The 55,592-nt window shown below is 47.9% G+C and carries 61 protein-coding genes and 4 tRNA genes (1 of these 65 running past the window's edge); 23 read left to right on the forward strand and 42 right to left on the reverse strand.

Annotated features, from left to right (window positions below; translation table 11 throughout):
- Positions 1-234: 234 nt before the first annotated feature.
- Both ACG2E4_RS05880 and ACG2E4_RS05885 read left to right on the forward strand, forming a co-directional pair.
- Positions 235-609, forward strand: a complete 375-nt coding sequence (locus tag ACG2E4_RS05880; protein ID WP_395259004.1) for a VOC family protein — start codon at positions 235-237, stop codon at positions 607-609.
- A gap of 100 nt (positions 610-709) precedes the next feature.
- On the forward strand, positions 710-1,063 hold the full coding sequence (locus ACG2E4_RS05885; protein WP_395259002.1) for a nuclear transport factor 2 family protein: 354 nt from the start codon (positions 710-712) through the stop codon (positions 1,061-1,063).
- Between the two features lie 108 nt (positions 1,064-1,171).
- Here the strand turns inward: ACG2E4_RS05885 and ACG2E4_RS05890 are convergent, their stop codons facing one another.
- Positions 1,172-1,654: a hypothetical protein gene (locus ACG2E4_RS05890; protein WP_395275978.1), complete on the reverse strand. Its 483-nt coding sequence runs from the start codon at positions 1,652-1,654 to the stop codon at positions 1,172-1,174.
- A gap of 385 nt (positions 1,655-2,039) precedes the next feature.
- Here ACG2E4_RS05890 and ACG2E4_RS05895 point away from each other — a divergent pair, with 385 nt between their 5' ends.
- Positions 2,040-3,833, forward strand: a complete 1,794-nt coding sequence (locus ACG2E4_RS05895; RefSeq protein WP_395275979.1) for a hypothetical protein — start codon at positions 2,040-2,042, stop codon at positions 3,831-3,833.
- Between the two features lie 706 nt (positions 3,834-4,539).
- Positions 4,540-5,556 (forward strand): homocysteine S-methyltransferase family protein, encoded by a 1,017-nt coding sequence (locus tag ACG2E4_RS05900; protein ID WP_395275980.1) that lies wholly within the window; start codon positions 4,540-4,542, stop codon positions 5,554-5,556.
- A 307-nt stretch (positions 5,557-5,863) separates the two neighbouring features.
- Here ACG2E4_RS05900 and ACG2E4_RS05905 read toward each other — a convergent pair whose 3' ends face one another.
- From ACG2E4_RS05905 to ACG2E4_RS05930, 6 genes are all read right to left on the reverse strand, one after another.
- Positions 5,864-6,604 carry a pirin family protein gene (locus ACG2E4_RS05905; protein ID WP_395275981.1) on the reverse strand — a complete coding sequence of 247 codons (741 nt, stop codon included), beginning with the start codon at positions 6,602-6,604 and terminating at the stop codon, positions 5,864-5,866.
- Positions 6,605-6,611: 7 nt separating this feature from the next.
- Positions 6,612-7,103, reverse strand: coding sequence for a VOC family protein (locus ACG2E4_RS05910; protein WP_395275982.1), 492 nt, complete (start codon positions 7,101-7,103; stop codon positions 6,612-6,614).
- Between the two features lie 26 nt (positions 7,104-7,129).
- Positions 7,130-7,984 (reverse strand): SDR family oxidoreductase, encoded by an 855-nt coding sequence (locus tag ACG2E4_RS05915; protein WP_395275983.1) that lies wholly within the window; start codon positions 7,982-7,984, stop codon positions 7,130-7,132.
- A 43-nt stretch (positions 7,985-8,027) separates the two neighbouring features.
- Positions 8,028-8,693, reverse strand: coding sequence for an NADPH-dependent F420 reductase (locus ACG2E4_RS05920; protein ID WP_395275984.1), 666 nt, complete (start codon positions 8,691-8,693; stop codon positions 8,028-8,030).
- Positions 8,694-9,006: 313 nt separating this feature from the next.
- Positions 9,007-9,582 carry a Crp/Fnr family transcriptional regulator gene (locus ACG2E4_RS05925; RefSeq protein ID WP_395258986.1) on the reverse strand — a complete coding sequence of 192 codons (576 nt, stop codon included), beginning with the start codon at positions 9,580-9,582 and terminating at the stop codon, positions 9,007-9,009.
- Positions 9,583-9,707: 125 nt separating this feature from the next.
- Positions 9,708-10,247 (reverse strand): YceI family protein, encoded by a 540-nt coding sequence (locus ACG2E4_RS05930; protein WP_395275985.1) that lies wholly within the window; start codon positions 10,245-10,247, stop codon positions 9,708-9,710.
- 796 nt (positions 10,248-11,043) lie between these two features.
- On the opposite strand from ACG2E4_RS05930, the gene ACG2E4_RS05935 reads away from it, so the two are divergent.
- From ACG2E4_RS05935 to ACG2E4_RS05955, 5 genes are all read left to right on the forward strand, one after another.
- On the forward strand, positions 11,044-12,177 hold the full coding sequence (locus ACG2E4_RS05935; RefSeq protein ID WP_395258982.1) for a multicopper oxidase domain-containing protein: 1,134 nt from the start codon (positions 11,044-11,046) through the stop codon (positions 12,175-12,177).
- A gap of 46 nt (positions 12,178-12,223) precedes the next feature.
- Positions 12,224-13,030 carry a formylglycine-generating enzyme family protein gene (locus ACG2E4_RS05940; RefSeq protein ID WP_395258980.1) on the forward strand — a complete coding sequence of 269 codons (807 nt, stop codon included), beginning with the start codon at positions 12,224-12,226 and terminating at the stop codon, positions 13,028-13,030.
- A complete protein-coding gene (locus ACG2E4_RS05945; protein ID WP_395258978.1) occupies positions 13,027-13,638 on the forward strand; it encodes an SCO family protein in 612 nt (203 codons plus the stop codon). The genes ACG2E4_RS05940 and ACG2E4_RS05945 overlap by 4 nt, the downstream gene beginning before the upstream one ends.
- 127 nt (positions 13,639-13,765) lie before the next feature.
- On the forward strand, positions 13,766-14,233 hold the full coding sequence (locus ACG2E4_RS05950; protein WP_395258976.1) for a plastocyanin/azurin family copper-binding protein: 468 nt from the start codon (positions 13,766-13,768) through the stop codon (positions 14,231-14,233).
- 107 nt (positions 14,234-14,340) lie between these two features.
- The gene (locus ACG2E4_RS05955; protein ID WP_395275986.1) at positions 14,341-14,898 is read left to right on the forward strand and encodes a dihydrofolate reductase family protein; all 558 of its coding nucleotides are present in this window, start codon (positions 14,341-14,343) and stop codon (positions 14,896-14,898) included.
- A 176-nt stretch (positions 14,899-15,074) separates the two neighbouring features.
- Here the strand turns inward: ACG2E4_RS05955 and ACG2E4_RS05960 are convergent, their stop codons facing one another.
- From ACG2E4_RS05960 to cynR, 5 genes are all read right to left on the reverse strand, one after another.
- Complete coding sequence (locus ACG2E4_RS05960; RefSeq protein ID WP_395275987.1) at positions 15,075-15,893, reverse strand: helix-turn-helix domain-containing protein; 819 nt, start codon at positions 15,891-15,893, stop codon at positions 15,075-15,077.
- Positions 15,894-16,011: 118 nt separating this feature from the next.
- On the reverse strand, positions 16,012-16,434 hold the full coding sequence (locus ACG2E4_RS05965; RefSeq protein ID WP_395275988.1) for a cupin domain-containing protein: 423 nt from the start codon (positions 16,432-16,434) through the stop codon (positions 16,012-16,014).
- A 24-nt stretch (positions 16,435-16,458) separates the two neighbouring features.
- On the reverse strand, positions 16,459-16,944 hold the full coding sequence (locus ACG2E4_RS05970; protein ID WP_395258968.1) for a DUF3237 family protein: 486 nt from the start codon (positions 16,942-16,944) through the stop codon (positions 16,459-16,461).
- Positions 16,945-17,809: 865 nt separating this feature from the next.
- Entirely contained in the window at positions 17,810-18,355 is a 546-nt protein-coding gene (locus tag ACG2E4_RS05975) for a GNAT family N-acetyltransferase (protein ID WP_395275989.1), read from the reverse strand.
- A 581-nt stretch (positions 18,356-18,936) separates the two neighbouring features.
- Complete coding sequence (cynR, locus tag ACG2E4_RS05980; protein WP_395275990.1) at positions 18,937-19,827, reverse strand: transcriptional regulator CynR; 891 nt, start codon at positions 19,825-19,827, stop codon at positions 18,937-18,939.
- 107 nt (positions 19,828-19,934) lie between these two features.
- Between cynR and ACG2E4_RS05985 the strand changes: the two genes are divergently transcribed.
- From ACG2E4_RS05985 to ACG2E4_RS06000, 4 genes are all read left to right on the forward strand, one after another.
- Positions 19,935-20,684: a hypothetical protein gene (locus tag ACG2E4_RS05985; RefSeq protein WP_395275991.1), complete on the forward strand. Its 750-nt coding sequence runs from the start codon at positions 19,935-19,937 to the stop codon at positions 20,682-20,684.
- A gap of 66 nt (positions 20,685-20,750) precedes the next feature.
- Positions 20,751-20,990, forward strand: coding sequence for a hypothetical protein (locus tag ACG2E4_RS05990; protein WP_395275992.1), 240 nt, complete (start codon positions 20,751-20,753; stop codon positions 20,988-20,990).
- Between the two features lie 9 nt (positions 20,991-20,999).
- Positions 21,000-21,692, forward strand: a complete 693-nt coding sequence (locus ACG2E4_RS05995; protein WP_395275993.1) for a type 1 glutamine amidotransferase — start codon at positions 21,000-21,002, stop codon at positions 21,690-21,692.
- Positions 21,693-21,704: 12 nt separating this feature from the next.
- Positions 21,705-21,953 (forward strand): DinB family protein, encoded by a 249-nt coding sequence (locus tag ACG2E4_RS06000; protein WP_395258962.1) that lies wholly within the window; start codon positions 21,705-21,707, stop codon positions 21,951-21,953.
- Between the two features lie 133 nt (positions 21,954-22,086).
- On the opposite strand, the gene ACG2E4_RS06005 is transcribed toward ACG2E4_RS06000, so the two are convergent.
- The 15 genes from ACG2E4_RS06005 to ACG2E4_RS06075 form a co-directional block, all read right to left on the reverse strand.
- Positions 22,087-22,749 carry a hypothetical protein gene (locus ACG2E4_RS06005; protein WP_395275994.1) on the reverse strand — a complete coding sequence of 221 codons (663 nt, stop codon included), beginning with the start codon at positions 22,747-22,749 and terminating at the stop codon, positions 22,087-22,089.
- A gap of 241 nt (positions 22,750-22,990) precedes the next feature.
- Positions 22,991-24,076 carry a winged helix DNA-binding domain-containing protein gene (locus ACG2E4_RS06010; RefSeq protein WP_395275995.1) on the reverse strand — a complete coding sequence of 362 codons (1,086 nt, stop codon included), beginning with the start codon at positions 24,074-24,076 and terminating at the stop codon, positions 22,991-22,993.
- Between the two features lie 148 nt (positions 24,077-24,224).
- Complete coding sequence (locus ACG2E4_RS06015) at positions 24,225-24,779, reverse strand: hypothetical protein (protein ID WP_395258954.1); 555 nt, start codon at positions 24,777-24,779, stop codon at positions 24,225-24,227.
- Positions 24,780-24,856: 77 nt separating this feature from the next.
- Positions 24,857-25,243: a hypothetical protein gene (locus tag ACG2E4_RS06020; protein WP_395258952.1), complete on the reverse strand. Its 387-nt coding sequence runs from the start codon at positions 25,241-25,243 to the stop codon at positions 24,857-24,859.
- A gap of 81 nt (positions 25,244-25,324) precedes the next feature.
- The gene (locus ACG2E4_RS06025) at positions 25,325-26,548 is read right to left on the reverse strand and encodes an RNA polymerase sigma factor (protein ID WP_395275996.1); all 1,224 of its coding nucleotides are present in this window, start codon (positions 26,546-26,548) and stop codon (positions 25,325-25,327) included.
- A 53-nt stretch (positions 26,549-26,601) separates the two neighbouring features.
- Positions 26,602-26,958, reverse strand: coding sequence for a YciI family protein (locus ACG2E4_RS06030; RefSeq protein ID WP_395258948.1), 357 nt, complete (start codon positions 26,956-26,958; stop codon positions 26,602-26,604).
- 241 nt (positions 26,959-27,199) lie between these two features.
- On the reverse strand, positions 27,200-27,697 hold the full coding sequence (locus tag ACG2E4_RS06035) for an SRPBCC domain-containing protein (protein ID WP_395275997.1): 498 nt from the start codon (positions 27,695-27,697) through the stop codon (positions 27,200-27,202).
- Positions 27,694-28,020 (reverse strand): ArsR/SmtB family transcription factor, encoded by a 327-nt coding sequence (locus ACG2E4_RS06040; RefSeq protein ID WP_395258944.1) that lies wholly within the window; start codon positions 28,018-28,020, stop codon positions 27,694-27,696. Before ACG2E4_RS06040 ends, ACG2E4_RS06035 begins: the two co-directional genes overlap by 4 nt.
- 433 nt (positions 28,021-28,453) lie before the next feature.
- Entirely contained in the window at positions 28,454-28,729 is a 276-nt protein-coding gene (locus ACG2E4_RS06045; RefSeq protein ID WP_395258942.1) for a nuclear transport factor 2 family protein, read from the reverse strand.
- 273 nt (positions 28,730-29,002) lie between these two features.
- Complete coding sequence (locus tag ACG2E4_RS06050; RefSeq protein WP_395276051.1) at positions 29,003-29,230, reverse strand: GyrI-like domain-containing protein; 228 nt, start codon at positions 29,228-29,230, stop codon at positions 29,003-29,005.
- Positions 29,231-29,440: 210 nt separating this feature from the next.
- Positions 29,441-29,677: a hypothetical protein gene (locus ACG2E4_RS06055; protein ID WP_395258940.1), complete on the reverse strand. Its 237-nt coding sequence runs from the start codon at positions 29,675-29,677 to the stop codon at positions 29,441-29,443.
- Positions 29,678-29,781: 104 nt separating this feature from the next.
- Positions 29,782-30,444: a dihydrofolate reductase family protein gene (locus tag ACG2E4_RS06060; RefSeq protein ID WP_395275998.1), complete on the reverse strand. Its 663-nt coding sequence runs from the start codon at positions 30,442-30,444 to the stop codon at positions 29,782-29,784.
- A gap of 90 nt (positions 30,445-30,534) precedes the next feature.
- Positions 30,535-31,449, reverse strand: a complete 915-nt coding sequence (locus ACG2E4_RS06065; protein WP_395275999.1) for a VOC family protein — start codon at positions 31,447-31,449, stop codon at positions 30,535-30,537.
- A gap of 333 nt (positions 31,450-31,782) precedes the next feature.
- Positions 31,783-32,361, reverse strand: a complete 579-nt coding sequence (locus ACG2E4_RS06070) for a YdeI family protein (protein ID WP_395276000.1) — start codon at positions 32,359-32,361, stop codon at positions 31,783-31,785.
- Between the two features lie 32 nt (positions 32,362-32,393).
- Positions 32,394-32,789 (reverse strand): DUF3224 domain-containing protein, encoded by a 396-nt coding sequence (locus tag ACG2E4_RS06075; RefSeq protein ID WP_395258932.1) that lies wholly within the window; start codon positions 32,787-32,789, stop codon positions 32,394-32,396.
- Positions 32,790-32,885: 96 nt separating this feature from the next.
- Here ACG2E4_RS06075 and ACG2E4_RS06080 point away from each other — a divergent pair, with 96 nt between their 5' ends.
- Positions 32,886-33,695 (forward strand): helix-turn-helix domain-containing protein, encoded by an 810-nt coding sequence (locus tag ACG2E4_RS06080; RefSeq protein WP_395276001.1) that lies wholly within the window; start codon positions 32,886-32,888, stop codon positions 33,693-33,695.
- Between the two features lie 15 nt (positions 33,696-33,710).
- Here ACG2E4_RS06080 and ACG2E4_RS06085 read toward each other — a convergent pair whose 3' ends face one another.
- From ACG2E4_RS06085 to ACG2E4_RS06105, 5 genes are all read right to left on the reverse strand, one after another.
- Complete coding sequence (locus tag ACG2E4_RS06085; protein WP_395276002.1) at positions 33,711-34,277, reverse strand: dihydrofolate reductase family protein; 567 nt, start codon at positions 34,275-34,277, stop codon at positions 33,711-33,713.
- Between the two features lie 167 nt (positions 34,278-34,444).
- Complete coding sequence (locus tag ACG2E4_RS06090; protein WP_395276003.1) at positions 34,445-35,215, reverse strand: DUF899 domain-containing protein; 771 nt, start codon at positions 35,213-35,215, stop codon at positions 34,445-34,447.
- Positions 35,216-35,306: 91 nt separating this feature from the next.
- Positions 35,307-35,735: a VOC family protein gene (locus ACG2E4_RS06095; RefSeq protein WP_395276004.1), complete on the reverse strand. Its 429-nt coding sequence runs from the start codon at positions 35,733-35,735 to the stop codon at positions 35,307-35,309.
- A 29-nt stretch (positions 35,736-35,764) separates the two neighbouring features.
- Entirely contained in the window at positions 35,765-36,187 is a 423-nt protein-coding gene (locus ACG2E4_RS06100; RefSeq protein ID WP_395276005.1) for a VOC family protein, read from the reverse strand.
- 33 nt (positions 36,188-36,220) lie between these two features.
- A complete protein-coding gene (locus ACG2E4_RS06105) occupies positions 36,221-36,709 on the reverse strand; it encodes a DinB family protein (protein ID WP_395276006.1) in 489 nt (162 codons plus the stop codon).
- Between the two features lie 233 nt (positions 36,710-36,942).
- On the opposite strand from ACG2E4_RS06105, the gene ACG2E4_RS06110 reads away from it, so the two are divergent.
- On the forward strand, positions 36,943-37,134 hold the full coding sequence (locus ACG2E4_RS06110) for a hypothetical protein (RefSeq protein WP_395276007.1): 192 nt from the start codon (positions 36,943-36,945) through the stop codon (positions 37,132-37,134).
- A 242-nt stretch (positions 37,135-37,376) separates the two neighbouring features.
- Here the strand turns inward: ACG2E4_RS06110 and ACG2E4_RS06115 are convergent.
- The 5 genes from ACG2E4_RS06115 to ACG2E4_RS06135 form a co-directional block, all read right to left on the reverse strand.
- Positions 37,377-37,449: transfer RNA gene (locus ACG2E4_RS06115), tRNA-Glu, on the reverse strand.
- Between the two features lie 85 nt (positions 37,450-37,534).
- Positions 37,535-37,605: transfer RNA gene (locus ACG2E4_RS06120), tRNA-Cys, on the reverse strand.
- 99 nt (positions 37,606-37,704) lie between these two features.
- Positions 37,705-37,778: transfer RNA gene (locus ACG2E4_RS06125), tRNA-Arg, on the reverse strand.
- Positions 37,779-37,868: 90 nt separating this feature from the next.
- Positions 37,869-37,942 (reverse strand) — tRNA-Pro (locus ACG2E4_RS06130).
- A 166-nt stretch (positions 37,943-38,108) separates the two neighbouring features.
- A complete protein-coding gene (locus tag ACG2E4_RS06135; RefSeq protein ID WP_395276008.1) occupies positions 38,109-39,098 on the reverse strand; it encodes a glycosyltransferase in 990 nt (329 codons plus the stop codon).
- A gap of 136 nt (positions 39,099-39,234) precedes the next feature.
- Between ACG2E4_RS06135 and ACG2E4_RS06140 the strand changes: the two genes are divergently transcribed.
- A complete protein-coding gene (locus tag ACG2E4_RS06140) occupies positions 39,235-40,350 on the forward strand; it encodes a hypothetical protein (protein ID WP_395276009.1) in 1,116 nt (371 codons plus the stop codon).
- A gap of 100 nt (positions 40,351-40,450) precedes the next feature.
- On the opposite strand, the gene ACG2E4_RS06145 is transcribed toward ACG2E4_RS06140, so the two are convergent.
- From ACG2E4_RS06145 to rpsT, 3 genes are all read right to left on the reverse strand, one after another.
- Positions 40,451-43,054 carry an ATP-dependent Clp protease ATP-binding subunit gene (locus tag ACG2E4_RS06145; protein ID WP_395276010.1) on the reverse strand — a complete coding sequence of 868 codons (2,604 nt, stop codon included), beginning with the start codon at positions 43,052-43,054 and terminating at the stop codon, positions 40,451-40,453.
- A gap of 429 nt (positions 43,055-43,483) precedes the next feature.
- Positions 43,484-45,010, reverse strand: a complete 1,527-nt coding sequence (gene gpmI / locus ACG2E4_RS06150; RefSeq protein WP_395276011.1) for a 2,3-bisphosphoglycerate-independent phosphoglycerate mutase — start codon at positions 45,008-45,010, stop codon at positions 43,484-43,486.
- Between the two features lie 23 nt (positions 45,011-45,033).
- Entirely contained in the window at positions 45,034-45,285 is a 252-nt protein-coding gene (rpsT, locus tag ACG2E4_RS06155) for a 30S ribosomal protein S20 (RefSeq protein ID WP_395258905.1), read from the reverse strand.
- A 164-nt stretch (positions 45,286-45,449) separates the two neighbouring features.
- Between rpsT and cmk the strand changes: the two genes are divergently transcribed.
- Entirely contained in the window at positions 45,450-46,112 is a 663-nt protein-coding gene (gene cmk / locus ACG2E4_RS06160) for a (d)CMP kinase (RefSeq protein ID WP_395276012.1), read from the forward strand.
- Positions 46,113-46,197: 85 nt separating this feature from the next.
- Complete coding sequence (gene rpsA, locus ACG2E4_RS06165) at positions 46,198-48,306, forward strand: 30S ribosomal protein S1 (protein WP_395258901.1); 2,109 nt, start codon at positions 46,198-46,200, stop codon at positions 48,304-48,306.
- A 161-nt stretch (positions 48,307-48,467) separates the two neighbouring features.
- Here rpsA and ACG2E4_RS06170 read toward each other — a convergent pair whose 3' ends face one another.
- Together ACG2E4_RS06170 and ACG2E4_RS06175 are read right to left on the reverse strand one after the other, a co-directional pair.
- Entirely contained in the window at positions 48,468-48,725 is a 258-nt protein-coding gene (locus ACG2E4_RS06170) for a hypothetical protein (protein WP_395258898.1), read from the reverse strand.
- Positions 48,726-48,812: 87 nt separating this feature from the next.
- Positions 48,813-49,820 carry an AAA family ATPase gene (locus tag ACG2E4_RS06175; protein WP_395276013.1) on the reverse strand — a complete coding sequence of 336 codons (1,008 nt, stop codon included), beginning with the start codon at positions 49,818-49,820 and terminating at the stop codon, positions 48,813-48,815.
- 83 nt (positions 49,821-49,903) lie between these two features.
- Here ACG2E4_RS06175 and ACG2E4_RS06180 point away from each other — a divergent pair, with 83 nt between their 5' ends.
- The 5 genes from ACG2E4_RS06180 to ACG2E4_RS06200 form a co-directional block, all read left to right on the forward strand.
- A complete protein-coding gene (locus ACG2E4_RS06180) occupies positions 49,904-50,719 on the forward strand; it encodes an undecaprenyl-diphosphate phosphatase (RefSeq protein WP_395258894.1) in 816 nt (271 codons plus the stop codon).
- A gap of 161 nt (positions 50,720-50,880) precedes the next feature.
- The gene (locus ACG2E4_RS06185) at positions 50,881-51,402 is read left to right on the forward strand and encodes an NADH-quinone oxidoreductase subunit J (RefSeq protein WP_395258892.1); all 522 of its coding nucleotides are present in this window, start codon (positions 50,881-50,883) and stop codon (positions 51,400-51,402) included.
- Complete coding sequence (nuoK, locus tag ACG2E4_RS06190) at positions 51,399-51,701, forward strand: NADH-quinone oxidoreductase subunit NuoK (protein ID WP_395276014.1); 303 nt, start codon at positions 51,399-51,401, stop codon at positions 51,699-51,701. Before ACG2E4_RS06185 ends, nuoK begins: the two co-directional genes overlap by 4 nt.
- 435 nt (positions 51,702-52,136) lie before the next feature.
- Positions 52,137-54,158, forward strand: coding sequence for an NADH-quinone oxidoreductase subunit L (gene nuoL, locus ACG2E4_RS06195; RefSeq protein WP_395258888.1), 2,022 nt, complete (start codon positions 52,137-52,139; stop codon positions 54,156-54,158).
- 9 nt (positions 54,159-54,167) lie between these two features.
- A protein-coding gene (locus tag ACG2E4_RS06200) for a NuoM family protein (protein WP_395258886.1) crosses the window boundary here: on the forward strand, positions 54,168-55,592 show its 5' portion. Its footprint extends 180 nt past the window's final position; only the first 1,425 of its 1,605 coding nucleotides appear in the window; it begins with the start codon at positions 54,168-54,170; its stop codon lies off the right edge, out of view.

Here is a 55,592-nt window from a genome sequence, read left to right on the forward strand (position 1 = left end):
TGCACTTCGTTGAAGTAAACATGAGGTGCTCACTGTACACCTGTACTATTCCGCGGTCATGTTTCCTTCGCCTCGTGCACACCCAAATTTCTTGGTGAATAATCCGGGTTAACGAACCAGGGCACGTTTGCACGACCATTTCCCGCCGCCTTGTTGGCAGGAAATATCCTGGTATGGAAGATTCAGGTTAGTATCAGATAAAAATTCACCAGAAATTAAATATTTACCAACGCTGTGAATCACCTCTATTTTGAAATACAAGCCGATGATTTGGAACGAGCATCCGATTTTTACCGTGAAATTTTTGGATGGGAATTTCAGGAAAACCCACACGCGCCTGTAGAATATCTGAGAATTGAGACCGGCGGAATGGCGGGGGGAATGTTAAAACGTCCATCCGAGACTCCGCCACCCGAATGCGGAACCAATGCCTTCGTCTGTTCTTTTGAAGTGGATAATTTTGATGCTGTTTCCGAACAGATTCAGAATTTGGGTGGGGAAATCGCCATGCCGAAATTCCCGATTCCAAAAACCGGCTGGCAGGGCTATTTTGTGGATACCGAAGGAAATACGTTTGGTCTTTTCGAAGTGGATGAGAGGGCCGGGTAATCTATAGGTCGCTGGAAAGACTAAAAGAGACCTTTGCAAAACCCCTGGATTTTTCAAAGCCCTTTAAAACTCAAAATCTGAATATTCAAATAACGATATCATGAAAACAAAAAACCAGAAGCTGCTCGAGGAGATTAATGAGGCCTTTGCCCGCAATGATTTGGATTTTATCATCGAGCACGTTACGGATACGATTCGCTGGGAAATTGTGGGCGATATGATCGTGGAAGGAAAAGAGGCGTTCGCCAAAGCGCTGAAGGAGATGCAAGCCGACGAGCCGATGGAGCTGACGATTCATCATATCATTACCCACGGCAAGGCAGCATCGGTGAACGGGGAGATGAAAACAGCAGGCGGGGAGAGGTATGCTTTTTGTGATGTATACAAGTTCAGCGGATTCAAGAATCCCAGGATTACGGAGATGACTTCATATGTGATAGCGGTTAAAACTTGAGGGCAGAGCGTTAACCCGTATTACACAAATAGTTATGTAGGGGGGCAAGATCTCTGGTTATACATTTCAATACGTTTTGCAACTCCCCCTTCTGCCAAATGCAATTGGTTACTCGTCAAAATTGAAATCATGATCGAGGTCGGAAATATCATCGGCCCGGGAGCGAAGTTCTGCCGAATATTTCCACAGGGGCTCATCCTCCTGCTTGAGAACGCAGCTGAGGTCGGCCGCGCGGTAGCAGATTTGTCCGACCAGGTTATTCACGCTTTTTTCATCATCCAGCCCTTCACTGAGAGCGTGTTCAACCGAAGCCCGAACGCCCCTGAGAAATAGCTGCGCGGGAGATTCCGCATCGACAACAGCCAGTGCTTCCCTGATTTTTTCCCTCCAGTAGGGAACCTGTTCAAGCTTAAAATCGGACTCGGCGGCGATCTGCTCGTCAGACCATCCCTCTTTCTCGGCCCGTTCTAATAACGCGGCACCTTCGGGCATGAGTTTGTCAAAACGTACATTCCCGATACCGAGATGATTCCTGTAATTATCGTAGCTGTAGCTGAACAATTCGGCTGCTAAAAAATGGATTCGTTTCATTCGCATGGCTTCGGTTTTTATGTTTGCAATTAATGTATATCGATCCAGTGAAAAAATAATTTTTCTGCAATTAATGGTCTTGTTTCTTGAACCGACACCTGGTCCGGAATGCGGGTGAAAATCGAGCTTTTCGGAGAGTGAGTTGAAATTCTAGACATTTATTTGATGGTAAATGAGAAGTAGGTTTTTCGAGGGTTTTACAAAACCCCAGGACCTATCTCCTTGTCAATTCTTGAACGCCGAAAGAAATGATAAAATCGGTCAAAATGCGGTGCTTGTCAGTTAAAAAACAATATCACCCGGGAATCGTAAAGGTGACTTGAAAATTTATTGACAAATAAATTACTGATTTTTTTACTTTTATCGATGGATAACAATTACAACGATGGAAGGTTCAGATAACAGGCATACGCCGGTAACACTGGCCATATTACCTTTTGAAAACCTGTCAACCGGCAGTGAGCTGGAGATCTTCTGCAAATCGTTCTCCCTGGATTTGATCACCGAGCTCTCGCGGTTCCGCCAGTTCCAGATTATTTCGTATGATTCGGTGCGGGATATGGGGCTGGATCAGGATTCAGATGAAGCAAAGTTTCACCAACTGAACACCAACTTTTTTGTCCGTGGCACATTTCGTCACCAGGATCGGCAGATCCGCATCAACATTCAGCTGGTGGACAGCCGGTCGCTTCACCTGGTGTGGGCTGACCGGTTTTCGGGAGATTATGAGGAACTGATCAGTATTCAGGAGCATGTGTTGCTGGAGCTGGTCTCAACGCTCCAGTTGCAGTTGAACCGCAATCTTCTCGCCTCACTAAGAAGCAAAAAAAGAACGCACCTCAAAGCCTATGAATGCTGGCTTTATGGACTGGAGGAATTGAAAAAGGGATCACTGGAAAGCGATCTGAAAGCCCGCGAATATTTTCGACACGCCATCGAAATCGATCCGGAATACGCCCGGGCCTATTCGGGCATGTCGCTGACCTATTTTAATGAATGGAGCTGCCAGCTGTGGGACCGCTGGGAACTAAGCCAAAACGGGGCTTTCGAATGGGCACAAAAAGCGATTGAACTGGATGAACAGGATTACGTAGCCGCTTACGTACTGGGGCGGGTTTTCCTGTACCAGCGGGCGTATGAAACGGCCGAGTATTTCCTTCGGAAATCACTGCGCCTCAACAGCAACGACCCGGAAAGCCTGATACAAATCGCCCCCTGCTTCCTGTACCTGGGATACGGTAAAGAGGCCTACCGCCTGTACCAAAAGGCGTTGCGGTTGAATCCGGCGGGAGATCAGACCTATTTTCCCATCGGGGCTTTAATCCTCTACGATTTGGGCAGAGTTGAGGAAGCGATGTCGCTGATTAAACGCACCCGGGGAAATCCGTACGTTGATTTTAAGGCCTATTGCGCGGCCGCCTGGTACGAGCTGGGAGACCAGGAAAAAATGAATCAGTGCCTGGAAGAGTTCCTGCAGTGCTATGCCGATGTCGTAAATCACGGGGTCAAAGCCGATCTCACGGAGGCGTTCGAATGGATGAGCAAAATAAACCCCTATAAAGAGGGAACCCGCCTGGAACAGTTTTGGAAGCACGTCACGGGGGAGACGTTCCGTCCTCAAAAACCGGAAATGCCCACTCCTGTTTCACATAGAATAAACAGGATGGAGGAGTCCGTCGACTACTGGAAGTTTTCTTTTGGAGGGCGAACGATACAGCTTTCGGCTGTCAAGGGGTTTTCTGATATCCGCCGGCTGGTTGGCTGCGCCGGTACGCCCGTGCACTGTACGGAGCTTATGGGAACAGCCGTACTGTCTGACGGGGAAGAGGTGATTGATGAAAAGGCAAAATCAGAATACCGGAGGGAAATAGAAAATCTCCGGGAAGAGATCGAAGAAGCCGAAGCCTGCCACGATTTTGCACGGGCGGAAGCTGCACAAAAAGAGTACGAACAACTGGTAGAGCACCTGTCGGGGGCACTGGGCCTGAGAGGGAATATTCGCAAAGCGGGGAATACGGTGGAGAGAGCCCGATCGGCCGTTACCTGGCGTATTCGCAGTGCCATCTCCAAAATTGAGCAGGAGCATCCGTCTCTGGGCAAGCACCTCTCCAACTCCATAAAGACGGGGACCTTCTGTATCTATAAACCGGAAACGCAGGTCGACTGGGAGATCATCTGAAACCAGGAGAAATACCGGTTGAAACGGAACTTCCTTAAATACACAGACTGCCAAGCCCTGGATTTTTGTCTTTTTCTGACAGAACGCCAATAGGGTTATCACTAAGGTTGTGATTCAACAACGGCACTTTCCATTCAGTTCTAGCCCGTATTTCTCACGATAATGTATGCAAAAATCATGTACCCTGATGGCAGGCAGTATCTTACCTCATTTTTTACCGACCTTTTAATTTGACAGGGTGTAAAACGCTGCGAGGTTCGCCCTTCTGCTGCGTTAAAGGGAACATCACCTGCTCAACGTACAACGGTACGTCTGCACGGCCATTTTCCCTTTGCCTTCCTGAAGAACAAATTTCCTGGTGGAGGTAAATCCAGGCTAGGGTCGTCGGTAAGGACTACTTCTGCAGCGAAAAGGCAGGAGAGAAGCAGTACGAAGAATGGCCGCCGTCTCATCAATGTCGGTGATGCTACCAAAGCCTACCCGTACTCTGTACCATCACAGAAGCAGTAAAATCGAGCCCCTGTCAGCAAGAAGTTCAGGCCGCGAGCAACAGGCCGGATAGCACACCTTACAAGCCCCTCACATCGTAAGGCCCGGACTTACGCAGTACAAGTACCAGCCCAAAAGAGACCACAGGGTCCAGATCACCGGCTGGTTACCACACAAACAACATCATGAAGTAAATAAAATGGGAATCATTAGCACTATGAAAACAACAACCCTGGAACGACCAAATAAAGAACGGAACTGTCCGAATCCCTTCGGGGAGGCGATGTACCTTGCCGATGGCGGCATGGAATCAATATTGGTTTTTAAACGCGGCGTCGAGCTGAATCATTTTGCTGCCTTTGAGCTGCTCAATAACGAAGAGGGGCGGGAGGAGATGAGAAGATATTTCATCCCCTTTCTCGACCTGGCCGTTCAGTACGACTACCACTTTGTCGCGGAAACGCCAACGTGGAGAGCCAGCCCCGACTGGGCGTTTAAGCTCGGTTATTCTATCGCTGAAATGAATGCGATCAACAGCTATTCGGTTCGCTTTTTGCGTGAACTGATCGAAGAACACCGGATCCCGGCCGAAAAAACGCTTGTCAGCGGAAACCTCGGTCCGAGGGGAGACGGATATTTTGTGGATCAGATGATGACACCCCGGGAGGCCCGCGCCTACCACAGCGAGCAGATCAAAACCTTTGCCCTTGCCGACGCCGACCTGGTCAGTGCGTTCACCCTGAATTATGCCGATGAAGCGATTGGTATAGTGCTGGCTGCACGCGAATTCAACATTCCGGTGGTGATCTCTTTTACCACGGAGACCGACGGCCGACTGCCCAGCGGCAGCACGCTGCGGGAGGCGATTGAGAAAACCGATAACGAAACCGACGGGTATGCTACATTCTTCATGATCAACTGTTCTCATACCGAACACTTTAAACACGTGTTCAGGGAAGGAGGCGACTGGATCAGCCGGGTTGGAGCAATCAGGGCCAACGCCTCCCTGAAGAGTCACGCTGAACTGGACGAATCGGAGACCCTGGACAGCGGGGACCGTTGCCTGCTGGCGTCGGGTTATCATGAGCTGAGTCACCTGCTGCCCAACTTGCAGGTGGTGGGCGGCTGCTGCGGCACCGATTACAGTCATATTGCGAAAATTTGCGAGGTGCTGTTTCACGATGACCCCGCAAAATGCCGTGAAGCCGTTGCCGAGTATCAACATTTAAATTAACGGCTACACTGCGTGCGGCTGAACTCTATCCCACAGAAGGTGGTTGCCCTGTTCCGGGCTATTGTTCAGCCGCATATCCCATAAACCTGATATTATTCTGCTGCATTCTGTACAGGTAGTGTGGGACCGATGCACGGGTGCATGGGACTGCCACCGAAATTGCATGTGTTCTTCCGGCTTCAAAGGGAAATGGGTAGTGCCGGTATTCCAACAGGTAGCTCAAAATTGGTTTACGTTTTTTTGATTCATTTCACTAGTAAACGGGTAATTAAAGAAATACCCAGTTGAATTTTGGTCCTACAACACGTCATTTTGTATATAATCCATTCCGGCTAAAAGGTGCAGATTCATCCAGCACAAAAAAGACAATATCCGAATCCTCGTTGGCTTTCAGGGTCAACTGTTTATTTTTTACGATTATTTGATCGCCTTCCTTTACCGTATCGCCGGAATCTTCCAATGTTATTGACCCGCCAAACAGGTACATGAAGGCGGTATGGCCATGCAGTACGGGAGTCTGTATAGAGTTTCCATTTTCCAGACGCAGATCATAAAATACCACCTCACTTCTGAATAGCATTGGAGCCTTCGAACGGTCGTGGCCAGCAAGCAGCCGCCACTGGTTATGGCTGTAGATCTTGTCGGGTTCGTAAAACTGGACCTTCGGCTCCAGGGCATCCGCTTTGGGACGGATAAATATCTGCAGCATCTCTACGGTTTCATCGCCCTCTCGGACGCCTTCTTCGTGGTGAATACCACTGCCGGCATTCATCAGCATCAGGTGCTTGTTGTGAATGGGGATGTCGTTACCGTCGCTGTCTTTGTGATGCATGGTGCCTTTGCGCAGGTACGACAAAATTTCCTCGTTCTGATGCAGGTGCATCGGCACCCGGGCGCCGGCTTCCAGCATGGCGTGTTCCAGCCGCCCGATTTGGGCAATGCCGTGATCGCTGGAATCTGTTATGGCTCGGCCGAGTGGTAAAAAGCTGGAGGTAAACGTCCCCCGGCTTACCTTGTGTCTCTTTTCGGATCTGGCGATATGAATCATGATATATTTACTCCAGTTCTTTTAATAGGTCCCGCACGTCAAGGGGTTTGGTGACCATCTTGACCGAGCCGTCTTCGGTGTATTCCCATTCCTCGCGGGGACGGTCGCGGTACAGTTCCACGCCGTTGCCATCCGGATCGTCCAGGTAAATGGCCTCGGATACTCCGTGATCGCTGGCTCCGCTGATGGGATAGTCTTTATCAATGAGCCGCTGAAGAACTTCGGCCAGGTCTTTCCGCGTGGGATATAGAATGGCGGTGTGATACAAACCGGCACTGCTTCGTGGCGCGGGCTGACCGCCTTTGCTGTGCCAGGTATTGAGTCCAATGTGATGATGGTACCCGCCGGCCGAAAGAAAGGCGGCGTTTTCTCCGTACATGGTCGTCAGTTCAAACCCCAGCAGGTCGCGGTAAAACTCCAGGGCCCGGTCCAAATCGGATACCTTCAAATGCACGTGCCCGATGCGGGTTTCGCCCGGGGTGGTATATTCTTTATTCATAGCAGCGTAAATTTGGGATGTAAATATTATGCGACAAATTTTTCAATATAGGTATCGAGTCCGGTGGGCTTGCGCCCGAGCAGCTGCTCCATATCATCATAGGTGAAATCCAGCGCACCGTTGACAAAAGTGGTTGCCGTCATCACGCTCATGGCAATTTGCTCTTCGGGTAATCCGATTTCTTCCAGCGTTTGCTCAAAGTCTGAGATCGAAACATCTGTATAGGTGATCTCTTTGCCGGAGGCTTCGCTCAGCATTTCGGCAATTTCATTGAGTGTATACGCTTGTCCCGATGTAATTTCGTAACTGTTGTTTTTATGTTTTTGGGGAGCTGCGAGGCCGTTGGCCAGGGCTTCGGCCATCTCTGAACGCAGCGCCAGGTTGATAGCCTTTCCGTCGGATGGGAATGCCCATTGGCCGGTGTCCAAAGCATTGCCCAGGAACAGCGGGAGAAATTCCATATAGAACGTATGGCGGTAAATGGTATAGGGAATGCCGGAATCTTTAATGAGCTTCTCCGTTGCGGCGTGATCGGTCGAAAGCGGGCTCAACTCCTTATCGGCCTCCACAATACTGGTATAGAAAATCTGCTCCACACCTGCTTCCTTGGCGGCATCAATTACATTTTTATGCTGCCGGGTTCGTCCTTCCAGGGTGCTCGAAGAGATCAGAAGCACCGTATCGATTCCCTGGACGGCTTTTTCGATCGACGGATAATCGGTATAATCGCCAATTTGAATTTCGACGCCTTTCTCTTTTAGCTCAGCGCCTTTTTCTTCGCTTCGGACGAGTCCGGCGATATCCGCATCGGGATTTTTTTCGAGTAAAAAATCAATGGTTTGTGAGCCTAATTCTCCGTTTGCTCCGGTTATGAGTGTCATGATGTTGAAGGTTGGAGGTTAAATGTTGAAGGTTGGGTGTGAGTTAGTTGCGTAGTATTTTCCAGCTGGCCGGGCCGTTGACTTTGCTCCTGCTCGTAAGTTGCATAAGCAGCAGTTGCATGCGTTCGAGTGTGCCGCTCACCGAGAGGTCGCCGGCGATAATCGGGTTGAATCCCGCTGTTTCCACCAGTTCGGTGACGGTTTCCAGGGCTTCCTCGTCGTTACCCGCAATAAAGGCATCGGCCTGCCTGCCGCCGATGACCGGTTGTTCAAAGTCGGCGGCGAAGGTCGTGTTAAAAGCTTTAACAACCTTGGAGTGCGGGAGCCACTGCTGCAGTTCTTCAGCTGCACTGCTGTCCGGTGCCGTTGTCAGCTTGCTGAAATCTTCATCTACGGGATTGGCTATGCTGATCACAATTTTCTGGGTGGACACATCGCGTATCTTGTGGGCCAGTTCTTTTTCGACCCCGTGCGGAACGGCCAGAACAATGATGTCGGCCTCCCAGCTGCATTCGTGGGCACAGTCTATGGGTTTTACATCAGCATCCGGATGAGCCTGTTGTATTTTTTCTGTCAGCGAACCCAGTTGACCGGGTGTTCGGTCAAAAAGAAGCAGACGGTAGTTGCCACCTGAAATACTTCTTGCAATGGCGGAGCCCATAGTTCCACCGGCTCCGATGATGGCAATGGTTTGTTTGGTAATAGGCATAATGGTTGTTCTGCTTGCAGTTTTATTTTGTTACTGCAAAGGTAGCCTGCCGCCGCCCCCATGTCATTGATATGTGTCAGGAATCACTCTTGATATATATCAAGAGGCAAACCAATAAGAAAATATAATTCAATACACGTGGATGTTATCTCCAAAGATCATTTTTAGAGGACTTTACAAAACCCTTACTTCCTCGTTCTGAGGGAGTTGTACTCCCGTTAAAGGTCACCAAGGTCGGTAGTTCAACTACCTCCCAACAAAATGGCAGGTTTTGCAAAGCTCCCTTTAAATAAGAAGGTATGAGGAGTAAAGATTACCCGCTGAAACTTCCGCGAACCCGGCTCAGCGTCTCGGGACTCATTCCCAGGTAGGAAGCCACCAGGTTCAGCGGTACTCTATTCATGAACTCGGGATTATGCCGGATGAGACGGGCATATTTTTCTTCGGCCGTAAGTCCCAACGCATTTTCGACGCGCTGCTGCAGGGCTATATAGGCGTTCTGTATGATGATACGATGATATCGCTCGTAGGCGGGCATTTCTTCCAACAGTTTTTCATGGTTTTTCCGGTCAAGGACAAGCAGCTCGCTGTCTTCAAGGATTTCAATATTTAGCGTAGAGGGATCCCCCGTAAAAAAGCTTTGCAGGTCCGCAATCCACCATCCGTCAAAGGCAAAACGCAGCACGTGCTGGTTGCCTTTCGAATCTACGGAATAAGAGTAAAGAGCCCCCTTTTCCACGAACGTCAGCTCACGGCAAATATCACCTTCCTGCAGTAAAAACTGCCGTTTGAGCATCCGCTTGGGGCGAAAATTATTTTTACATCGTTTCCACTCCTCATCGGATAGAGTGACATGTTCCTGAATGCTTGCTTTTAACTGCTCATACATTGGGTTGTCAGCTCAATGGTTAATATTGATAACCGAAAATGTACAGGGAAATTTCAGGAAATAAAAAGCGGATACCCTGTATGAGGATATCCGCCTGGCATGCGACAGGAGCTGTTTTGCGCTCATCAATGTTGGATAAACTGAACGTTCAGTTGCAGTTCGATCTTGTCACCCACAACCACGTTTCCGGCTTCGGTTACGGCACTCCAGGTGAGGCCGAATTCTTTCCTGTTAATCGTTCCGGTCACTTCAAATCCGGCTTTGGTGTTTCCGTAGGGATCGCCGACGGTTCCGCCGTGTACGACGTCCAGCTCCACCTCTTTGGTGACGTCACGGATGGTCAGCTGGCCGGTTACTTTATACTCAGCGTCGCCGACCTTCTCAAAGTTTGTGGACTCAAAGATAAGCTGCGGATACTGTTCAGCATTAAAAAAATCGTCGGACTTCAAGTGCTGGTCACGATCTTCGTTGTTTGTTGAAATACTGTCGATGTCAGCGGTAAATGTTGCTTTCGCATTTTCGAAATCGTCACCGTCGGCTTCAATTTTTCCATCATACGAACTGAAGCTTCCGGTAACGGTCGAAATCACCAGGTGCTTCACTTTAAATTGAATTTCAGAATGCGTGGGATCAATTGTCCACAAGGTTTTAGTTTCAGTATTCATTGTAATATTGGTTTGTTTTAAACGATTTAATGTATGCCTAACATACAGCAGGCCGCCGTACCCACCATTGATATTTGGCAGGAAATGGTCTTGATATATGTCAAGACAAGTGTTAGAAGAGTCACTTTTTATTCACCTCCTCGATTACTTGGAGTTTCCTAATAAAGTCACGAATCCCCTTTCTCTTTTTCAGGGTTCTTAATCATCTTTCCGAGTTCATTTTTTCAATGATCAAAAAACGAACCTGGAAAATTACCGGCGGGGATTCGTTATTGGTTCAACAAATAACGCATAACCAATCCACTAATAACTAAACTTCGGCTGCGCTACATTTTGCCGGACGACTCACGAATTGCAAGAGCGGGTGGGGATTAGGGATGAAGGATTATGGATTTCGGGGAGGGATGGAGTACACGGGCCCATCTTCCTAAATCTTTCTTCTCAAGAGGGGCTTGGGGGCAGCTCATTTTTACCAACGAGTTCTTCTCCATTCTCTGCCTGGATTTTTTGCTCCCTTTTATAGAGAATCCTCTCCCGTTTCTGTCACCGGGAGTGCTGGTATTGCAAAATTGCAAGAGCTGCCCACTTCCATTATTGCAAAAATACAATCATTCTCTTCGCAGTCCTTGTCCCGCATAACCCGGCGGTATGGTCAGTTCTCATAAAAGAGACTTAAATGTCTTTTTATATAAAAATTTTGGGATTTGGAACTGTCTGGCATGAGGATTGCAAGTAGTATAGGTAAACAATAAAAGATAAAATTGTCTTAAATAATAAAATCAAAACTTCCATTATTATGAACGTCCCAACACTCAGTTTTCGCCTTTTACTCGGATTGGTAATCATTGGGCTGTCCAACATGGCCTACGCCCAGACAGAAGAATACGAACTGGATGGCATGACCTTTGGCATGCCGGAAGCAGAAGTCTTCACCGAAGATTATGACGGTCCGCCCGTCGTCGGAGAACACCTGTCGATGCTGCCTAACCTGGAACCGCTCGATTACGAGGGCAACAAGCATCATGAGGTACGTATCGATATCATTGCCCAGGAAATTGAGGTGGCCGAAGGGGTCAAATATCGCGCCTGGACGTTTGGTGGCACGGTGCCCGGACCCGTTCTTCACGTAAAAGAAGGGGACCGCATCACGTTCACCATGAAAAACCGGTCGGATGAAGAGGTGACCATTACCGAGCCGACCAAAGAGGGCGCCCCATTTATGCAACAGGTAGCAGAGAACAATTTTATGAAAGCGCAGCCGGCCACCATGCCGATGCCGCACTCCATGGATTTTCACGCCGGAACGGTAGCCAAGGATGACAAGTGGCGAAGCATTGCCCCGGGCGAATCGATCAAATTTGACTGGGTGGCCAATTATGCGGGTTCCTATATATATCACTGCGGCACCCCCAGTGTGCTGATGCACACCGCGATGGGACAGCACGGAATGGTGGTTGTTTCCCCGAAGGAGGGATATCCCACCGACGAGCAGGTGGACCGTGAATACGCAATTGTACAGTCCGAATACTACCTGAAAAAGGGATCCGGAGAGCTGTTTGTCTATGATTTTGAGGGAGCCCAGAACCGTAATCCTTCCCACGTGGTATTCAACGGGCACCAGACGATCCTGCACGATCAGCCCCTGAAGGCGAATGCCGGCGACCGCGTGCGCCTGCACTTTTCAAACAACGGTCCCAGCGGTACCTCCAGCTTCCATGTAATCGGGGCCATTTTTGATCGCGTATGGCTGGAAGGTCACCCATACAACGAGATGCGCGGCATGCAGACGGTACTGCTGGGAGCCTCCAGCTCGGCTACCATCGAGTTTATCGTCCCTGAAGAGGGAAAATATATCCTGATCGACCACGAGTTCGCCGATGCCGAAAAAGGAGCTACCGGCACCCTGAAAGCGGGTCCACGCAAGAAATAATGATCAATAAATACATTATAAAACCAACGACATATCATCGACTAACATGAACATCCTGGCGAACATAGCACCTGGTAACATTCTGCTGAGAGTATATACAGCAGTCCTGCTCAGCCTGGCCGGTGTGGCCGGGGCGGCAGCCCAGGTGCTGGTTCCGTCGGGTTCTTTCCATTCGGTTTTGCCTGAAGTGAAGGGCGAGCCGGTAACCGTCGATTCTTTCTACATGGATAGTACCGCCGTTACAAACAGGCAGTTTGCAGAATTCCTGGGAGAAAACGAGCAGTGGCGGCCCGAAAAAATACCCGCCGTGTTTGCAAACCAACGATATTTATCACACTGGGAGCTGCCCACCCCCGAGTATAAAGGGAATAACCCGGGGAGCCCCGTTACGCACGTCTCGTGGTATGCCGCGCAGGCCTACTGCCAGTGGGCGGGTGGGCGCCTGCCGACGCTGAACGAGTGGGAGTATTCGGCCCAGCTTGTGGAGTTTGCTTCTCCGGCCGAAGCCCGGGCATTCGCCAACCGCCTGATGAGCTGGTATTCGAGCGTGGATACCCGGAATACCGCTGCGGTGGGATCCACCGGAATCGTGAACCGATACGGGGTACGGGATCAGTTCGGTTTGATCATGGAATGGGTGCAGGATTTTAAGCCGGTCGTGGCCGATAATCTCTCCCTGGATTGCGGGACGGTGGGACGGATGCAGCAGCTCGGCGATGCCTACAGCTACGCGGCGTCGGTCCGCTATATCACGCGGATGAGTTTTAATCCCCAAAGCGCTACGGCTACCATGGGGTTCCGCTGCGCCTATGATGTTAAAGAAAATCCCAAAACGAAGGTGCGCTCGCGATGAAAAAGCTGATATTCATACTGTTTACCCTGTTGCTGACAACTGCCTTGCATGCCCAGCACCATCACGGGAACGGGGATGAGCTGGGTGCAACGGAGATCAACGCCGAACACTCGGTTTATCACCTGGAGGCGGAGTGGACCGATCACCGCGGGGATACATATTCGCTCCGTGATTTTTCCGGGAAGCCGGTTATTGTGGTCATGTTTTACGGTAATTGCGCGCAGGTCTGTCCCGTCCTGATTGAGGATGCCCGGCGACTTTATAGCGCCGTTGACCGAACGAAACAGGATTCGGTACGGGTGCTGGCCATAACGTTTGATGTGGAAAACGACACGCCGGAAGTGCTCCGCGCGTATGCCGAAAAGGAACAGCTGAATATTCCCGGCTGGCATTTTATGCGGTCCGAAGCCGCGAGCGTGCGAACCCTGGCCACCATGCTGGGCGTGCAGTATGCCGAAAAAAGCGATGGTCATTTTGCTCATTCCAATCTGCTTACGGTGCTGGACAAAAAGGGACGAATTGCCCGGCGCGTGGAGGGATTATTCCAGCCGGTGGATGAGGCGGCCTCTGAAATTAATGCCATCATACAAGAAGGAAAATCGCAGTGAAAGATTTCTGAACTCATCCCGGTATGACTGTTTTCGTTGTCCGAAGAATAACCGACAGATTTAGAAGTGACACACAATTTTGCAACCAACACATACAACTACCACTAAACCTAACAAGGAAACCATTATGAAAACACTAACCAAACTAACGCTTGCAGTAGCACTCATCATTGCCGGGGCGGTCTCAACGGCCATGGCGCAGCGAACAATAGATATCGTGGGCACCGACAACATGAAGTTTGATGTGACCTCGATCGAAGCCGAGGCCGGGGAGGAGATCACGATCCGGTTTAAAACCAAGAGCCAGATGCCAAAAACGGCGATGGCGCACAATGTGGTCGTAGTCGATAAAGATGCTGACGTGGATGCACTGGCCCAGGCCTCGATGCAGGCACGGGATAATGAATATGTTGCTCCTGAATACAAGGACGATATTGTAGCTGCAACAGCGCTGGCCGGTGGCGGAGAAACCGTGGAGGTTACCTTTACGGTACCGGAGGAACCCGGAGACTATGAGTATATCTGCACCTTTCCCGGACACTACATGGCCGGTATGAAAGGCGTGCTTACGGTGGTTCCCCAGACAAGCAGATAAATACTGGCACTTAGTTGGAAGAGGCAGTTCAAGATGAGCTGCCTCTTCTTTTTGTTTGTTATTTAACGTGGGTTCTATTAGAATTGCATTAAATGATATTCAACAGGATGAACACTAAATGCTCGGTATTTATAGCAACCAGTGTGGATGGCTTTATTGCCAGAACAGATGGTGAATTGGATTGGCTTACCGGAGGTGAAACCAGTGAAGTGGATGAAGACTACGGATATCAAAATTTCATAGATACCGTGGATGCATTGATAATGGGTCGAAATACATTTGATAAAGTACTTACCTTTGAAGAATGGCCCTATTCCAAAAAAGTAATCGTCTTAACCAATCGGTCCCTTAAGATACCTGAGAAGCTCTCAGAGGCCGTAGTTATTATGTCGGGTTCACCACAAGAAATTGTAGATCAATTTTCCAATGAAGGGTTTCATCATTTTTATATCGATGGTGGCAAAACCATCCAAAATTTTTTAAAGGCTGGTTTAATTCAAGAGATAATTCTCACCAGAATACCTGTAATTATAGGCAGTGGAATACCTTTATTTGGACCAGTGGGAAATGACATTAAACTGGAACATGTTTCAACCCGCAGTTTTAAAAATGGATTCGTCCAGAGCAAATACAACGTAATTCCAGATACCATTCAACGCCATTAATAGTGGCTTGTATACTGCATACCTCATCGGGTACAGAAATTAACACGGGCGTTCTATTCTTCATCCATGCGATTATTACCGTTTTCACGCAATATCTTTGTCATCAAATTTTCAGGATCTCTGCGTAGCAGGACAGGCTTATTATCTGGAGCAAGGACTTGCTCCAAACTATTTTCTTAAGTTGGATGATTAACAATAAATTGATCTCTCTTTTTAATAAAAAGGGTAGGGTTGACTCCCATAATGCTTTTGAAATCGCGAATGAAGTGAGCCTGGTCGGCATAGCCACAGTCGAACGCTACTTGAGTAAGTTCCAGCTCCTGGTTTGATTCCAGTTTCTTGTGCACTTCGTTAAGCCGGGCGATTCGCATGTAGCGTTTGGGAGTAGTTCCGATCTTATTCTTGAATTCTCTCTCTAATTGTCGAAGGCTTACGTAAACTTTGCCAGGAATTTCTTCGATTTTATTGAAATCCTCTGATTTTCGGATCATCTCTGCAGCATAATTTACATAAGTCAGTTCGGAGGTATTTCTTTCCAGTTGGTTTAATAAATAATTTTCGGTCAGCTTCAACATTTCATCACAATTGGAGGCTTCCATCATTTTGGAACAGTATTCCCGGAATGATGGCCCAAGTACCTGCTCCATGTCATCATAACTTTCCGAGAACAGGGATGCCGGCACACCAAACAAATTATAGATGCCTTCCGGTTTAAATCGGATTCCGAATGTATTTACCAGGTCGCAGAACCGAACTTCATAAGGTTTGGTATACAATCCGATAATGGTATAATCGGGCGATTTTGACCAATTTCCGTCATAAGGCAGATCACAGTGCTGCTCGGATAAGTGAATAATTAACTCCAGAAAACCATTGGGAACAACCTGCTGTCTAAATTCTGCCATCCTGGTTACGTTAAAATCTCCCTTCCAAAACAGCTCCACATAAGGCTGTAGATATTCTATTGGTCTATATTCAGTTATGTGAATACTCATGGCAACATTTGGTAATCTGCGTAATTTTACGTCATACGATCATAAATTTCAAAAGGAAAAGGTGACCGGCATAAAAAATCAGGCGGGATACAGTTTTAGTGTATCCCGCTGCAGAAGATTAATCATCCAGCGTTGAAGTATCAACTACATTTGTATTTACAGGCAGCCAGGTCTTTTCAAAAGTGGCGACAATATTATTGGCTCCCCCAAAGAATCCCAGCACTTTGGCTTTTGTTTTGCCGGTGTTGATTACATTATGGGGGACCATTCGCGGCACGAGTGCGATTTCACCTTTTGAAAGAGGACCCGTTTCTCCGCCTAGTTCGACTTCTACCTCGCCTTCTAAAACAAGCAGTAGCTCTTCGGCACTATCTGTGTGGCGACCGAGCGTATCTCCTGCTTCCAGTTCAAAATACACGGTTGCTGTGGATTCAGTGCCGTGAGCACCGAACAGAGGAAAGGTGGCCAGGCAGTGCTGACCGGAATCGCCCTTCCCCGTAAATTCGGTAAGTTCAAGGTTTTTCAGATTTGCTTTTTCCATGGTATAGCGTGTTTTAGGTTATGGTTATGCAGCTTCGTGCTCATACTCGAAGTTGCCTTTATAGACTTTGACATTTACTTCTCCACGCTGCATATCCACTTCACAAATAGCCCATCCCTGGACGTTGTTCATCCAGGTGTACTCGGGATAGTGCGTGGTAAACTGCAGGTTGAGCTGAATGCGGGCCCGCCCGTTCTCACCGGGATAGAGGATTCCATCTTCCCGTACGGCAATGCGTTTCCCGTCATCGGTAACAACAGCGGCCTGGATGTTCAGCATGAATTTACCGTCGGCCCGGACTTCCAGGTAATCGGTTCCTTTTATTTTGCCCTTGATTTTTGGACCGTTTACAATCCCTTCGAAGTCAAGGTCAAAACGGGCACCTTCCGGTCCCGGTGCGGTCTTTCCGCTCGTCAACTCGCTCCATTTGATGCCGTATTCGGCGATATTGGTCAGGTTGATCTGCTCTTCAAACAGCAGTTCTGTATTGTTGGCTAAGTAGGTGTTCATCGTATTGGTATATTTGATTTATGTTTAAGCTGCAATTGAAAGATAGAACCGGCACGGCACCGGTAATTGAAAAAAAACGACATCTTTGAGCCTGTTAAGAGAGATTGTTTGCCGATTGAACATATTCTTGTCCCACCCGCTTAACTAGTAGGGACCTTTGCAGAACCTGCTATTTTGTTGGGAGGTAGGTGTACTACCGATCTTGAGCTGACGCTCACTCATTATGGGAACTTGTAAAACAATAGCTACATCCCCCTGCCCCCCTTCAAAGGGGGAATGGGTAGTGCCAGTATTCCAACAAGTAACTCAAAATTAGTTTAACGTGAGTTCAATACAGCTTCCAGCTTTAACATTGTTTCTTAACTTCTTGGGGCAGGCCTTTAATCTCCCCTCAAGGGGAGCTCCGCCGGAGGCGGGAGGGGTGTTACTCTATGTTAGACCTGCACCTCCCGACCCAATCGCCAGACCCACGCGATTGGCCCACCCTCTTCAGGAGGCACTGTCTGGTTGCCATTTCAAGGTAAACAGGCATTTGGGTTGGGAGAATTATGTCGAGCTCAGGATAGAATAGCTCTCACGCGGCGGTATTTTTTTGATGTGGTCATCCAAGGCTGGACGCTAACAGAGGGCTTTCAACCTTTTCCCGGAAGAAGTTCGCCGGGAGACTGTAAAAGTATTTCCTGCAAACCTCGCCACCCGGCCTCGAGATATTGCTTCGACGATTGTGTATCTCGGTTCAGCGGCAAATGGTCATGTAAACGCCGGGCTAATGCAACGGTTCGCCTATGTTGAATGCATGGTATAATGGCTGATCAGCCGTTAACAGCGAGTACCTGCTGACGAACTAACTGATAACCATATCGGATCAGAGTTTGCAAGTCATAACATGCCTTCGTTTACCGGCCTTTTTCACAAAACCGAAGCCGGCTTTCTCGAAGGTGTGCACAAACCCCATATGCCGGTAACTGGGAGAATCCGGCTCTACCGGATATGCTTCGATATACTCCGGACCGTTTCCCCTGGCATAGGTTTTTGCGCGTTCAATCAAAACGTCGATTAGTCCCCGGTCCCTGTATTCCGGTTTGATATAAAAACAGGCAATCGACCACACTTTCTGCAGGTTCTCATCGCCGCCGAGCCGCCGGTAGGTTTCCCGTGGTGCGATGGAACACCAGGCAACCGGCTTGTCACCTGCATAGGCCAGGAGTCCGACCGGAACCTTTGCATCAATACGGTTTTTAATAAATTCTTTTCTGCTTTCCGGGTTATTTTGCTTCAGCTCCTCGCTGGTCATGCGCCAGGCCATACACCAGCAGTTGCGGAGGATACCTTTTGATTGAAAAAGGGTTTCAAAGTCGTTCCAATTGATTCTGGAAACGGGGACAACCTTGATACTTTTCTCGATCTCCATAACCGATTAAATGCTCCATTTAGCTTCCTATACCTGCCAGACAAATTTTAAATGTAATAACGAATTTTAAGGTGTTCTATTTGCCAGGACCCTGAAAAAAGCAGGACTACTGCAATTATTACAATCAAAAAATGCGCAGCCAATTATAAAAAGCTTGTCTTGGATCTGGGTTTACTTGTTTCCCTATTTTCAACCACAAGGCCGAATTGGATGATGGAGGTCTCAATAAAACCTTTCGGAGCTTTTGCTTCGGAAATTTTACTCAAATTTTAAGCAGGCTTTGCCGGATCTGTTTTATCAAGGTCTTTGCAGAACCGTTGGTTTGGTTAATATTGGTATTTCCGTGGATTCAAAATCTCCATTTATGAGACATAAACTGCGGGCTCGAATTCGCTCAGGGTTGACTTTGAATAAAACTACTGGTTTTTCAAAACCTCACATCTTATTAAGGCAGAGATTGTTACAGCAAATGGATGTGCCTTTGCATAGATATGTAAGAGTACATCTCTGGAAGCTGTTATTTTGTATTCTAAAGCACCTGCTTTAGAATTGAATTGCCTCACTTTGCTCCTGCGCGCTTTTCACATGCTGTTGACGTGCTGATCCAATATATCGGCAAATTTTTGGGCAGCCTTGCTGCGATACCCGCCATTGCGCCAGAGAAGCCCGACCGTTCTCTTTGGGGTTGGATGTTTTATGCGGACAGACCGCAATTGCCCGGCCGCTTTCATCTTCATGGTCAGGGCCGGCAGGATGGTCCCGGCCGCAGGATTATCTTCCAGGGAAGCAAGCAACCCGGCAATCGTATTCATCTCAATCAGGACCTCCGACTCGATGCCGGCTTCCAGGGCGCAGCGATTCCATATCCGGCGCGTGCAGTATCCCTCCGAAAGCAGGATCAGTTTTTTGCGGTCGAGTTCCCTTACCGTGATAGCCTCCCGGTCGGCCAGTTTATGTTGCCCGTTTACAATGAGAAGCAGCTCTTCCTCAAACAGGTCATCAAACGTCAAATCAGGATATTCGGTCGGTTTGAAGCTGATACCCAGGTCCAGTTCATGCTCGTACAGCGTGTTCTCGATCTCCGGAGCCGAAAGCTCATGCACTTTCAACGTTACATTCGGATACCGCGTGGAAAACGAAGAGACCACGCGGGGAATAAGGTACGCATTAACGGTCTGCACCACCCCAATCCTCAGCGTGCCGCGATACAGTTGCTCCAGCTCGTCGATCGCCCGTTTGGCCTCGTCCACCTCGTTGACAATCCGTTTTGCACGCTGGTGGAGCAGCTCCCCCGCTTCCGTTAACTGCAGCCGGTTTCGGGAGCGGTCAAAAAGCGGTACCCCGAGCTCCTCCTCCATGCTTTTGACCTGCTGGGAAAGGGCCGACTGAGAGATAAACAGCTTGTCGGCCGCCGCGGTGAATGTACCCTCTTCCGCAATAGAAAGCAGGTATTTGAATTGACGTAGTTCCATCTCTATATAAGTTTTACTTATGGTAATCAGAAGTAAATATCGATAGACTAATAATTAAAATCCAGCTAGTTTCTTTTTCCCAACAAAAACAAACCTTAAAAAAGAATATGAAACTGCGAACTCAACTTTTCATTTTTACCCTGATTATCATGTTAACCGGGATTGTCTCAAACAGTACGGCCCAGAAAGCTTCTGAAAAAGCGATCGCCCGCCTCAATACGGCCGACATGGATCTGACCCGTGCCCGGGTCCAATATATAAACGAGCTGGACCTGCTGGTTTTCGAAATAAATGTGGAAGGATCCGCCGGTAATACGACCCCGGAGCCCGCCGGACAGATGAATGGCGCCCCCGTATTGGGATACGTCTTTCCCACCACGCTCAGTCCTGCCGATGTGGGATTCGGCAACGTGGAGGGTATCCTGGCTTTTGCCGTGACCTCCCATCCCGATTTTGACGACACCCCGCTGTGGGATGAAAACAACGACCGCGATTACAAAAACGACGGGACTACATTCCACACGCACTGGGTGGTGCTGGGAAAAGATGAGCGCGTACCCGGCGGACTGTCCGTAAAGGAATTCAAGAAAGAAGACCAGAGTGTGGTGTTGCCGCCCACCAATCCCGGCATGCCGATCTACCTCGATTCGCCCGGTTTTTCCGTGGTATTCCGGGGGCGCAGCCTGAAGGTTGCCGTGCCGGCGCAGCGGGTAAACAACCAAACTTCATTCAACTACGACGGCGTGGCTGCCTACATGGAAGTATCCACGGATTCAAATCAACCCATGCTGGGGGTATATGCCGTTTACGAGGTGCTTTCCGGCGATTTAAGTTTGCCTTATGCTGTCAAAAAGTGAGATAATTAAAACAACCCTCCAAGGGTTCCAAACCCTTGGAGGGTTTCCAAAAATAAAATGGGCGATGTGTCCGAGTGGTCAGGGAAGGGCCTGCAAAGCTCTTTACGGGGGGGGGGCGAATCCTGCCATCGCATCACCTATTCCTATATTCCAGATGTAATACAACATAACATCCAGGAGGTTCGGGAACGCGTTGCGCAGGCCTGCCGCCGGGCCGGCCGTAACCCGGAGGAGGTGCAGATCAGCACGGATGAAAATGGAATGAATGGAAAAGTTTATGTAAGCTTGTGGCTTGAACATCAATAGGAATTACTGATGAAGATACACTACTTGCAACATGTCCCTTTTGAGGGGCCCGGGTATATCAGCTCCTGGGCGAAAGAACAGGGTCATGACCTGTCAGGTACCCGGCTTTTTGAACAGGAAGCGTTGCCCGAACCGGAAGAGGTTGATCTCCTCGTGGTGATGGGCGGCCCGATGGGTGTGAACGACGAACAGGACCACCCCTGGCTGGAGGAGGAAAAAATGTTTATCGAAAATTGCATCTCGCATCAGAAAAATGTTCTGGGGATCTGCCTGGGCGCCCAGTTCATTGCCGATGTTATGGGAGCAAAAGTGGAACCGATGCCGGAAAAAGAGATCGGCTGGTTTCCGGTGCGCTGGTCCCAGCCGGCCCGAAAGCACCCGTTGCTCAATTTTCTGCCGGAAGAACAGGTCGTGCTGCACTGGCATGGAGACCGGTTTGATATCCCGGATAACGGACTGCCAATTGCAAGCAGCGAAGGCTGTGAAAACCAGGGATTCCTGTTAGATGAGCGTATCCTGGGCCTGCAATTCCACCTGGAGATGACTCAGGACGGGCTGGCTGCGTTAATTGAAAACAGCCGTACCGAGCTGGCAGAAGCCGATGGCCGGTTCCTGCAGGATGTGCAGACCATGCTGGATGAGGATTATTTTGCTGAAAATCACCAAACGATGAGGGAGTTGCTCAATCGCTTTTTGAAATAGAATTGAACTTGTATGAAATCTGAAGAGATCGGATCCATTGTAAAAACCTGGAAAACAAACAGGCAGCGGTACCTGAACGCCTGGGAAGAACACTCTCTGGAGCGGCTCAACACCATACCCCAGGGCTTTAACAATAACCTGATCTGGAGTTTCGGCCACATTATTGTCTCCCAGCAGGCACTGATCTATAGATTGTCCGGGCTGGAAGGGTATGTGTCCGATCAACTGTTCGTACGACATCATATCCGATATGCATGGTAACCGGACTTCGTTCTGCAAGTGTAGAATTCTTTAAAATCGCAATAAATAGATCGGGAGTAACAGGAGTGTTTCGATTTGCAGGTGATTTCCGTGTTGGGGAATTTCCAGGTTTTTTTTGGAAATAGCAGGAATATTACGAGCGCAATTTGTTCTTTTGTGTGATGTTATCCTCAGGCGCAGATTCTTCTCGCTGCGCTATTTGAATTCTTCCTGAACCGGTTTCTGTATTCCCTGCAAGTTTTCGCAGTCTATTTTCTGCAACTTCGGTGATATGCAGCAGCTTATCTTCGATATCGGCTCTCTTTTTACGGGTGAATGATTTCACACCAAAAAAAGCCACGGTGTAGCTTATTGCTGCTGTCAGTGTAGTGGCAAATATATTTCCCCATTCCGTAATTGCGGCTGCCGGTAACGACCCTAAAATAATAGCAACCGGAATGGCCAGCAGAAAAGTCTCAAGCGCATTTCCGTGGAAAAATTGCTGTTTAACGATTTGGAGCCGGTATCCTTCATCCAATTCCGTAAGCAAAACCCTGGCATCTTTTAGCTGATATTCGCTGGTTTTTCCCATGGTATGAATTCCTGCGGGTTTGCCGGACCAGTATTGATAACTGCCGAATTTGGATTTTAATCCAGCAAAAAAATTTTCAATCTGTTTGTTATTTAATTGACCGTCAATCCACCTTGTGGAAATGACTTCGGGATACAGCTGATCCCGGTTTTGTTCTTTGGTTTGCGTTACTTCCGCGGCGGCTTTTTGCAGTTCTTTTTCGGATATTCCAAACTCCTCCGCCATTGCCTGGATATCGGCAAAATTGAAATCTGCATCAAGTTTGTCCGTTCTCCGATCTTTGGCGGTAAGGGCTCGTTCCAAAATTTGAATAGTCTCTTCTTTTGAAAAGGAATCCTTCATTTGAGGCTTTACTCAATTTTATCTAAAAGAATCTGTCTATTTTTGGGTTTTTATGCAATTTAATTAAGACCAGGCCTGTCAGGTTTTAAAACCTGACAGGCCTCCATTTAAACATTAAAGTTTCTTAGTTATCTAAAACACCCAACTCCAGTTCTTTACCAAGGAAACCGGCAAATCGTTCGGCCTGTTCGGCGGCTAGGGTTTTTGTTTCCGAGCCCGGATTTTCAAAAAAGCGCAGTTTTACCTTTACCGAATCGGATTTGACCTTTCTTTTCCAGATTCCTTTCACCTTGCCATTTACCACAATGACCGGACGAAAAATTCCATTTGCAGAAAAGGATTTGGCTTCATGCTCTCCGTTAATAATCATCTCGCGGTTCCGATAACTGACTACATATTCGTCATAGGCGGGAAGCAGGTACACGGAGGGTGTGCTTTGTTCCGGCGGGAGAGACGTTTCAAAGAACCAATAGGTGCGATCCCCGATTTCCTCCGAAATCAACTCCGGTTCTAGCATTTTTACCGCTTTCTTAGAGCTTGTTTTCGTTAACCCGCTCCACCATACAAAATCCTCAAGTGTAGCGGGGCCGTGACTTTGAAAATAGAGCTGGGCTAATTTTCTGTGGGCTTCACCTTTGTTGAATGAGGATATTTGGGTAAGGCGGTCTTCCATCAGCCTGTAGGTATATTGGGTGTCTTTTGAAGGCCCGCTGCCTATGATCCCATCCAGCTCGGCACGGAGCAGGAGATGGGAGATCCGGTTGTCTTTGTTTTCAAAGCCGGCTTCTTCGAGTTGTTCCAGCAGCTCGCTCCGGGTAAGCGGTTGGCTGTCTACCAGGATTCCTTTTATGGTTCTGTTGCTTCGGGAGACAACCTCATCCGTAAGTCCAAGCTGTTTCTGTCTGGATCGCACCGCCACCTTTACCCGCGGGCGTGAAAGCTCAAGCAGCCAGGGGAGATGCTCCGCTGAAATAAGATGCCATGTCGGCCTCAACAAGTGTGTTCTGATGATGTGGCTGTTTTCGATGGCCTCTTCAATATCTTCTCTGGTTGCTTCCGGAAGACGTACGCCCACAGCCCACTTGGCCATCTCGTAATCCTGGGCCTGCATGGCGCCTATCCATCCCAGCAATGCATTCGGGGTTGAAAAATCCGGGTTTACTATTTGATGGTTGTGAAGTCGTGCATGGATGATTTCAGTATAATTCATTTTCAGGAAATTAATATTGAATTACTGTCATAACAGAAAGTAAACGTCAAGGCTGACAAGTATTCCCCAGCCCATACCGCAAACGATTCCTTTAAATTTTCTGTATAGAGTTCTCTCTGCAGGTGTGTACAATGTAGTCTCCATCAGCTTATAGGTGTAACCGAAATCCCGTACTTATGGTGAGCCCGTTGGAATAGATCGGTTCATCAGTAACATTGTCAGCTTTGGCACCGGTCCCCACCGCACCAATTTCGATAAAGTAGTTGCTGGCGGGATTCATGTAAAACTCAAATCCGAATAAACCGTATCCCCCAAGTTCGAATGATACCGATGAAAATTCATCCGAGGGAAACAGGCCGGTCCCGCCCCCTTCGCCATATAATCGGACAGCATCACCAACCCAACCTGTTTTTCCCGCAACTCCGAAGGTAGCATTCAGATACGGCGACCAGGTAGTTTCCTGATTTTGAAGATGCTCGTGAAACATCAGGTTGCCTCTGGCGCGAAGGGCTATTTTTTTGTTCGCAAAATAGGGACTGGTTACTGTAATGCCGATCCCAAAATCCTGTTGGTATTGACTTACCTGTATGCCAAAACTGAAATCATTATTTATGCCGCTTTGCTGGGCACTGATAGTGCAGTTTATACTTGTAATAATGATTATAATTCCAATGAATAATGTGGTAGTACTTTTAGAATGCATGACTTAGAAGAGTTATTATGGCTTAACCAATTTAAATTCCGGGAGCTTATGATCTAAAGTATGGATCCATTTTTTCGTTAAGGAAGGGCACAACCGTTTCTACTAATTCTGGTGCAGCAAATATTGTATAGTGCGTTTGCCCGGGAGAATAGCCAGGCGGGTTTGCGGCATATACCGCCATCCCAGCCGGCGTCTCGCTGTCCGCCCCCTTGCAGCAGCAAAAGCGGCTTGCCTTCACCGTGAATTTCATAATAATAGTCGATGTTATTCACGGAAATGTGGTCACTGCCGTTCTGGGCATACACATTTTTGGGAACAAGACTTACGCCAATGGCGAATATGAAGGCAACGAAAAAGGTTTGTAGTTCCCGCATATTCAACCATTGTAAACCGTTGTGGTATAATTGAGCTGTTTCTCTCAGTTTGATAGATAATTGATTCGCTGGCATGATATTTTGCTCCATGCATTAATGGAAATTAAAGTTGGCTAAAAAATTATATACTCTGTCACTGAATGGTTTGATGGTAATTGCTCTTTTGAGTGATTAGAGCTTATCCATCTTCTTTTTCAGGGTTTGCTTGTCTGTTTTCGTCTTGGCAAGGGATAACGCTTCCTGGAAACTGTTCTCAGCTTTTTTGATATCAACATCTTTATAAAGCTCGCCGAGAAGCGTGTGGTAATAGTGATTATCAGATAGATTCAATTTTTGGGCTTCTGCTATGGCCGCTTTTTTTCCATGTACTTTTGAAAGGGCGTAGGTTCTGTTGAGTGCTGCAATAGGTGAATATTCGGTAATCAGCAGTTGATTATAGAGGCCCAGGATATTTGACCATTTTTCTTTGGTGTCCTCTTTTTGGGTATGCCACCAGGCGATGCTTGCTTCCAAATGATATTTCGAGACTTTGCTGCCCTGCGAAGCTTCCTTTAAGAAATAAGCACCCCGGGCAATCAGTTCTTCATTCCAAAGCGATTCATCCTGATTGTGGTATAAAACAAGTTCGCCGTTGTTGTTTTTTCGTGCTTCAAACCGAGAAGAGTGAAAGCACATAAGTGCCAGAAGAGCATGTACGGCAGGTTTACGGGTTTGCTCATTTTCTGCAAGCAGATGGGTTAATCGCATGGCTTCCAGGCAGAGATCTTTTTTCAAAATCTTGTTATCGCTTTCCGAATAGTAGCCTTCGTTAAAAAGCAGGTATAATGTCCGCAATACCGTATCCAGACGTTGATAGATTTCAGCTTGATCAGGGACTTCTATCGTAATTTGTTCTTCTCTTAATTTTTTTCGCGCCCGGTACAGGCGTTTATTGATGGTTTCTTTGTTGCTTAAAAAGGCATCGGCGATTTCCTCAATGCCAAAGCCGCAAAGGATTCGAAGTGCTAAACCGATTTGCGCTTCTTGAGATATAGACGGGTGGCAAACCACAAACAGCATCTGGAGCTGACTGTCGGAAATATTTTCATCGGACAGGTCAATATCGAATTCCCGGTTTTTGGCCGGCTCATATTTTAGCTGTTTTGAAATCTTATTTTGGAACAGAGATTTCCGGTTAAAATGATTTCGGGCTTTGTTCTTTGCAACCGTATAAAGCCATGCGGTAGCATTTTCGGGTATGCCTTTATGACTCCAGGTTTCTGTAGCGGCTAAGAATGTTTCGCTTGCAATGTCTTCGGCCGTTTCAATGTGTTCAATGCCGAAGCGTTTACAGAGTACCGCCGTAATTTTGCTGAATTCTGTTTTGAATAAACGGGGGAGGAGCTCTTGTTCCATCTTTTAAAAAATAACTTCTGCTCCGGACAAACAGAGCAGAAGCCAAGATTTAATTATTCCGGTTGTTCGTGTTGAGCGATTTTGCGTACTTCTACGCTGTTGCCTTCACCCTGCAATACCGGGCTGCCTTTTGCGAATTCTACAGCCTCATCAACAGATTCTGCCCTGACAATGATATAACCGCCAATGGTTTCTTTGATATCGCCAAAAGGTCCATTGGTTACCACATCGCCATGTTTGACGACCCGGGCGTCGTCAAATGATAATCCATTTCCCTGGCTTACCAGTTTGTCCTGCGCGGCGATATCCCCCAGCCAGTCCATGGTTTGTTGCATCCATTGCTGCATTTGCTCTGGTGAAGCCTCTTTACTGCCATCTTCGTGACGAAATATTAAAAGGAATTCTTCCATGCTACTTGAGTTTTCGTTGCTATTTTATTGAATAATGAACTTCACTCTTATAACAAACAAGTCAGTAAAAATTGGACAAAAAGATTGTATGGAATGCGGAAAAAAGCTCTTTTTTTAATAGAGCAGAACGGTCCCGCGCTTAGTGATTATTAAAAAATCCACCCGTTTGACTGCATAATAGCAATAAACGAGTCCAACGGGAGACCGCGCTACACGTGAGGCCACTGATTTGTATGCTCAGCTACTTTTTTGCTGTTAATATTTGGGCTAATTCTTCCAAAGTAGCAGTAAATCCTTCCTGGAAGCCCATTTCTAATATTTGTTCCAGGTCAGCGAGTGTTTCGTGCTTGATTTCGACCTCTACGGTTGTCAGACCATTAGATTCGGTAAATTCTATGTTCCAGTCCGACTGTGGTAAATCTTGGTTTATATTTCCCTTGCTGTCGCAAAAGCCATCCCGGAGTTTGATATTCGTTTTGGGCGTAATAGACGTGTAATCAACCCGGGACCAGTGTTTTTCGCCTTCCGGTCCAACCATGGCATAGAGTCGCTGTCCACCTGCTGAGAAGTCCATTGATTTTGTTTCTGACTTCCAGGGTTTTGGAGCCCACCACTGGTCGAGAAGCTCAGGTTCTGTCCATGCCGCCCATACATTGTCCCTCGGAGCCGCAAATGCTCTTTTTACTTTTACAATATTGTTCTTCTTATCTACGGTGAAATTGGTCGTTAAATTGTTCATTGTTCCTCGTCTTTTAGGTTCGTTAATGTTTGGTCAAGTTGATTGAAACGGTCTTCCCAAAGCTGTTTGAATTGATCAAGCCATTCATCCACTTCCTTTATTTTTTGAGGTCGGATGTAGCATACCCGTTGCCTTCCCTTTTTACGGATGATGACGAGCCCGCTTTCATCCAGTATTTTAATATGCTGTGAAATGGCAGGACGACTCATTTCAAAATTTTCAGCTATTGAATTCAGGTTTAACGGTTCTTGGGCAATGAGACTCAGTATATCTCGTCTGGTTGGATCCGCTATGGCCTGGAATACGTCTCTGCGTTTTTTCATATATGATCTTTATGTAAGTATTAGCTTACGTAAATTTAAATGTAAGTGAATACTTACGCAAATATTTTTTGACTTGCTATTATGTACTGGTCAGCAAAAGAAGAACAGGAATGGAAAAGTGCTTTTAGGTAGGATGTTGCGAGAAGCCCATATTAACATTCTGATGGCGCATGGTGCTTATGTTTTTCCTTTGTCATTAAAACTGATTATCTATTTCATCGTCCGTTTTGCAGGTTACATAGGAAGAGAACGCAGTAGAGTTTAAAATGGGGCAGGGGGGAGACAAATGATTGCCTGCGCAGGTCGAAGACAACAGCCATCAAGGTGACTTCTTCATTACCGTGGATTTCCGGTCCTTCACTGCTGTGAAAAAATTGACGCCGATGCCCGAATTTACTCCAAATACGCATACATCAAGCTCGGTGCGTGTTCTTTATATCTCCAACACGTAGGAAGTCATCTCTGTAATCTTGGGATTTTTAAATCCGCTAAACTTATAGACATCACAAAAGGCATACACTTGTCCGGCGGCGGTTTTCATCTCTCCGTTTACCGAGGCCTCCTTGCCATGTGTGATCATGTGGTGGATCGTAAGTTCCATCGGCTCGTCTGCTTCCATCGCTTTCAGCGCCTTGGCAAATGCTTTTCTGCCTTCTACTATTTGGTCGCCAACGATTTCCCATCGGATCGTACTGGTAACATGCCCCAAGATGAATTCCGAGCATTGCGGGCAAAAGCTTTGTTGAGCTCTTCGAGGAGTTCCTGGTTTTTGGTTTTCATAGATTGATAGCTTGTATTGGTTCACATTCTTTCTAAGTGTTCCTGTTCCAAAGTATTTGACCTGCCAGGTCTGGTCTTTAGATTAATCCACTGGAATCCAGATTTCGATATCTCCCTTTCCTTGTTCCGAATCAAAATGTTCTCCATACCGCTCGAAAAAGAAATCGGTCTCTTCCGGCTTGCCATAATCCGATTGGGGCAGCTATTCCTTCCAGATAATATCGCAGGTCTGTTGGATCTCGGAGACGTGAGCGTCATGTTCGAATACGGCATACGTATAAGATGGGAGTTGCCTCAGCTCGAAATTTTGAGGCAGGTCGGAGGCAGATGTATCTTTGGATACCTCAACCCCGCACAGGTATTCGATGCCTTTACCGTTGTCCAGGTCAAAGCAAACTCCGTAGGCCACATTTTCCTTCTGGCCTGGGATGTTGCCAAGATGCGGGCCAAGTTGCTGCCACTGGTCCTTGAGTGCCCAAACAGGTTCTGCCCGGTTCGCAGGAACGGTGTAACTTACCGCATATCCATTTACCCTAACACTTCCCGGGCCTGATTAAAATGTCTTTCTTCGTGGCTTATAATAAAATCTAGTGCTTGATCCAGTTTATGCATCTTCATGAAATAAGTTTCATTCAATATTTTATGCCAATTCTTCAATCTGATGCCCGGAAGCTTTAACCAGTTCCCTGATTTTCAGGTCATCCACCGTGTTTGTTTCTACCTCCACCCGCAGCACCTTGTCGCAATCTTCCAGGTCAAAACTGGGCTTGCTGCCGGGCAGAAAAGTTCGAATCTTGGTTAGTATTTTTTCTGCTTTCGATGGTTCTTTCACGTCGGTCTTATACACGTAGATGTGTTCGAAATAATCCTCTCCCATCGTATTCTGATTTTTTTGAATCGCGAATTTTGTTGGTTTTTCTTCCCATTACCACAGCCGGTGAGCGTACAGCAATGTCTCAAAGTGAATTTGTTCGGTCCCAATCACTGTCTCCGTAATACAACATGGGTGGCGTTCTCCGAGGCCGTAAACTGTACGCATCTGTATCCGGCCTCCTTCAGGTTTACTCCCTTAAACAATCGTTCTCCGCTTCCCAAAATTACCGGTGCGACAGCGATATGCAGCTCATCTATGAGGCCGGCGCGGAGGTACTGCCGGATGGTGTCGGGGCCGCCACCTATGCGAACATCTTTTTCGTTGGCCGCCTCGCGTGCCCGTTCAAGCGCCTCGTGGATGCCTCCGGTTACAAAATGAAAGGTGGTGCCGCCTTCCATTTCAATAGATGAACGTTCGTAGTGGGTCAGCACGTAAACGGGCACGTGGTAAGGCGGATTCTCGCCCCACCAGCCTTTCCAGTCTGTGTCGCCCCAGGGGCCCCGCACCGGCCCGAACATATTCCGGCCCATGATCCAGGCGCCGATATTGTTAAAGCCGCGGGCAGCAAAATCATTGTCCACGCCGGTTTCGCCTTCGTCACTGCCACCGGCCGGCTCATCACTGTGCATGGTTTGAAATGTTTTAGTGGGAAAGAACCATTGATGCAGGTCGGTGCCACCGACTCCCAATGGGTTGTCGATGTCCTGCCCCGGACCCGCTCCATATCCGTCAAGCGAAATGGAAAAGCTTTCTACTCGTACGTTACTCATAATTTATTAAGATGTGGTTTTGACTATGATCGTTGATTTTCTTTTGCGTAGTGCCTGTTGCAGTTTTTTAAGCTGTGAAACCCCAAGTGTTTACTTGCCTTCAAAAGCCTCCTGCAATTTTTGGATGTCGAGCTTCTTCATTTGCAGCATGGCCCGGTAAGTCCGGTTGGCTTTTTCGGGATCATCGGCGGTTAGCATTTCATTCATCCGTCCCGGAACGACCTGCCAGAAAACGCCAAATTTGTCTTTCAGCCAGCCACATTGCTCGGCTTCCGGCACTGCGGACAGATTCCAAAAATGATCGATCTCTCCCTGGTCTTTACATTGAATCATGAGCGATACGGCCTCATTAAAGGTGAAGTCAGCGTGTTCCGGCGAACTGTCCATCGCCATGAATACTTCTCCGTTATTGAGGCGGAATTGGCTGTGCATCACGCTGCCCTCGGGCTGCTCTTCATCTTTACCATATCGCAGTATCCCGGTGATCTCCGAATCATCAAAAAGAGAAGTATAGAGATTAACGGCTTCCTCGGCCTGGCCTTCTTTACTGACGAACATCAGGGAAGGGACAATCTTTTGTCCGTGTACATCTTCAAGCTTACCCATCGAAATTTGCCAGGTCAAACCGTATTTGTCCTGTATCCAACCATACTTTTCACTCCAATCGTATTGGTCCAGTGGCATCAATGGAGTTCCACCTTCCGACAACTTTTGCCAAATCTCATCGACTCCATCCTCTGTTTCGCACGTTACATAGAAAGAGATGGCCGGCGTAAACTTGAAATGCGGACCGCCATTTATAGCGATCATCTTATAACCGGCAAGTTCAAAATCCACCGTCATTACGGTGCCTTCTTCCATGCCGTGAATGTCCTGTCCAGCTTCCATGTGATAGGTTTTGTTGTCGATACCCGAATGTTCTCCAAATATCGACACATAAAATTCAGTGGCTTCCTCAGCTTGCTTGTCAAACCATAAATTCGGGATAATTTTTTGTGTGCTCATAAGCTGTTATTTGTTAGTGAAATATCGATTACGTAAGTATGTAAGAATTCTGTGATATTTTATACCGGTCAATACGACAAAACCACGGGGCGAATGCGACAAACTTTTCTATAAGGAACTACTCTTGAAAATGTCAGAAGGCTCAACCTTTTATTGTGATTCGATAAAATTAACAGGCCTTGATATAGGGATGTAAGTGATGGCTGCGGATGACAACAATGAAGATCGGCCACCGGAAGAGCGTGCTTGATATAGGGATGTAAGTGATGGCTGCGGTCCTCCTCCAGGCCGGCCCTAAATCAGTACGCGTTTACAATTCTACTGTGACAATAATCATCCTCTTCTCAGCGGTGGAACTTTCTGTCCGTTTTCGCACGACTCGATTAACACCCGGAGCCGCCGTTGCCGGGTCTCTTCCTTTTTGGCGCTCATCACCCAGTGGATGGAGGTCCGGGTGTAGCCCGGCGCCAGCTCCCGGAAGAACTTCCACGCTTTGGGGCTCGACCTGATTTTATCCTCGTATTCCTTTTTCAGGCTGACCTCGTCCTGCTCGTAGGAGGCTTGGGCCGTATTATTCTCGTCACGCTGCCGGTAGGCCTCGAGCCCGGCGGGTTGCATGCGATCCTCTTCTATGAGCTGCTCTGAGGTATCGATATTTTTTTGACTCCAGTGGCTGTCCGGCTTCCGCGGGGTGAACCGGATTTTGTAGCGTTCATCGTCGATCGATTTGCGGAGGCCGTCGATCCATCCGAAACAGAGTGCCTCTTCCACCGCTTCCGACCACCGGATGCTCTGTTTGCCGGAGCTCACTTTGTAGAGCCCGATCCACAGCACTTCTTTGCTGTTGTGGTGCTTTTCCAGCCAGGTTCTGAAATCGTTCTGTGTCTTGAAGAAAGTGACATCGCCAGGCATAGAGTGGGTACTTTCTTTTTTTGTTGTACTTCTTATTCAAATTGACAGGTCAAGGTCAGTGTAGCCTGTTCGTGGGTGGCCACCATGGTTCCCGATCCGCTGATCCCCTCCAGTTCCCCGGTTCCGGAATTATCGACAATTCGGCAGTCGGCCCGGGCGGTTCCCTCCTCGTAGGTGCCTTCCTGGCGCAGGACAAAGCTGCCGGTGCGGCCGTTCACTTCACCCGTAATTTGTTCCAATCCCACGAATTGTGCAAAGTCGTCATCATGCATGATCATCAGGTATTCCAGGGTGCTTTTCCCTTTGATACCCCCGGTAAATGTTTTGTGGACGCTGGCACGGGTCAATGCAGGTCCATTTTCTGCTTCGCTATAGGGCTTTTCGTCCCAGTTATCGATATTAAACTGGCTTGTGATTTGAGTACTCATGGCAGTATTGGGTTCAAACGGTTTCAGTTCAAGTTGACTTCAACCAAATATTGTGATTGCTTTTGAATATATATTGTAAAAAACCGACAGCAGTGTATGCCGAAGCCTAAAAAGGGAAAACCAAAGGGTGTGTTGAATCCCAATGAGGGGAAACACCATTTTGATTTTTCGCGCTTTTTTCCGCCGGAGGATCTGCAATATTTCCTGGAGCACTTTTGGATTGTGGAATGGGACCTGGGAAAGGATTATTACGAGCAGGGCGTATTGTCGTACCCATCGGTCCACCTGGCGTTTGAGCGGGGTAAAACCATGATTTATGGCGTTGTGACCGGCAAATTCAGCCGGCGAATAGAAGGAGTCGGGAAGGTGCTGGGCATCAAGTTCAGGCCCGGTGGATTTTATCCTTTTTACCAGTGTTCCGTGGCCTCCTTTTCAGATAGCACCATTCCGATAGATGAGGTGTTCGATGTGGATGCGGAGGCGTTAGAAGATCAAGTTTTACGGGCCCGCGATAACGAACTGATGGTGGAGCGGGCCGTGGAATTTATCCGGACTCATCTTCCGGAAAAAGATGAGCGGGTGCAGCAGGTCAACGAAATAGTCAATGCAGTGATTGATGATTCGTCACTAATCCGGGTTGGCCAGCTTACAGAGCAATTCGATATTGGGGAACGGAGTCTGCAACGCCTGTTTAGGAAGTATGTTGGGGTTTCTCCCAAATGGGTGATCAAGCGTTACCGGCTGCATGAGGTGGCGGGGCGGCTGGTCGAAAACGGGGAGGTTGACTGGTCGGAGCTTGCACTGGAGCTGGGTTATTATGACCAGGCTCATTTTATCAGGGACTTCAAATCGATAGTGGGGCAGACTCCCACGGAATATGCCCGCTCACTCCACTCCTCAGATTGAGCAGGGGTTTCTTGGTTACTCCGGCTCGTAGTGCAGCAATACTATTCCACAGCCAAAAGCGCGGGACTGCACCAAGTTCAGGTGTTGATATTCGTTGAGATTATTAAAAATGGGCAGCCCGCCCCCGAGAGCTACCGGATTCACAAACAGATAATAATCATCTATCAGCCTGTGTTCAATCAGATTTGCCACAAAAGTAGCCCCGCCATAGGCTGTGATATCACCGCCATCCTGTGTTTTTAGCCGGGTTATTTCATCCACCAAATCGCCTTGTGCCAGTTCGGTATTTCCCCATTTTGATTTCTCCAGGGTATCGCTAAAAACAATTTTTTGGGTTTCAGTGAATTTCTTACCGGATTCCTGTTCCGGGTTGTCTGGGTCTTGGGCTACTTCAGTCCAGTAGGGAATAAACCCCTCAGCCAGCTTGCGCCCCAGCACAATGCAGTCGACCGGGGCTGTGATCTCATCGACAAATTTTTGCAGTTCCTCGTCCCAATTCCAGGTCATCCAGTCCTGTTCACCTTCCGGACCGGCAATGAAACCGTCAACGGTGATTTGTACCTGTAGTTTGAGTGTTCTCATGGAGTTATGGCTGTTTATTTTGTTGGATGCCGGGTTCAAGTAATAAATTCAACACAGTTTGCTATTCTTAACCTACCACGAAATAATGACTTTGGTCTATTAGTAAATAATCACCCGGCTACTGATATCTCGGAGTCTCTTTTTACTTGGGATTAAAAATTCAATCACTATTTATACTCATCGGGATACAGAATGTTCTCGCTGCCGGCCGGCACCCCCAGGCCCGTGGTGCGGCCTTCGGGCTCTTCCCACTCCTCCTGCCGACCGAGTGCGGTCATATCCAGAAAATAATGGGCACCGCCCACCTGCTCTCCTCCGCGACCGTACGTGGAGTAGGTATGATATGCGGTGTCATCCACCCGCAGGAAGCAACTTATGCCGGGTTGTTCACCTTCGGTGTGATAGTGTTGCCCCAGGTGCTCCAGTGTGGCTTTGTCGCGGTAGTTGTACATGACCGGCTTCACTGATTCGTCCTGCGTAACATGGAAATCGTAGTTGAAATCGCTGCCGAACGAAGAATACCACGGCATGTTCCAGCCCATTCGTTTTTTAAAAGCTGTAATTTTATCCAGCGGGGCTCGCGAGATCAGTGCCAGCGTGGTTGAACGAGCATGCAGGTGGTTAATATGTCCTCTCGCAATATGATCCACCCAGGCCAAACAGCTCGGGCAGCCCTCGTCCCAATCCGGATCAAACATAAAGTGATATACGATTAGCTGCATGAGATCCTCAAACAGGTCCAGCAATGTTTTCTTGCCATCGGCACTTGCAAACTCGTACTCCTTTTGGATTTTGACCATCGGCAGGCGGCGGCGTTCGGCGTTGAGCTCATCCCGCAAGCGGGTGAACTTTTTCTCCTTTTTTAGCAGCTTTTTACGTTCCTTCAGCCACTCTTCGCGCGATACTGTTTCGGGTACGTTCAGATCTTGATTGTTCATGGCATATTATTGTTTTTCCTTGTTAAAATTTAGCATCCGCACATCGTCACCTCTCGAAACACCTCCTCAAAGACCAGATCTATTACTTGTATCATATTGCTGCTGTCCCCTGGTAATATACCATCCATCGGATGCCGAACTGGTCCTTTACCTCTCCAAACTTCTCGGCCGAGCCGGTGTTTTCCAGTGGCATTTCAACCTCTCCGCCATCCGACAGTTTTTTGAACAACCGCTCTGTTTCTTCTTCACTTTCGGTTTCAAGGTTGATATAAAAGTCATTGCCTCTCTTGTGGTCCTGTTCGAAAGAATCAAGGATATCTGATCCGAATAGTTTGATATCTCCAGTAAGAGACAAGGCCGCATTGGCCACCAGTTTCAAATCCTCATCTGTAGCCCCCATGGTATCTTCCATTTCATTATACCGTATAATTTCCAGTTCTCCGCCAAATACGGATTGATAGAATTTGAAGGCTTCTTCGGCTTGGCCGTTAAAATTAAGGTACGGATTCACTGCTTTCATAATGTTGGAATATTAAGTTTCAAGGTTGTTCATGTTCTGTTATAAAACACATTCCATTTGTGGCCATCAGGATCGGCAAACCCACAGCCATACCATCCATTTTGTATTTCAGCAGGTTTGTTAAATAGCGAACCTCCGGCTTTTTTAGCCTTTCTGGCCCACTCATCTACCTCTGACTTGCTGTCTGCCGAAATCGTAAACATGATTTCATTCCTTTTTGTTAAATCAGCGGCATTACCACCGGAAGCTTGTTCAAACATATCCCGCTGGAAAAAGTGCACGATAAAATCACTATCTACTACCAAAAAGCTGGCTAAATGCTCACCATTTCGACCTTCATTGGGTTTAAAACCTAATTCCCGGTAGAATTCCCGGGTTTGTTCTACATCTTCTACTGGCAAGTTGGCCCAAACTTCTCGGTCTTGAATAGGTGTTGACTCTGTTGATTTCATGGGTTCTATATGTTAGTTAACCTGCAATTCTGTTTACTCATAACTCATCGGTTCCTTGCCAAACCCCCGCCGCAGTATTCCAATCTGCCCGATATGGTAGGCGATGTGATGGTTGATAAACGCCCAGAGCTGGCCGTTGGAATCCGCTACCTGGTCGAAAGGTTCGGCCGGCGTATGTTGCAGTTCATCGGGAGACAGATTTCCCAACCCTTCCCGAACGGGCTCATACAGTCGGTTCCATTCCGCCTTAATCTCCTCGATGCCGGGATAGGGAAAATCATCCCGGGCCTGCGACCGGCCCATCACGGCGAACAGATCGTTCCATTTTATATCCACATCCAGGCCAGCCACAGAGGCTAATCCATACTGCGAGTTCAAGATGTGACCTGCCATGTATTTTACATGATTGATGTTGTCGTCTCCATACGGTCGACGATTGGTTTCGGCATCGGTAAATCTATCAAGCACGTTATTGTACAGGCGCTGGTGCAGGTCGAATTGGGTTAACAAGTAATTCTTCATTGCATTGTTTTTTTTCGATAACAGATTGTTAAAACCATTATAACAAATGAAAAAAAGGATGCAGTGGGGTAATTGCGCCGACCTTGGGGGTTGAATGCGACATCTCGTTTGTGTAAAAATTTTTAAAACTCATTTAAGCACAGGGACCATCTATCATTTATCTATTCTTACACCACGTGGACACACCAGCCTGGTAAATATTGCTGGCACGTACCAAATCCTGAATACGGTCAATGAATGACATACGGGCGGGTATGGGAAAGCCTGTGGTATCTGATGTGCACCTGGTCGGGCTGGAAAAGGAGATACCGCAAAGAACCGGCTTGTTTTCAACTACCCCCGATTGCCTTATCGATGAGGTAGAGCAAACCGATCTGATTATCATACCGGCTATCCATGATAATCCGCTGCAGGGATACGAATAAAACAAAGCCTTTCAGCCGTGGATATTCGACCAGTACAAAAAGGGGGAGGGGGCGGAAGTGGCAAGCTTGTGTGTAGGAGCTTTCTTTTTGGCCGAAACAGGACTGCTGAACGGCAGACAGTGTGCCACCCATTGGATGCATGCGAATGAGTTCAGGGAACGATATCCTGAGGTAGGCTCGTAGATGGAAAAATATGACCAATAAATAAGCCCTTGCAAGTCAACGACTTGCAAGGGCTCGTGTACCGCGTACGGGATTCGAACCCGTGCTACCGCCGTGAAAGGGCGGCGTCCTAAACCCCTAGACGAACGCGGCAAGAATTAGTTATTCGTTATCTGTTATTAGTTTGTTAGTGGCAGTCACCATATCTAATAACCTGTGACTAATAACTAAATTGCTGAGGCGACGGGCGGATTCGAACCGCCGTACGAGGTTTTGCAGACCTCTGCCTGACCACTCGGCCACGTCGCCCTGAACTCATAGGGCCACAGAACAATAAAATAAGTATTGAAGTTTTATTGTTCTAATCTGGCTTATTCATTGCTCGATATCCCAATTACATTCAATCAGTACGCCCGACAGGACTCGAACCTGTAACCTGCTGCTTAGAAGGCAGCTGCTCTATCCAGTTGAGCTACGGGCGCTCATACCGAATGCCGAATGTTGAATTATGAATCAGATCTGAGCGCCCGTAATTAATCAATATTCATGATTCACAATTCAGCATCCTATTGTCGGGGAGACAGGATTTGAACCTGCGACCCTTCGCTCCCAAAGCGAATGCGCTACCGGACTGCGCTACTCCCCGCGTATCAAAAAAACGAAACAATATGTCAATAACGGGCCGACCGAATGTCTTCGGCTTTTTCAGAAAGATTTCAAATATAAGGTTCTTGGCATGTCAAATCAATTTCAAATACCACAAAAAATTTACCAGCTTAAAACCTTGGGTACATACCCAATTTACCTTCGAATTAATCATAAAAAGTGTCTTTAAACGCGGCCAGATCATCTCTGTTTAAAAATTGATGCTTGATAACGGCCCAAATTAGCCCGAGCCCATATCCTGATATCTGAACTGTGGAAGTGGCGGCGGAGAGCAAGGCCACGGGTATATTGTGAGTGGTGCGCAGGGAGTCAAGACAAAACAACACTGGCATCAGAAGAATGGGTGACCATAGTTCAGGAAAAACTGGCGTTAGAACAATGGTGATAAAAAGATAGAGAATGAAAGTGCTGGGCAGAAGGTGTACCAGCTTTAATGATCCGGGATGACGTCGGGTGAGATTGTAGCGCGCAATGCCGGAATTGAATACCTGCTTGAAGAACGCCTTTATCGTAGTTCTTCTTTTATGAAATACATACGCTTCTTTGATTAAAACGGAACGCATATTGTGCGCTTTAAGGCGGAGGCTCAGGTCAATGTCTTCCCCGAAGCGCATGGAAGAGAACCCGTTGACTTTATTAAATGCGGTGCGCGAGATCCCCATGTTAAAACTGCGCGGGTAGAAGTGATCCATGCGGTTTGAGCCTCCGCGAATTCCACCGGTTGTCAGCAGGGAGGTCATCGAATAATTTATCGCTTTCTGCAGATGGGTGAATGAGTCTGCAGCCCGGTCCGGCCCACCGTAAGCGTCCACCTTGTGTTGTTCCAGGAACCGGTTCACGATCTCCATATAGTGGTCGGGGATGATGCAATCGGAATCGAAAAAGATCAGAAACTCGCTGGAGCTGTGCCGGGCTCCGAAGTTGCGAGTCGGCCCCGGCCCTTCGTTCTCTTTCCAGTAGTAGGCAAGGGTGAGCTGGTCAGAAAATGATTGTGCAATTTCCCCGCATCGATCGGAAGAGCCGTCATCGACGACGATTACTTCAAATTGGGTATAAGTCTGGCGGGTAAGGCTGTCCAGCAGCTCCCGGATCTCCCGGGGGCGATTGTAAACCGGTATAATTATGGAATAGGTCATTGAATTTGATTGGAGCTAACGTCTGCCCGCTAAACTAACCATTATCCGGTACAATTGAATACCCAAATCCAGATGCAACTCTGTAAAAAATTTCCGTTCTTGTAGTTCAAATTTTACTTACAAAAATGACGGCTTGATGGTTAAAAAACTCTGCTTTTTTCTGCTGCTACCTGTTTTGGGCTACTCACAATCGTTGAATATTTCCGTTGCCGATCAGACGGCGGGCAACCAGTACGCCACGTTTGGATTTGATCAGCAGAACGTCACTATTTCAGGTGGCGGAATCAGCTTTCCGGTCAATGGCAGGCAGTTTGGGAATGTCCTCACATTTGGGGTTACCCCCGGGTACCGTGCTGTCGGTATTCTGCAAAACAGTATGGATGGAGCGAAAAGTTTATTGTTGAATACGGCGGCTGATACCCTGGCAGCATATTCTACCATTTCATTGAATTACAGTGATCCATCGTTGGGAATCTATCCATTTGATTCAGGAGAAGTGCTGCTCCGAAATAATATTGCCAATTTTACATTATACAATTCGATGGGAGCGATTATCACCAGTGGATCTTCGGGCAGCCAGAGTGAGCGGGGTGAATCAATTTCGGAGGTGGCTTTTGATCCACTCGGAAAAACGATTGTGATGTACACACCCAAGATAAAACAGGAGAATGGAGTGGGATCTCAAGCGGTAATTTTATCTGACGACAACGCAACAAACAATATATTTTACAGCGGAGACCGCTCGATAAAACATGTCAGCATTGCAGATAATGGGCAGTTTGTTGTTTTGGTTACCGAAGAGGAGGGTACCGATGATGCAGCGGTTATTTTGGACCGCTATGGCAATGAACTCAATTCGATAAGCTCCGAAGAGGAGCTGGATGGGGCCTATTTTGCCGGAGACAATGAAGAGGTGTTGCTCCATTCCCGCCGCAGGGCGCTGGTCTACTCGACGTTGCAGGGTGAGCGGCTGGGCAGTACCAGCTTCCGCTCTCCCTTGGTCCTGGCGCAATATTTTTCCGAGGATCAGACTATTATAGGCGTTACAGGCAACAAGGTCGAGAATACCGATATTTATCGAGATCTGGAATTTCATGCCGTGAATTTGGACAAACGGGAGATCGCCCGGACGGGACTGGACGGGGCGCTTGCAACAGATCCGAATATTGATCTGAAGTTCTTGAGAGAGGGCAGAGGGCAGTACCGCCTGATGGGGAGCAATAAAATTATCAATCTCAGAGCTTCCTTTTAAGTTCTGCAAAGGTCCATCAAATAAAAAAGCCCTGAACGTATATTCAGGGCTTTTTCCAATAATGATTGTTTTTGCGTTGCCTCAGGCCGTTTCAGGTTGATCAGGCTTTTGCTTCAGAGGGAGATTGCTCCTTGTCGTCAGCTGATTTTTCATCTTCCGTTTCGGCCTCATCTTTTGACGTCGGGGCTTTATCCGGCTGCTCCCAGTCAAAGGTCAAGTCATCACGGGATTTGTTCATCTTAATCCTGATGTTTGTGCCTTCCGGGTGGTCAGCTTCCAGTAACTCTTCTGCAAGCGGGTCTTCCACATACTTTTGAATAGCTCGCTGCAGCGGTCGGGCGCCATACTTCTGATCAAAGCCTTTATCGGTGATAAAGTCCTTGGCTCCCTGGGTAATTTCGACCGAGTAGCCGAGCTCATGGATGCGTTTAAACAGGTCCTCGCTCAGCAGATCGATGATCTGGAAGATATCCTCTTTTTCGAGCGGACGGAAGGTGATGACATCGTCAATGCGGTTCAGGAACTCGGGGTTGAACACCTTTTTGAGCGCGTCCTGAATCGTTGACTTCATCTTCTCGTAATCGAAACTGCTTCCGTCGGGACTAAACCCGATACCTTTTCCGAGGTTACGTATATCACGTGCTCCGATGTTGGAGGTCATAATGATAATGGTATTGCGGAAATCTACCTTGCGGCCGAGACTATCCGTCAGAATACCGTCGTCGAGCACCTGCAGCAGGATGTTGAACACATCCGGGTGCGCTTTTTCAATCTCATCCAGCAGCACGACGCTGTACGGCTTGCGCCGGACCTTTTCAGTGAGAATGCCACCCTCTTCGTATCCAACGTAGCCCGGAGGGGCCCCGACCAGTCGTGAGACGGAGAATTTCTCCATATACTCACTCATATCGATACGGATGAGTGCGTCTTCCTTGTCAAACAGGTAACGGGCCAGTACCTTGGCCATTTCGGTTTTACCGACCCCGGTGGGACCGAGAAAGATGAAGGAGCCGATCGGGCGCGTGGGATCTTTGAGCCCGGCACGCGTTCGTTTGATCGCTTTTGTAAGCTTTTCGATCGCCTCGTTCTGGCCGATGATCTGTTCGCCGAGTTTTTCCCGCATTTTGACCAGCTTTTTGCTCTCGCTCTGGCTGATCTTGTTGACGGGTACGCCGCTCATCATCGCCACAACTTCGGCCACGTCATATTCTTCGACGTCGTAGATAATCTCTTCAGCTTCCTTTTCCCACTCCTTCTGGGCCTGTTCGAGCTCCTCCATCAGGCGCTTCTCCTTGTCACGGAGGCGTGCCGCTTCTTCAAAGCGCTGTTTTTTGACCATCGAATTTTTCTCGTTGCTGGTTTTTTCGATCTCTTCCTCCAGGTCAACGATATGCTGCGGCACCGTAATGTTGGAGAGATGCACCCGGGCTCCTGCCTCGTCAAGGGCATCAATCGCCTTGTCGGGCAGGAAATGGTCCGTTACATAGCGGTCGGTAAGCTTGACACAGGCCTCGATCGCTTTTTCAGAGTAGTGCACGCTGTGGTGCTTTTCGTATTTTTTCTTGATTTTCGAGAGGATCTCGATGGTTTCCTCCGGTGAGGTCGGATCCACCATAATTTTTTGGAACCGACGCTCCAGCGCGCCATCTTTTTCGATGTACTGCCGGTATTCGTTCAAGGTGGTGGCACCGATCGCCTGCACTTCTCCCCGGGCAAGGGCGGGTTTCAACATGTTGGAAGCGTCGAGAGAGCCACTGGCTCCGCCGGCTCCAACAATAGTGTGAAGCTCGTCAATAAAGAGAATGACGTTGTCGGTTTTTTCCAGCTCGCTCATCACCGCTTTCATTCGTTCTTCAAATTGTCCGCGGTATTTAGTACCCGCCACAAGGGCCGCAAGGTCGAGTGCAATAACCCGCTTGTCATATAACACGCGTGAAACTTTGCGCTCAATAATGCGGCTGGCCAATCCTTCAGCGATGGCTGTTTTACCTACGCCAGGCTCTCCGATAAGCACCGGGTTATTCTTCTTTCGCCGGCTCAGCACCTGGGCCACTCGTTCGATTTCCTTCTCGCGACCAATAATTGGATCGAGCTTGCCTTCTTCAGCAAGCGAGGTAAGGTCGCGGCCAAAATTGTCCAATACAGGAGTTTTTGATTTTTCCATTTTCTTTTCTCTGGAACTTCCGGAGGATGATTTTCCTCCTTTTGAGGATGATAGACTCGCAGATACAGAGCGAGAATCACTGGGATCGTCATCCGGGGATGACTTGCCCGATATTATGAGATCAAGTTCTTCACGTACAGCATCATAGGATACGTTAAACTGCTGTAGAATTTGTGCAGCTATATTTTCGTCGTCACGCAGAAGTGAAAGGAGCAGATGCTCCGTGCCAATAGTATCACTTTTGTATAGTTTAGCCTCCAGATAGGTTATGCGCAGAACTTTTTCGGCCTGTTTGGTCAGTGGAATATTACCCACTGTTACAGAGCCGCCCGTTCCGCGAACAGTATCTTCAATGGTTTTTTTCAGTTTGTAAAGATCACAGTTGAGATTCTTCAGTATTTTAACCGCTACACCTTCTCCAAGGCGGACGATACCAAGTATGAGATGCTCGGTACCGATATAATCATGGCCTAACCGGAGTGCTTCTTCACGGCTAAACTGAATGACATCTCGAACTTTGCTTGAGAAATTACCCTCCATAGAGTATTGCTAAATTTTTGGAGATGAAAAGTTACTCGTTAACAACGAGTCGTTTGCTTTTTTAGTTCACTACATTAACGAAAGTAGTATTGGCATAGTGCAAAAGCAAACAAAAAGATGAATGCTTAAGCTTTTATAATAGCTCCGGAAAGATTGTAGCAGTCACGGGAAAATCACTCCCTTACTATTAAAGGGAATGCAAAAATACAGCATCTTTGTGTCCTCACAATTCTTTTTGGGAGAATGGTCGTCAGAACATTGTAGGTGCGCCGCATAGATACTGAATGACCAAATTCACATACATTTGGGTTTTATAATTCCGGAGATCTGGACATCTGCGGCTCGCCTGGCCGCATTCCGGATATTTCGGGGCAGCTAATAGAAATCGAGCGAAACTGGATGGATGGGTGGGGAATGTTAGCAAAACTTTCAGAAGAGGGGCTGTCCCGTCATCTCCTCAGGCTGATTCAATCCCATCAATTTTAAAAGGGTAGGGGCTACATCCGCAAGTTTGCCGTCGTGCATCCGGATGTTATCGCCGTTTCCGTTTACGATCATGGCCGGAACCCGGGCATTGGTATGGGCGGTGTGGGCACTGCCGTCTTCCTGGATCAGGCAGTCGGCGTTTCCATGGTCCGCAATGATTAAAATTTTGTAATTGTGGTCAGTAGCGGTCTCCACCACTTTTTTTAGCTCCCTGTCAACGGTCTCCACCGCTTTAATCGTTGCATCCATATCTCCGGTGTGGCCGACCATGTCTGGATTGGCAAAATTAAGGATACAGAGATCGAAGGTTCCGGTTTTTAGTTGCTTGCAGAGCGTGTCGGCGACCTCCGGGGCGCTCATTTCCGGCTTCAGGTCGTAGGTGGCTACCTTTGGACTCGGAATCATGATTCGTTCTTCGCCTTCGAACGCCACCTCTTCGCCGCCGTTAAAGAAATAGGTTACGTGCGGGTATTTTTCCGTTTCGGCTATGCGAAGCTGCTTTAGTCCCTGCCTGCTTACATATTCGCCGATGGTATTTTTTATGTTGGCCGGGGGATAGGCAACGTGAACCCAGTCGAAGGTGTCGTCGTAGGCGGTAAACGTGACATAGTGAAGATCAAGGTCTTTGTTGACTTCAAATTTGTCGAATTCCTTGTCGGACAGGGCCCGGGTAATTTGCCGCGCGCGATCGCCGCGAATATTGTAGAATATGACGACATCGCCGGGTTCTATTCGGGATTGGGGAGTATCGTCAATCAGCTTGGGAGTAATGAATTCATCGGTAACATCCCTGCTGTAGGAATCCTGCAGGGCCTCGGCTGGAGTATCAAACGACTCTCCCTTTCCATTTACGAGAAGATCATACGCCCGTTTGGTGCGCTCCCACCGGTTATCACGGTCCATGGCGTAATACCGACCGACGATAGATGCGATGGTTCCTGTTCCGATTGCTTCCGCCTGCTCCTGGAACTCCTTCACGTACTCGATGCCGCCGGTGGGAGAGGTGTCGCGCCCGTCGGTAAAAGCGTGAACAAACGCGTTCTCAATACCTTGGGAATTCAACAGTTTCAGCAGTGCAAACAGGTGGTCGTTGTGGCTGTGTACCCCGCCATCGGAAAAGAGTCCCAGAATATGGACTTTGTTTTTGGGCCTGGCCTTTTCGATAGCTTCCAGCAGCACCTCATTTTGGTCGAATGTATTTTCCTCGATATCCCTGTTAATCCGGCTTAGCTCCTGCCATACAACACGGCCGGCCCCGATATTCAGGTGCCCTACCTCCGAATTTCCAAACTGCCCGTCGGGCAGGCCCACATCGGTCCCGCTGGCGGAAAGTGTCGAGTGTGGATTGTTGTTGAATAGCTGGTCGATGAATGGTTTGTCAGCCTTGTCGATTGCGCTGACTTCTGGATTTTCGGCCAAACCGTAGCCATCCAGGATAACGAGTAATGCCTTTGAGGTTGGAACAGCCAATACGTCTCCTGCGCTGTTGTTTGTTAAAGGTTGTTTACGTGCTTGGTGAGCTTGGCTTTTCTTCTGGCCGCTTTATTTTGATGGATAATACCTTTGGCCGCCATCTTGTCGAGGTAGGAAGTGGCTTCTTTAAGGTATGTTTCGGCCTCTTCTTTGTCAGTGGTTTCCAACACCTTGTTTACCAGCGTTCGCATTTTGGAGCGCTGTGCGCGATTGTGTTCGCGCCGCTTGGCATTCTGTCGCACGCGTTTAATAGCAGATTGATGTTGTGGCATATATATCGCTCAGTTTGCTTAAATTGTTCGTCAATTAATTTGTATCATTATATAATCTGAATACGACGTTTCAGAAAGCCCCAAAAGTTAACCTTTCTGGATTCAGAAAACAAGAAATCATTGAAATATTAATAAATTAAAAGTAATTTGGGAGACTTTCCGATATGATAATTGTCATTGATGGTCCGGCAGGTTCGGGTAAAAGCTCTACGGCCAGGGCCGTCGCGGATAAGCTTGATATTCAGTACCTGGATTCCGGTGCGCTGTACCGCACGCTCACGTTGATGTATCTGGAATCGGGTAAAGACAAAACGAAGTTCTTTGAATTGTTGAATCGAAAGTCGATCTCATTCTTCTACGAAGAGGGTACGTTTCATGTATCGGTCGGGAAGCGGGATATTACCGAACAGATCCGTACCGTGGAGGTGAACAATTATGTAAGTACGGTGGCGGCGCTGCCCAAATCCAGGCAATTTGTGAACAACCTTATGCACCAGGCGGTACAGCAGGAAACCTGGATTGCCGAGGGCCGGGACCTGGGCACAGCTGTATTCCCCGATGCCGAACTAAAGTTTTTTATGGTGGCCGACACCGATGTTCGGGCTGAACGACGACACAGGGAGCTGAAAGCGCAGGGGGCGGATGTTACCCTGGATGAAGTAAAGCGTAACATCATTGAACGGGACCAGAAGGACTCCCGGCGAAAGAAAGATCCCCTGAAAAAAGCTCCGGACGCTGTTGAAGTGGACACAAGTGAGATGACTTTTGAACAACAAGTAGATTTTATTTGTTCAAGAATTACAAATAAGTTTGAAACGCAAACTTAAATTATAACTAAAATCCTAATTAATCCCTTTCCGCTCCGCTTTTTTTGAGTGGGAGTTGAAAGCGGCAATTTTAACTAAAACCATAATGACCGAAGAAGTTAAACAAGAACAAGAAAACAAAAACCAAGAAGCTGACGACACTGCTACTGCTGAAGAACAAGATGTGGAAGTGACAGATGCCGAAGAGTCGGTTGAAGCTGAAGCCACTGCCCAAGAAGAAGAAACGGCTGAAGAAGAACCCGAGAAAACAGTTGAAGAACCGGCCGTTGAAGCCATCACGGAAGAGGAGGTACGTGTTGAAGTAGATGAGGATGATGTTGCCACGTTTACCGGCGACATGGAAGACGATAAAGTTTATACGCTGGATGAACTCCAGGCGGCATCGGAGGATTATACCGACGATGAGTTTCACAGCCTGGCTTCGATGTATGAAGACACGTTAAATGAAATTGAAGAGAAGGAAATTGTAACCGGGCGGGTGGTCTCGGTTGATGAGAAGTATGTCATTGTTGACATCGGCTTCAAGTCTGAAGGCATTATCCAGGTTAATGAGTTTCCGGATAAAGTGGTTGAGGAGCTGGCTCCCGGTGATGAAGTGGAAGTTTTCCTCGACAAAGTTGAAGATCAGGAAGGACAGCTTATTCTTTCTCGCCGCAAGGCCGACATCCTGCAGGCGTGGGAGACCATTGAGCGGTCCCATGAAACCGGCGAAGTGCTGGAGGGATATATCAAGCGCCGCATCAAAGGTGGTATGGTGGTGGATATTATGGGCATCGACTGTTTCCTGCCCGGGTCGCAAATTGACGTGCGACCGGTGCGCGACTTTGACGCTTATGTCGGGAAAACGATGGAATTCCAGGTCGTAAAGCTCAACATGCAGGCGGAAAACGTGGTTGTTTCTCACCGCGCCCTTATTGAGTCTGACCTTGAAGAACAGCGAGAAGAGATTCTGTCTACCATCGAAGAAGGACAGGTCCTCGAAGGTATCGTCAAGAATATTACTGATTTCGGTGTATTCATCGATCTTGGTGGTGTCGACGGTCTGCTTCACATCACGGATCTCTCGTGGGGACGTGTTGAGCATCCCGAAGAGATCGTATCTCTCGATCAGCGCATGAACGTCGCTGTCATCGACTTTGATGACGAAAGCAAGCGTGTTTCGTTGGGCCTCAAGCAGCTGCAGCCGCATCCATGGGATCAAATCGACCTGAAATATCCAGAAGGCATGAAGGTTCAGGGTCGTGTCGTTTCCATTGCGGACTACGGTGCCTTTATTGAGCTTGAAAAAGGCGTTGAGGGACTCATCCACATTAGCGAGATGTCCTGGACACAACATATCAAACACCCGTCTCAACTGGTGGACAAGGACGATATCATAGAATGCGTGGTGCTGAATGTAAACGAACCGGAAAAGAAAATCTCGCTCGGGGTCAAGCAGCTTGAAAAGGATCCCTGGGAAGATATCGACAAGCGATACCCGGTTGGCTCCAAGCATACGGGAACGGTTCGCAATCTCACCAACTTCGGTGTGTTTGTTGAGCTCGAACCCGGCATTGACGGGCTGATCCACGTTTCTGATCTCAGCTGGACCGACAAAATCAATCATCCTAACGAGATTATCGACAAAGACCAGGAGATCGAGGTGGTCATCCTGGCGATTGACTTTGAGAATCGCCGAATTACACTGGGTCACAAGCAGATTGAAGAGAATCCGTGGGAGAAATTCGCTGAAGAGCACGGCTTGGGCAACCAGGTTGAAGGCGAAATCTTGAAAATTACGGATAAGGGACTGTTTGTGAAGCTTCCTTTCGAGCTGGAAGGATTTGTTCCGGCAAGCAAAACGGAAGCCGGTGGAGACCTCTCTGAATCCTATGAAGTGGGCGAAACCGTTGAGGCTTACGTAATTGAGCTTGATGAGAACAACAAGAATCTCACACTCAGTCAACGAGACAAGGATGCCAAGAAAGTGAAGCCTTCCAAGTCGAGATCCAAATCTCGCAGCTCGCAGGAGCCTGTAGAGCGGGGAACACCGACGCTGGGTGAGATGTCTGGCCTGGCCGACCTGAAGCGGGAGATGGAAGAGAAGCAGCGGGAAGCAGCGCGCCAGCAACAGGCCGATGCCGAAGTGGAAGTAGAAGAGGATTCCGACTCGAATGAGGAGGAAGAGGAATCTTCTGCGGACCAGGAAGAATAAGTTCAGCCAAGCACTCTTTGTGATTGCTTGACACATTAAAAAAGCCCGATGGTGAAAGATCCATCGGGCTTTTTCTCTTTATCATTATCAATATGTTATAAACGGCGCAACCTGAGGGTATTCAGGCAATGACAATGGAAGTGCAACAAGGCGCCCCATGTCTACTCGTTCTTTTCCTTGTAAAAGTAAACGAGGTTTTTTTTGGGATGCTTGCTGCTTTTTACCTTTTCCCCGGTTTCCCGGTTATAGCTGTAGATCACGTTCCGCATGGAGTTGAGCTCCGTGTCGTCGCTAAATTTTACCTCGAGCGCTTTTCCCCCCGCTTCCAGCTTTTTTACGGCCTCCAACAGGGGTTTATATTTTGAGGAGCTTTTTTTAGAAATTTTAATGTCTTCCCTGGATACAAAATTTATTTTCATAATAAGTGTATTTGATAAAGTACATTACCAAATAAATAAAGTCTTCAGTAACATTCAATCGTTGTTATTCTGATTTAAGCGGGTCCATCAGGGAACTTGAACGGTGGACATAATTTTTTCTATGATATCTTCAGGAGTGATGTTTTCTGCTTCCGCTTCGAACGTCGGGATAATGCGGTGACGCAGCACATCCATGGCGATCAGCCGAACATCTTCCGGGGTTACATAGGCCCGGTGTTCCATAAATGCGTGTGCGCGGGCTGCCAGATTCAGATTGATGGACGCCCGTGGCGAAGCCCCGAAATTAATAAGCTCTTCCATATCCGGCAGATTGAATTTTTCGGGATTTCTGGTGGCAAAAACCAGATCAATAATATATTGTTCCACCTTTTCATCCATGTAGATTTCGTTAACGACGTTCCGTGCACCCAGTACCTGCTCAGGTGTCACCACCGGTTCCAGCTTTTTGTTCTTCCCGGTTTGGGCCATGCGCCGCATAATTTCCATCTCTTCAGACTCGCTCGGGTAATCGATCTTTATTTTCATCATAAACCGGTCGACCTGTGCTTCCGGCAGTGGGTAGGTCCCTTCCTGTTCTACGGGGTTTTGGGTGGCCAGCACCAAAAAGGGCTCGTCAAGTTCATAGGTTGTTTCGCCAATGGTTACCTGCAGTTCCTGCATCGACTCCAGCAGGGCACTTTGTACTTTGGCGGGCGAACGGTTGATCTCGTCAGCTAAAATGATGTTGGCAAAAATAGGTCCTTTTTTTACCGTGAATTCCGCCTCTTTCTGGTTATAGATCAGCGTACCGATCAGGTCGGCAGGCAGCAGGTCGGGCGTGAACTGTATTCGCTGAAATTTTGTGCTGATGACCTGGGAGAGCGACGAAACCGTCAGGGTTTTGGCCAGGCCCGGTACTCCCTCCAGCAGCACGTGTCCATCAGCCAGCAGCCCGATCAGCAGCCGGTCGATCATATACTGCTGACCGACAATGACTTTCTTTAGTTCGTCGTAAATTTTTTCAATAAATGCGCTGGATTCTTCAATTTTATCTCCAAGCGCCTGCATGTCTACTGAAGGAGAGCTTGTCGCCATAAGTGAAATGTGATTTAGATTTTGAATGAGTTATAAGTATCTTCTTTGCCGATTTAAGAACGTAAAAACCTCTATAATAATAAATGGAATTCATAGATTCTTTTCTATTAGGTCTCATACAGGGCCTTACCGAATTTTTGCCAATCAGTAGTTCCGGCCACCTTGTGCTCGGCCGTGCTTTTATGAGCAGCGACCTGCAAAAGGGCATAACGTTTGAGGTTGTCGTTCATTTTGGAACGTTGTGCAGCATTCTGGTCTATTACAGGGAGGAACTGACCGGCATTATAAAGTCGTTGCTGGGCCTGGCCGGTTCACCCGGAGAATTTCAACAACGGCTCAGAGATGATCCCAATATAAGATTGAGTGGCTATATCCTGTTGAGCATGATCCCCGCCACAATCATAGGCTTTACACTGAAAGACTATATTGAGGATGTATTCCTGAATCCCTTTATGGTTTCGTTCATGCTGCTGGTAACCGGAATACTGCTTTACGCCACCAAGTACAGGAAGCAGTTTACGCGGCAGATCAACGCTGGAAATAGTTTTGCCATCGGAATAGCGCAGGCACTTGCCATTTTGCCGGGTATAAGCCGCTCCGGCTCCACGATCTCGTTGGGATTATACCTGGGAGTAAAAAGGGAAGAGGTGGCCAACTTTTCGTTCCTGATGGTCATTCCCGTAATCGCGGGCGCCATGATGATGCAGGTCAAGGAGATGGCCGAGGTGGGCATCCGTTTTGATGCCGCCCTGGACCTTGTCATTGGCTTTCTGGCCGCTTTTATTTCGGGATATTTTGCTCTCAAGTATCTTATTGTAATGCTCAAAACGAGGGGAATTCATCCATTTGCCTGGTACTGCTGGACGGTGGGTACACTGGGACTGATCTATTTTTGGTAGGTTTTAAAGTTGCAGGATGAAAGTCTTATAAACACCCTGAAACATTCAACTTTTAACATTCAACTTTTAACATTCAACTTTTAACATTCAAACCCCAATTTAGAGTTGATGTGGTTTCTAAATTTATCTACTTTTGAAGCCACTTAAAATAAAGCAACACCATGGTTTCATACGTTTTTATATTCCTTGCAATTCTGGCTATTGCTGCCGCACTGGGTATGGTAATTAGTAAAAATACGGTAAACAGTGCCCTTTTTCTTGTAATTAACATGGTGGCCCTGGCCGGGGTCTACGTACTACTGCAGGCGCATTTTCTGGCCATCATCCAGGTTATTGTGTATGCCGGGGCGATTATGGTGTTGTTCCTGTTTGTGATTATGTTGCTGAATTTGGATGCAGAAAAATCTCTTTTTAACAAGTTTAGAGTCAAGTATTTTGTGGCTTTTCTGCTCGGTATCGTCGTGCTGTCTCAAATACTGTACAGCATCGGAGGGGTAACAGACATGTTGCCTGAACTGCCTTCGGAAGTATCGCAGGTGGGAACGGTTGAGGCGATCGGAGAGGTCATGTTTACCACCTATCTGCTTCCTTTTGAGATGACCGCCATTCTGTTGACAGCGGCCGTAGTGGGAGCCCTGGTGGTTGCACAACAAAAAATTGTTAAGCCCAAATCTGGACAATGATTGAAATCGACTGGTTTTTAGCGTTAAGTGCCGTGTTGTTTGCGATCGGTATCATCGGTGTATTAATCCGTAAAAACGCGATAGTAATTTTTATGAGTGTGGAACTGATGTTGAATGCGGTCAACCTTTCGCTGATCTCTTTCAGTACCTTCCACGGTAACGTGGAAGGACAGATGCTCGTGTTCTTTGCGTTGGCGGTTGCAGCCGCCGAAGCGGTTGTAGGGCTGGCTATCATTATTGCCATCTTCCGCAATAACCTTTCGCTGGATGTGGGCAAAATCAACCTGTTGCGCTGGTGATTTTTAACAGTGTGTCAGTGCGCCGTAATCAATGCAGTGAGTTTCCGCTCTTGACATTTTGAGGAGTGTGGGTGCGTATATATCCCATCAGCCTACCCGTTATTTTATTGGATAAGTAGTTTAATTACCTGCTGATTTTCTGTTCACTGGTAACTGCTCAATAGCACAGTGTTCACTGCTTATTTTTACTGAATCTACCTTTACCTTCGTTCACTTTTTTGTATCTTTGCCATCTGTAAAATTCCCCTTGGGAATAGTTGAAGCAATAGCTACCTTTGGGGCGCAAATGAACAACGTCATCCGGTTCCGCTTCGGGGCTGTTCTCATATTGGTTGAACAGAACTCGTTCACTTTTCGGGTTGAAACCTCACCCTGCAGATGAACGCCAGGGGATGACAGAAAAGAAGCTTTCGATCCAAAAAACAAACTGACTTGATGGACTCAGCTACATTGCTCGTTGCACTGACGGTAGGCTTGCCCCTGCTGGGGTTTTTAATTAATGGACTACTTGGGTTGCGCAGCCCGGGATATCGAGAAAAGAAAACCCTCATCGGCGCCATCGCCAACCTTTCGGTATTTGTACCCTTCCTTATCTCCTGCTACTTTTTTCTGAATTTCACGACTGAATCGGAAGCGCTCATCACCACATTTTTTACCTGGATACAGGCGGGCTCTTTTTCGGTTGATATCGCCTACCAGATCGACCAGCTCTCCATCGTAATGATGCTGGTTGTTACCGGGGTCGGTTCCCTGATCCATTTTTATTCCATCGGGTATATGTGGCATGATGAGGGATATTGGAAGTTTTTTGCCTATCTCAATTTGTTCATCTTTGCGATGCTCAACCTGATTATGGGCAACAACCTGCTGTTGCTGTTTCTCGGCTGGGAGGGGGTCGGGCTCTGCTCATACCTGCTGATCGGTTTTTGGTATACCGACATGGCCAAATCAGATGCCGCCAATAAGGCGTTTTGGTATAACCGGATCGGTGATTTCGCATTTCTAATTGCCATGTTCCTTACGTTTCAGTCGGTCGGCAGTCTCAATTTTAATACGATTCTCGGCGACCTGGATGCGATCCCCGCAGATTACAAATTCTGGATCGGTTTCCTGATGTTGGTGGGTGCCACTGGAAAAAGCGCGCAGATTCCCCTTTTTGTCTGGCTTCCCGACGCAATGGCGGGCCCGACTTCAGTATCGGCGCTGATTCATGCTGCAACCATGGTAACTTCGGGTATCTACTTGATTTCCAGGATGTCGCCAATGTTTGTGATGTCCCCTGAAGTGATGCTGATCATCGCTGTGATTGGGGCGTTAACCGCATTGGTTGCGGCGACCATCGCCCTCACCCAACACGATATCAAACGGGTGCTGGCCTACTCCACGGTATCACAGCTCGGGTATATGTTCCTGGCTCTGGGATCGGGCGCTTTTACGGCGGCCATTTTTCATGTTGTGACTCACGCTTTTTTCAAGGCCTGTCTTTTTCTCGGGTCGGGTTCTGTTATTCATGCCATGGAACATGTTGAACACGGCCTGCACCAAGAGGGCAAGGAAGTGCATTTTGATCCCCAGGATATGCGTAATATGGGAGGGTTGAAACAGTATATGCCCTCTACTTACCGAACCTTCCTCCTGGCAACAATTGCTATTGCGGGAATCCCACCGCTGGCGGGCTTTTTCTCCAAGGATGAAATATTGGCCTTTACATTTAATGCCGGTTTCGGTGAGTTTGCCGGGCCGCTGTACTTCCTGTTGTGGGGCGTGGGAATTGTAACGGCATTCCTGACCGCTTTTTATATGTTTCGTCTGACATTCGGAACGTTCAACGGGGAATTTAAACTGCCGGGCAGGGTGGCAGATGCGGATAACGCCTCTGATTACCTGCACGAGAGCCCGGTTACGATGACCTTTCCATTGTGGGCACTGGGCATACTGTCGGTGGCAGGTGGATTTCTGGGCGTCCCCAATTTTATTGCTGAGACCTTCACCCACGAAGAGGCGCACATTAACCTGCTGCATGACTGGTTGTATACAGTAAATGCGGATGTGGGTATGGCGCTTTCTCACGGTATCGAATGGACACTGATGATCATTTCGATCGCAATTGCAGTGGCCGGAAGCTGGGTGGCGTACCGAATGTATGGAAGCGGCGATACCGAAGAGTCGGACAGCTATCTCGCGGCGCGTTTTGGCACCCTATACGATACCTGGAGCCAAAAGTACAGTCTTGATGAAATATATGAGGGGCTGGTTTCTCGTCCGCTTGTTCGCTTTTCAGACAAGGGATTGGCTGTATTTGATATGAAGATTGTGGACGGGGTTGTAAATACTGTCGGGGGAATTGTCCGACTGTTTGGAAGCCTGATCCGATATATTCAAACCGGGGTTACCTCCACCTATGCCCTGGGGCTGGTTATTGGCGTGATAATCGTAATAAGTATCCTGATTCTCTAATTCTTGACGATGGAGCTACTACTAAACATCTGTATTTATCTACCGCTGGCAGGAATTGCCGCGATTTTATTTACACGAAATAAGGCCGCTGTAAAATGGATCAGCCTGGTTACAACGAGTGCTGTATTCCTGCTTTCCCTGCCGCTGTTGCTTAATTTTGATATCGCAGGCTCAGCGAGTGCCCAGTACCTCACGGTCGGCGAACCGCTCCTGAATGGACTGGATATCAAATATATTGTAGGGCTCGACGGGCTCAGTCTCTTGCTTTTTATGCTTACCACGCTTTTTGGCCCGATAGTAATACTCTCCTCGTGGAATTCTGTCAGCAAGCACCTGGCTGGCTACTATTCCATGCTTCTGCTGCTTCAGACGGCATCGCTTGGCGTTTTTGCGGCACTTGACCTGATCATTTTCTATGTCTTTTTCGAGCTTTCCCTGATTCCGATGTATTTCCTGATCGGCATTTGGGGTGGCAAGGGGCGAATCCACGCAACGGTCAAGTTTTTTGTGTACACACTGGTGGGCTCACTGATCATGCTTATCGGGCTTATTTACGTTGGGTACGATGCCGGTACATTCCTGAATGAATTTACATTCAGCACCGACTGGCGTTTCCTTTCGAGCGGGGAGTATCAAATTGGCCTGGTGGAACAGACCTGGCTTTTCCTGGCATTTGCCCTCGCGTTTTGTATCAAGGTGCCGCTGTTCCCGTTTCACACCTGGCTGCCCTATGCCCATACTGAAGCTCCCACGGCCGGTTCTGTCGTACTTGCGGCTATCATGCTTAAGATGGGAACGTATGGGCTGTTGCGCGTCTGCCTGCCGCTGTTCCCAAACGCATTTGTGGAGTTTGCCCCCTACATGGCTACCCTGGCGGTCATAGGCATCATCTATGGTGCACTGGTAGCGATGGTTCAGAAAGATGTGAAAAAGCTGGTGGCCTACTCTTCAGTGAGTCACCTTGGATTTGTAGTGCTCGGGCTGTTTGCATTCAACACCATTGCAGTTCAGGGAGCACTTATCCAGATGGTAAATCACGGCCTTTCCACCGGGGCGCTATTCCTCATTGTCGGCATGATTTATGACCGGCGGCATACGCGGATGATTAAAGATTTCGGTGGTATTGCCAAAGTTATCCCGGTATTTGCGGTTATGTTTATGATATCCACGCTGGCTTCTATCGGACTGCCGGGATTAAATGGATTTGTCGGTGAGTTCCTTATCCTGAATGGATCATTCCACTCAGAGGTTTTGGGCAGTTCTGCATTTACAATTCTGGCAGCAACCGGGGTTATTCTGGCAGCTGTCTACATGTTGTGGATGTACCAGCGGGTGATGTTCGGCCCGCTGAAACACGAAGCGAATGAAGATCTTGTTGATCTGAATGCCAGGGAAATTGGCTTGCTGGTCCCGTTGGTCATTTTTATGGTATGG

The sequence above is a fragment of the Halalkalibaculum sp. DA384 genome (assembly GCF_043951955.1).
Classification (GTDB): Bacteria; Bacteroidota; Rhodothermia; order Balneolales; family Balneolaceae; genus JAMQKA01.

Coding starts and splice junctions, on each gene's coding strand:
- ACG2E4_RS06040 (WP_395258944.1), bottom strand. CDS start 28,020: ATGAAAAAACGCAGAGACGTATTCCAGGCCATAGCGGATCCAACCAGA.
- ACG2E4_RS05995 (WP_395275993.1), top strand. CDS start 21,000: ATGAAGATACACTACTTGCAACATGTCCCTTTTGAGGGGCCCGGGTAT.
- ACG2E4_RS06010 (WP_395275995.1), bottom strand. CDS start 24,076: ATGAATTATACTGAAATCATCCATGCACGACTTCACAACCATCAAATA.
- ACG2E4_RS05945 (WP_395258978.1), top strand. CDS start 13,027: ATGAAAAAGCTGATATTCATACTGTTTACCCTGTTGCTGACAACTGCC.
- ACG2E4_RS05940 (WP_395258980.1), top strand. CDS start 12,224: ATGAACATCCTGGCGAACATAGCACCTGGTAACATTCTGCTGAGAGTA.
- ACG2E4_RS05885 (WP_395259002.1), top strand. CDS start 710: ATGAAAACAAAAAACCAGAAGCTGCTCGAGGAGATTAATGAGGCCTTT.
- ACG2E4_RS05915 (WP_395275983.1), bottom strand. CDS start 7,984: ATGACACTCATAACCGGAGCAAACGGAGAATTAGGCTCACAAACCATT.
- ACG2E4_RS06020 (WP_395258952.1), bottom strand. CDS start 25,243: ATGGAGCAAAATATCATGCCAGCGAATCAATTATCTATCAAACTGAGA.
- ACG2E4_RS06170 (WP_395258898.1), bottom strand. CDS start 48,725: ATGAAAATAAATTTTGTATCCAGGGAAGACATTAAAATTTCTAAAAAA.
- ACG2E4_RS06105 (WP_395276006.1), bottom strand. CDS start 36,709: ATGAAGAATTACTTGTTAACCCAATTCGACCTGCACCAGCGCCTGTAC.
- ACG2E4_RS05965 (WP_395275988.1), bottom strand. CDS start 16,434: ATGGAAAAAGCAAATCTGAAAAACCTTGAACTTACCGAATTTACGGGG.
- ACG2E4_RS05920 (WP_395275984.1), bottom strand. CDS start 8,693: ATGCCTATTACCAAACAAACCATTGCCATCATCGGAGCCGGTGGAACT.
- ACG2E4_RS06085 (WP_395276002.1), bottom strand. CDS start 34,277: ATGAGAACACTCAAACTACAGGTACAAATCACCGTTGACGGTTTCATT.
- ACG2E4_RS06180 (WP_395258894.1), top strand. CDS start 49,904: ATGGAATTCATAGATTCTTTTCTATTAGGTCTCATACAGGGCCTTACC.
- ACG2E4_RS05910 (WP_395275982.1), bottom strand. CDS start 7,103: ATGAATAAAGAATATACCACCCCGGGCGAAACCCGCATCGGGCACGTG.
- ACG2E4_RS05890 (WP_395275978.1), bottom strand. CDS start 1,654: ATGAAACGAATCCATTTTTTAGCAGCCGAATTGTTCAGCTACAGCTAC.
- ACG2E4_RS06065 (WP_395275999.1), bottom strand. CDS start 31,449: ATGAGCACACAAAAAATTATCCCGAATTTATGGTTTGACAAGCAAGCT.
- ACG2E4_RS06075 (WP_395258932.1), bottom strand. CDS start 32,789: ATGAGTACTCAAATCACAAGCCAGTTTAATATCGATAACTGGGACGAA.
- ACG2E4_RS05950 (WP_395258976.1), top strand. CDS start 13,766: ATGAAAACACTAACCAAACTAACGCTTGCAGTAGCACTCATCATTGCC.
- cynR (WP_395275990.1), bottom strand. CDS start 19,827: ATGGAACTACGTCAATTCAAATACCTGCTTTCTATTGCGGAAGAGGGT.
- ACG2E4_RS05955 (WP_395275986.1), top strand. CDS start 14,341: ATGAACACTAAATGCTCGGTATTTATAGCAACCAGTGTGGATGGCTTT.
- ACG2E4_RS06175 (WP_395276013.1), bottom strand. CDS start 49,820: ATGGCGACAAGCTCTCCTTCAGTAGACATGCAGGCGCTTGGAGATAAA.
- cmk (WP_395276012.1), top strand. CDS start 45,450: ATGATAATTGTCATTGATGGTCCGGCAGGTTCGGGTAAAAGCTCTACG.
- nuoL (WP_395258888.1), top strand. CDS start 52,137: ATGGACTCAGCTACATTGCTCGTTGCACTGACGGTAGGCTTGCCCCTG.
- ACG2E4_RS05905 (WP_395275981.1), bottom strand. CDS start 6,604: ATGATTCATATCGCCAGATCCGAAAAGAGACACAAGGTAAGCCGGGGG.
- ACG2E4_RS05895 (WP_395275979.1), top strand. CDS start 2,040: ATGGAAGGTTCAGATAACAGGCATACGCCGGTAACACTGGCCATATTA.
- ACG2E4_RS06030 (WP_395258948.1), bottom strand. CDS start 26,958: ATGGAAGAATTCCTTTTAATATTTCGTCACGAAGATGGCAGTAAAGAG.
- ACG2E4_RS06055 (WP_395258940.1), bottom strand. CDS start 29,677: ATGGGAGAGGATTATTTCGAACACATCTACGTGTATAAGACCGACGTG.
- ACG2E4_RS05935 (WP_395258982.1), top strand. CDS start 11,044: ATGAACGTCCCAACACTCAGTTTTCGCCTTTTACTCGGATTGGTAATC.
- ACG2E4_RS06000 (WP_395258962.1), top strand. CDS start 21,705: ATGAAATCTGAAGAGATCGGATCCATTGTAAAAACCTGGAAAACAAAC.
- ACG2E4_RS05960 (WP_395275987.1), bottom strand. CDS start 15,893: ATGAGTATTCACATAACTGAATATAGACCAATAGAATATCTACAGCCT.
- ACG2E4_RS06140 (WP_395276009.1), top strand. CDS start 39,235: ATGGTTAAAAAACTCTGCTTTTTTCTGCTGCTACCTGTTTTGGGCTAC.
- ACG2E4_RS05970 (WP_395258968.1), bottom strand. CDS start 16,944: ATGAACACCTACTTAGCCAACAATACAGAACTGCTGTTTGAAGAGCAG.
- ACG2E4_RS06005 (WP_395275994.1), bottom strand. CDS start 22,749: ATGGCGGAGGAGTTTGGAATATCCGAAAAAGAACTGCAAAAAGCCGCC.
- ACG2E4_RS05985 (WP_395275991.1), top strand. CDS start 19,935: ATGAAACTGCGAACTCAACTTTTCATTTTTACCCTGATTATCATGTTA.
- ACG2E4_RS05930 (WP_395275985.1), bottom strand. CDS start 10,247: ATGAATACTGAAACTAAAACCTTGTGGACAATTGATCCCACGCATTCT.
- ACG2E4_RS06015 (WP_395258954.1), bottom strand. CDS start 24,779: ATGCATTCTAAAAGTACTACCACATTATTCATTGGAATTATAATCATT.
- rpsT (WP_395258905.1), bottom strand. CDS start 45,285: ATGCCACAACATCAATCTGCTATTAAACGCGTGCGACAGAATGCCAAG.
- ACG2E4_RS06070 (WP_395276000.1), bottom strand. CDS start 32,361: ATGCCTGGCGATGTCACTTTCTTCAAGACACAGAACGATTTCAGAACC.
- ACG2E4_RS06145 (WP_395276010.1), bottom strand. CDS start 43,054: ATGGAGGGTAATTTCTCAAGCAAAGTTCGAGATGTCATTCAGTTTAGC.
- ACG2E4_RS05975 (WP_395275989.1), bottom strand. CDS start 18,355: ATGGAGATCGAGAAAAGTATCAAGGTTGTCCCCGTTTCCAGAATCAAT.
- ACG2E4_RS06060 (WP_395275998.1), bottom strand. CDS start 30,444: ATGAGTAACGTACGAGTAGAAAGCTTTTCCATTTCGCTTGACGGATAT.
- rpsA (WP_395258901.1), top strand. CDS start 46,198: ATGACCGAAGAAGTTAAACAAGAACAAGAAAACAAAAACCAAGAAGCT.
- ACG2E4_RS05900 (WP_395275980.1), top strand. CDS start 4,540: ATGAAAACAACAACCCTGGAACGACCAAATAAAGAACGGAACTGTCCG.
- ACG2E4_RS06100 (WP_395276005.1), bottom strand. CDS start 36,187: ATGAAATCAACAGAGTCAACACCTATTCAAGACCGAGAAGTTTGGGCC.
- ACG2E4_RS06035 (WP_395275997.1), bottom strand. CDS start 27,697: ATGAACAATTTAACGACCAATTTCACCGTAGATAAGAAGAACAATATT.
- ACG2E4_RS05925 (WP_395258986.1), bottom strand. CDS start 9,582: ATGTATGAGCAGTTAAAAGCAAGCATTCAGGAACATGTCACTCTATCC.
- ACG2E4_RS06095 (WP_395276004.1), bottom strand. CDS start 35,735: ATGAAAGCAGTGAATCCGTACCTTAATTTTAACGGCCAAGCCGAAGAA.
- ACG2E4_RS06025 (WP_395275996.1), bottom strand. CDS start 26,548: ATGGAACAAGAGCTCCTCCCCCGTTTATTCAAAACAGAATTCAGCAAA.
- nuoK (WP_395276014.1), top strand. CDS start 51,399: ATGATTGAAATCGACTGGTTTTTAGCGTTAAGTGCCGTGTTGTTTGCG.
- ACG2E4_RS06135 (WP_395276008.1), bottom strand. CDS start 39,098: ATGACCTATTCCATAATTATACCGGTTTACAATCGCCCCCGGGAGATC.
- ACG2E4_RS06185 (WP_395258892.1), top strand. CDS start 50,881: ATGGTTTCATACGTTTTTATATTCCTTGCAATTCTGGCTATTGCTGCC.
- ACG2E4_RS06080 (WP_395276001.1), top strand. CDS start 32,886: ATGCCGAAGCCTAAAAAGGGAAAACCAAAGGGTGTGTTGAATCCCAAT.
- ACG2E4_RS06090 (WP_395276003.1), bottom strand. CDS start 35,215: ATGAACAATCAAGATCTGAACGTACCCGAAACAGTATCGCGCGAAGAG.
- ACG2E4_RS06110 (WP_395276007.1), top strand. CDS start 36,943: ATGAATGACATACGGGCGGGTATGGGAAAGCCTGTGGTATCTGATGTG.